The following is a 57,671-nucleotide window of genomic DNA, read 5'->3' on the forward strand; positions in this document are numbered from 1 at the left end:
GGAAAGGATTCTTATGTAGATAAAAAAGATGCTGGTAAATATATAGATACTATTCAGAAATTGCTTTTTGCAGGTAAGTATAAAGTTGCTGAAAAACTTGTTGACAATAAAGTTCTAAATAAAAGACTATCAGGAGGTAAAAACACATACCAAATGTTGGGGAATTTATTTGTAGAAACTCCAAATTTAGATTCGGTTACAAATTACAAAAGAGAATTAGACCTTAACCAGTCTGTAGCAACTACAACGTTTAAAAACAAAGGTGTTACTTTTAAAAGAGAATATTTTTCTAGTTTTCCAGACAAAGCAATGGTTTATAAATTTACAGCCGATGCTAAAGGAAAAATAAATATTTCTACTTGGATAAAACGTAGTGAACAAACTAAAATTATAATTTCTGAAAACCGTATAGAATTTTCAGAACATGTAGGAAATGGACACGGTGTTACATATCATGCAATTGTAGATTTTAAAACCAAAGGAGGTATCTCTAAAGTTGAAAAAGAAAAAATAACCATTTCTAATGCTGATGAAATTATCATCAAAGTAGTTGCCGTAAGTAATTACAGAGGTTTAGATCCAGAGAAAGAAAGTAACCTCGTTTTAAATAAAATAGAAAACACTTCTTACAATGAACTTTTAGACAGACATGTTTCAGACTATCAAGCTTTATTTAATAGAGTTGATTTTAAGATTTCTAAAAAAACAGGAGAAGACTTCCCTACTGATGTTCGTTTAAAAAAAGTTAAAAAAGGAATCTCAGATAATTATTTAACACAATTACAATATCAATTTGGAAGATATTTATTAATTAGTAGTTCTAGACCAGGCACTTTACCTGCAAACCTACAAGGTATTTGGGCAAAAGGATTTACACCACCATGGAATTCAGATTATCACACCAACATTAATGTTCAAATGAATTATTGGATGGCAGAAATGGCAAACCTATCTGAATGTCACGAACCTTTCTTAGATTTTGTAAATAATTTACGTAAAAAAGGACGAGTTACAGCCAGAAAAACATATAACTCCCGTGGTTTTGTTGCGCATCATACTAGTGATGTGTGGCATACGACTGCTGCTTTTGGAAAATCGAGATATGCCATGTGGCCTATGGGAGCAGCTTGGGCTTGTGAACATTTATTTACGCATTACGAATACACTGAAGACAAAGAATACTTAAAAAACAAAGCGTATCCTATTATGAAAGAAGCGGCATTGTTCTTTGTAGATTTTATGGTAACCAATCCTAATACAGGATTTTTAGTAAGTGGACCTTCTATATCTCCAGAAAATAATTTCCTAACACCAGCAGGAAAAAAAGCTACTTTGAACATGGGCCCAACAATGGATCGTACCATTATTTTTGAGTTATTTAATAACTGCATAAAAGCAGCAGAAATTTTAAATACAGATGCTGATTTTAGTGCAATTTTAAAGTCGAAAATAGAACAAATGCCTCCTCTTGAAATTGGTAGTGATGGTAGATTGTTAGAGTGGGCTGAAGAATTAAAAGAAGCAGAACCAGGACACAGGCATATTTCACACTTATATGCCTTGCATCCATCAAATCAAATTTCAAAATCACAAACACCAGAACTTTTTGAAGCTGCTAAAAAAACACTAGAAGGTAGATTATCTCATGGTGGAGGACATACAGGGTGGAGTAGAGCTTGGATTATTAATTTCTACGCACGCTTGTTACAAGGAGATAAAGCTTATGAAAATATTTTAGCCTTACAAAGAAAATCTACTTTACCAAATCTTTTAGATGTGCATCCTCCTTTTCAAATTGATGGAAATTTTGGTGTAGTTTCTGGTATTACAGAAATGTTATTACAAAGTCATAATGATGAAATACATATATTACCAGCATTACCTTCAGAATGGCAATCAGGAAGTATTAAAGGAATTGTAGCTAAAAAAGGGTTTGAAATTGATATAACTTGGGAGTTAGGAAAATTAAAAACGTTAGTGGTTACATCTAAATTAGGGAATACACTAAAACTCCGTTACAATGAAGATGTAAAAGAAATAGAAACTAAAAAAGGAGAAGTATTAACATTTGATTATTAATAAAAAAGAAAGACATATTTTTCTCTTTAGATTATAAAAAAACCTGAATTGTAACATTATCACTCCATAGTTGTTACAAAGGTACTCCTTTTGTTGTGAGTGTTTTAGGTACATTGTATAACAAACAAATCAACCATAACAAACTATTATGAAAAAAATTAACTTAGTAATACTTTCCCTAGTATTGTTTCTTAATTGTAGCAAAGAATCAGAAGAACAGATAATAAACGATATAGATTTAAGGTTCACTAAATTTGATGTTACTTTATCATCAGGAGTAAAATCTATTGGTGTAATTGATAATGATCAAAATACAATTTCATTACCTAATGTAAGCAACCCTTTAGATATAACTTCTGTAGATTATCAGTATTCAGAAGATGTGTCATTAATTAGCCCTAACCCAGATACAAGAATAAGTAAATGGGGACTTGCAGAAAAGTTTAGACTTTATGCTAATGGTAGTTTTAAAGAATATGTTGTAGAAATACCAGATTATGTAAAACCTGTTTTTGAAAACCAAGCAACTATTTCTCCACTTGAAAAATTTGGTAAGGTTACAAAATATCATATGTATGATTTGAATCATAATGCTGGAGCCTTAAGTAATATCAGTAATGCAGAGAAAGCTTTTGGAGAAGCTAGTGGTCAGGCCAAAATGAATGGTCTTAGGGTTCCATTATATTGTGGTGATGCTTTTGGAGGACATCCTGCAGAAGGAGAGGTGATAGAAAGTGTTTACACAACTCTTTTAAAATCCATAGAAAATGCCAAAGCATCTTATTATGGTACTGAACCTTTTATAATTTTTTTAGGTTTAAAAGTTTTAACATCAGATAAAGCAGAGTATTTTCCTGATTGGGTAACAACAGAAGCGCCAACTGTGCCGAATCCTGTAAAATATGCACAATTGATTGTTGATTATATTGAGTTTATGGATAAAAATGGACATGAAGTAAATTATGTTGCTTTTGATAAAGAAGCTGCTAGAATGGATGTTACAGATTTTACGATAGCTGTTGATACACTTAGAGCAAGAACTGCAAGACTTGGTTATGTTGTGCCAAAAGTTGTGGCTCCAGAATTCTATAAACCATTAGGTGAATCTGGATCTTTTAACGATTTGTATAAAATTAATGGACAAGATAGATTTGACGTGTTTGGAAATCATTATTACATGAACCACCATAATGAAACGAATCATCCAAATCTAAAATTCGAGTATGAACTGGCTCAAAGTGATAAATTTCGTGAAGCTTGGGCTACAGAAGCACATTGGGATGCCCTTAGATGTAGTAATATTTATGAAAAAGATAGAGAAATTTGGACTTCCGAACTTGCTATTGGATGCATGTTTGATTGGACTGATCTTGGATTAGACTTGGTAAGTTGGTGGGATTATCCTTTATCTGGTGGGAATGCACCTAGACATTATATTACCAGAGCATATACTGAAGCTTTGATTGGTTCACAACCTATAAGGATGTTAGATCATGATGGTGAAGAAGTATTAAGTAGGTTCAAGCTACATAGTAGAGCGTATATAAGAGGTAATGAAGTAAATGTGTTTTTTATAAATACTGTTAGTCCATGTAATGCCGTAAATTATACACCTACTTTTTACAAAGATTATCCTGTAGGAATTTTAGATGGTTTTAAAATTGATGGAGATATAAATGTAACACAATGGGATGATGATGATGAACCTTTAGGAGAATCTTTTGTGATAGAACCCGTAGAAGAAAATCAATTTCTTATAGACATAACACCTGGTTCATTTACACATGTTTCATTTAACATATCAGAATAAACACAGTATTACTTGTTCTAAAACAACAATTATTTTAATAAAATATTTTATGAAAAAAATAATATTAAGTACAGTCTTACTTTTCTTGTTTATTACGTCTTGTCAAAACAAAAAAAACAAGAATCAAGAAGTTAAAGAAACAGAGACTATACAAAAAGAAATACATACTCCAACAGCTATGTCCAATCATTGGAGATTTATTGGAGAAGCAGTAAATCAAACTGGTTATGATGTTTGGGGTAGTTCACCAATTAGAGATGAGAAAGGAAATGTACATTTGTTTTCTGCAAGATGGTCATCAGAAACACCCTTTAAAAAGGCTTGGCGCTATAACAGTGAAATTGCACATTATGTAGCTAAAAGTGCAGAAGGGCCTTTTAAATTTGTAGAAATTGTAGCACAAGGAAAAAGAGATGGTACTTGGAATGCTGCTGGTTTTCATAACCCAAGTATTAAAAAGATTGATGACAAATATGTGTTGATATTTATAGCAAATGATGGAGGAAAAAACCATGGTCCTAGTCAAAGAATAGGCATGTTGGTAAGTGATAGTCTTAACGGTCCTTGGACAGAAAAACCAAATAAGGATATCCCTTTGTTAAGTCCGCCAAACGATGCTTCTATTTGGTGTTATAATAGTGGTCTTGGTGTTAATAATCCTGGATTGATAAAACATCCAAACGGAAAATATTATTTGTACTTTAAAGCCATGGCAGGTCCTAAAGGAACAGGAGCAAAAGTAAGTATGGGAGTTGCTATTTCAGAAAAATTAGAAGGACCGTATGTTATACAACCAAATCCAATTACAACCAATAAGGTTAGAATAGAAGATGGCTATGCTTTTATATGGAAAGATAAAGTGTGTTTGTTAACCACAGATAACCATGGTATTTTAGAAAAAGGAGGAGGTTTGCTTTGGGTGTCTGATGATGGCATACAATTTAATGCAGCACCTTTATCAGGATTTCATAATGCGCAAGATTTTTACTTAAATGGTAAAGTGCCAGAAGGAGCAAATACACGTTATGGTAAAAAAGTAAAATTTGAAAGACCACAATTGTTAATGGATGCTAATAATGAACCAGAATACCTTTATTGCCCTAGTGGTGTAGCTCTTGATGGTAGTGATGGTAGTAATAACTATGTACTTAAATATCAAAACTAAGAATTTAGTACAACTAGATATAAAAAAAGAGAGTAACTTTTATAAAGTTACTCTCTTTTTATGAAAAGAAAAATTAAAATTACTGTTTAATAACTTTTATTGTTGAAACATTTGAAGTTTCATTGTTTATGGCTTTTACAATATAAATACCTTTATTAAGATTGGTCATGTCAACACTTTTTACAGCTTTTTGAGAACTAACTTTAGCTCCTAAAATATTATAAACCTCTACAGAATAGATATCGTTTGATGAAAAATGTAAATAATCTACAACTGGGTTAGGGTATGAATTAAAAATTTCTTTAGATTGGTTGTTCACAGAAAGAGTACCACCGTTAAAAAGAGTTGTTACCTCTGCATCAGATATTGCTCTTTGGTAAACCTCTATATTGTCCATTCTCATTTGCAAATCTGCAACTCTTCCATCATTTCTAACACCATTACTAGTAAAGTTTCCAGTTGACGTATCTATATGACTTATACCATCTCCTGCTCCAATAGAGTTTCTACCGGCAAAACCTATATAAAATTTTCTATCCGTCCAATCACCACTTGTTTGTGCTTCATCCGAAATTATTTTCTCAACACCCTCTATATATATTCTATAAAGTTTATCAGTATCGTTGTAAGTAATAACTATTTCTCTATATGGTGGGGTTGCAGTTCCATAGGCAAAACCACTAGCTCCACCAACACCTCCTGTATCGCCAAAACCAAGAGCGTACCCACCATTTTTTGACGTAAACCAGTCTGCTTCATACGTACCTCCATTATTCCCTGTTATGGTAAATATTCCACAATCGGTTGAACCCATACTATGCCCAAAAACAGAAAGATTTAACCTAATAGTATAACTATCAGTTCCTAAAGCTTGTTCATCAATAATAACATGACCTGTATAATCAGTTTGTAATAATTTATTACCAATTACATCTTTAACTACATTATCAAATTGATTTCGTTGCGTAAATAATTCATCATTTACAAAATCTCCTCCTTCTTCAATAAAGTAATATGAATTTTTAGCTATGTATGCAACAATTGAATCACTAAATACACCAGGGGCTTCCGGAGTTTCATAATGATCTTGTGGATTAACACTTGTAACCCCTGCTGGTAAGTTAGCAAGTGGATCTGCCCCTTCAAAATCTATGATAAACTTTGGGCCTTGAGCGTAAGTAAATAAGCTAATACTTAATAGTAACAGTGTTGCGTAAATTTTTTTCATATTTATTAGTTTTAAGATTATTTTTATAATATCATAAATTTACGTAATAGTTATTTTTTTTAAGGTTATTTAGGTTTCAAGTTTTGGGTGAGAATGTTGCATCTATTTTTATCATTAATAAATAGAATTATCGAAAAAAAAGGAGTAACTTTATTCAAAGTTACTCCTTTTTTTATTTTAAAGAAAAATTAGGTTATTGTTTAATAACTTTAATTGTTTTAAAGTCTAAGCCTTCAACGTTCTTCGCTTTCACAAAATAAATACCGCTATTAAGTTGAGATAAATCTACACCGTTTGAAACTTTTTGAGAACTTACTTTAGCTCCTAAAATATTATAAACTTCTGCAGAAAAAACATCATTTGCAGAAAAGTATAATTTATCTACAACAGGATTTGGATACGAACTTAAAGATATTTTTTGAATAGAATTTACACCTAATGTAAAACCAGAAAAATCTTTCCATACATCTGATGATTGATATGTAGCTATGTTTTCTGCACCAGTAATAGCTAAAGTAGCATTCGCAGTCACATCATTAAATATTGATACATTTGCATGACTTGTATCTTTTGTTAGTGGTATAAATGTTGTATATTCTATAATTACTTCTTTTAAACTTGTACATCCTTTAAACATATTAAAGTTTGTTTCATCTAATTTAGTTAATGAGGCAGGAAATCTTATAGATTTAAGTGAACTACATCCATTAAATGCTCCAACAGAAATAGAATCCATTACAGGCATATTTATTGTTTCCAATGCAGTTGATTGCCAAAATGTTAAACCTGCACCTACACCATTACCAAGAGTTGTTGCGCTTGGTAAATCTATGCTCTTAAGAGCTAAACAAGCTCTAAAAGACTGGACTCCAACAGAAATTACTTTGGGTATATTTACATCGGTAAGAGATTCACAACTTCTAAATGCTTGATTAAAAATAACGGTTGAAAGAGGAGCATCTACAGAAACAAGATTTAAAGCTCCCCAAAATGATTGATTACCAATTACAGTTTCACCTTCAACTGTTAAAGAAGTAATTGAAGAGTCTTTAAAAGCTTGGTTTGCAATTAATGTAATATCATAGTCAAAGCCACCTTCAGTTACTGTTGCAGGTATAACTAAAGCATCAGGTAAAGTAACTCCATCTACACTTCCGGTAAGTGATACTGTATTTGGAGACCCAGGTTCATCAGTTGTTGTAACTGTATATGTGAATAATTCATCGCTAAAAGTAGCGTCTGCTGTAAGTTGTGCATTTGTTAAAGTTACTGTGAAAATAACAGCAAATAAGAGTAAATTTTTTTTCATTTTTTATTAAGTTTTGTAATTAAATTAATTAATTCTTAAAATTAATAAAAAACCTTTTTTAACTAGGGTGAAGAGGTTTCGTGTTATGGGTAAAAATGTTGCATATAAAAAATGATGGCTTCAAATAGTATGAAAGGATAGGTATTTGTTGTATTTTCAGAATAATAATTAAAACAAAAAATAAGTACAAATTTTATTTTAAATGTGATTATTTGATGTTAAAAAGCAATATATGAAGTGTTTGAGTACTTTTTAAGAGTTGTTGTATAAAGGTAAAATTAAAGAGGTTTATTTAAATACTATTGTATAATATATAAGATAAAAATAGGGTATTTTATATGTAGTTAATATTGCAGTTTTTTTTCTGATTGATAATTAATTGTTTTCCTCTGTTTTGTTTTTTCGTATTCTGTATAATATTTAGTTTTTTTTACTAAATATTTTAGCTTTTGTTTTTAACCTGTATTCTTTTAACTTTTAAATATTTCTGTTGCTTTTTGTATTTTTCTATTATGGTTTGTTTTCAGAAAGATCTTTTTTAGGTTGTAGAGCTCAATTGAATAATGATATAATTTCCAATCACTAGAAATAATAACTTTAGCTAAAGCATCTATGTTAGGTGTTTCTTAATAATTGTTAATCATTTAAATTAGATTTTTTCATTACAGATTATCATAATCAATTAGAATAGTAGGGTTGTGTAGTTTTGTATTAACTGTTTTATTCTATCATTGTTAATAATATTAACACAAATATAAATAGTTTTTAATTTTAGGGAGCTTTAATTATTTTTGTGTTGCTTTATGTATTCTGTTGGGCTCATACCATATTCTTTCTGAAAACATTTTCCAAAATATTTTTGATTATTAAATCCTGTCATATATGCTATTTCAGAAAGATAAAGTTCATTTTTCTTTAAAAGTTGTTCTGCACGTTTTAATCTAATTTTTTTGATAAAATTTACAGGTGTTTCATTTAAAATCGCTTGCAGTTTTCGATATAAGTTAGCCCTACTCATTCCAACTTCAGATGCAAGAAACTCTACACTTAATAGATTGTCACTCATTGAGTTTTCTATTATTTTCACTAGTTTTCGGATGAATTTATCATTATTAGAATCAACTTCAATTTCAGAAGGTTCTATATTAATTTCTTTACTGTATTTTTCTTTAAGATGTTTTCTAGATGTTAAAGCATTTTTTATTTTCCATTTTACAAATTCTAAACTAAATGGTTTTTCTATGTAATCATCAGCTCCCATGCTTAAGCATTCAATTTTTGTTTCTTCAGAGTTTTTTGCTGTAAGCATAAATATTGGAATTTTATTTATTTCAGGCGATTCTTTTATGCGTTTAAGCATAGATATTCCGTCTTCAAGAGGCATTAATATATCACTAATAATAAGTAAAGGTTTTTCTTTTAAAGCAGCGTCATAACCTTCAATACCGTTAGAAGCTTCTTTTACGTAAAAGTCATTTTCTAATTCATCTTTTAGCATTTGTCTTAAATCAGGATTGTCTTCTACAATTAAAATTTTAGGTTTATTCTTTTTTGGTTTGGTTTTAGCATCATGAGCTAAAGAAACTTCTTCTATAACTTGGAATTCAGAATTTTTAATAAAATTCTTTTTTAATGGTTCAGATATTTCTAAACGTTCATCTTCACTATAACTTTTTTTATCAATTGGTAGTAAAAAAGTAAATTTAGTTAATGTATTTACTTTGCTTTCTACAGATATTGTACCATGATGTCTTTCTATTAGTTTTTGAACTAATTCCATTCCAATTCCTGTTCCAGGTATATTATTACCAGAAGATTTTGTTGCTTGGTAATATCTATCAAAAATAAAAGGTAAATCTTTTTCTGGTATGCCAATACCATTGTCTCTAACAAAACACTTAATATAAGTTCCTTGTTTTAAATGTAGGTCTTTTGAGTTATTATTGTTTACTTCTACCAATTCTAGATTAACACTTATTTCCCCATTTTTTTGTGTGTATTTAAACGCATTAGAGAGTAGGTTGAATAGTATTTTTTCTAATATATCTACATCATACCAGCCTTTTATTTTGTTTTCATTTGAAATGAATTCGTATTTAATATTAGACATTTTTGCAAAATCGTTAAAAGCATTTTTTATAATGTCTATATCTTTAACAATATTGTTTTTTGTAATTCTTAATTTAAATTTACCACTATCAAATTTTCGAATATCCATTATTTGGTTTATTAACCTTCTCATTCTAAGTGTGTTGTTGTATATTCGTTGAGAGGTTATTGGATTTAGTGTATAATTTTTCTCTTTTATAACTTTTTCAATAGTCCCAAAAATTAAAGAAAGAGGAGTTCGTAATTCGTGAGAAATGTCTGTAAAAAAGACCATTTTCATTCTATTATGTTCATTGTCTTTTTCTCTACTAATAGTTTCTGTTACTAAATTCTTTTTTAAACGATACCATCTTCTAATTAATACAGCACTTATTAAAAGTAAAATTAAAGAAATAAGAAAATAGCCAAAATACGCCAAACTACTTTCCCAAAATGGGGGTTCAATTGTAAATTCCAATTCTTCTGGAGTCTCATTCCAAACACCATCACTATTAGAACTTTTTACTTTAAATGTATATGAACCTGGAGAAAGATCATTGTAATTTGCATTTCTATTTGTTGCATTTGTATAAACCCAATAATTATTTAGCCCTTCTAACTTATATGCATATTCATTTTTTATGGGTGTTGTTAGATCTAAAGAAGAGAAGTTAACAACAATATTGTTTTGATTGTAAGGTAAAATTATAGGTTTTTTAGAATGGATTTTAATAGTACTTGATGACTTTAATGCTGAATTTGTTTGATCTGCTTTTGTGGCACCAAGAGTAGTAAAACTAGTAATTACTGTTGTAGGAATTTTGTTGTTTTTAGAGAACTTATCTGTAAAAACAGTATAAAATCCTCCAGTACAACCAAAAAAGAGATTGTTAAGTGTGTTATTTGATGTACTTGAATTGTAAACAAATTGACTTTCTTTTATCCCTTCTTCAATACCAAAATGTCTAAATTTTTCGTTTTTTAAATCAAACCTAATTAACCCGTTTTGAGAACTCAACCATAAATTTCCATTCTTATCTTCTTCTATCGCAGAAATTGTATTAGAGGTTAATTCATTTGATTTTCCATAATGCTTAAATTTATTTAAGCTTTTAATATATTTATTTAAACCACCTCCTCTTGTTCCTATCCATATATTTTCTTTACGATCTTCATGCAAACTTAATATAGCATTAGATGTTAGCCCGTTTTTTATGGAAGGTAAATACTCTTCAATTGTTTCATTATTAAAATCAATTTTAAAGAGTCCTTCACCTCGAGTACCTACCCATAATTCATTGTTTTTTGTAAAAAGTAGCGTAGAAGTATGATTGCCAGAAAGTTTTGCTATCACTTCTTTTTTAAATTGTGATAGTTGATTTTCTGAATTAATAATTTTAACTCCACCATTCCAAAGACCAACCCATATTTCATTTTTGCTAACAGCTGCAATATCTATTATCTGATTTTTAAATTTTTGTATTACTTCTAACTTTAATTCTTTTTTTAAAGGTTTATAAATATCTGTTATATAAAGACTGCTATTACTTACAAGTAAAAGTTTATCTTTTTCAAAGTTTTTTGAAATATGATTGACACTGCTTTTTATTGCTGTTTTAATTTTAAAATAATTATTTAATTTAGGATTATAACGATAAAGCCCATCATTCATCCCAACTAGAACGGTGTTAGGTGAGTGGTATAACATACTTCTGGTATTTAAGTTATAAAAATTATTAGATGTTTCTATTCTGTTAAAATTAAAAATTGAAGTTCCTCCAAGATGTTTATTAATTCCTTTTAGTGAGCCAATCCATAAGTTTCCATTTGTATCAAATGTTAGGTTGCTTATGTGTTTGCTTTTTAAATCACCTTCTGCTCTGTCTTTTTGAAAACTAATAAAATCATAACTATTGTTCTTTCTAATAGCTTTAAATAAACCTCCTGAAGTGCCAATCCAAATGTCTTTTTTATTTGGATCTATAGTTAGTGCTGTTGAATTTGCATTTGGAGAAAAAGAACTTATGAAATTTTCATAATGTTCTAAAATTTCAACTTTAAAATCAGTTTTATTATAGCCTAAAATATAAAAACCATTGGGTGTGAGTGCTATGATCTTATTATTTTCAAAAGTATTTATTGACCTAATGTTGTTTGTAAAATTGGTTTGTATATATTCATTTTTATCATTCAATATCAGAATCCCTTTAGGTGTACCTAACCAATTTCTTCCAAAACGATCTTCTACAAAAGAATTTATCTGTCTATTTATTCTAACTATATTAGAGTTGTTTGTGTAATTAAATTTCGTATCAAAATTAACAGTGTCAAATTCCTTTCCGGGTTTAATTTTTACTAGTCCTGTGCTTTTTAAATTTGCCCAAATGTTTCCATTAGCTGTTTTTTTTAAGACTTTTACAGTGATGTTTTTGTAAAAACCTTTAAACTTTTCCTCTTTCCTGTTAAAGTGAATTAAATAACTTTCACTCCCAATCCATAAGTTTTTATTATCATCTTCAATGATAGAATTAATACTGTTGTTTGGTATTGAGTGTGGATCAAATGCATCTAATTGATATGAAATTAAGTTGTTTCCATCATATTTGTATAAACCAGTATCACTTCCAATCCAAAGATATCCATAGCTGTCTACAAATAATGTGTTTACTTTTTTGTTAAAAGGAATGCCTTGTGTTTCTAGTTCATGGAAATATGTTTTGTCTGATTGTGAGTAAATACAAGTAAAACTTACAATGAAAATAAAAACGGAGATATAATTTTTTTTGCTAAAGAACATTTGTTGCATTATCTAATATTATAATAGGGTGTTGTTTAACTTAAATATTGTGTTAAAGCTGTTTAAAAACTAATATTTAACTAATTCACAATATCTCTTTTTTTTTTTAAGCAACTAAGTTGTTATAGATTCAACATGTTGTGGCTTAAGGGTAATTATGTTGCAAATTAAGATTTTATACTCTAATAGAGGAGTTTTGCAACAAATTTAAGTAATAAAAGAGAAAACTACTACAACCTATGTTTGTAGTTTTGATGTGATAAGTCTATGAAGTGTTTAAAAGAAATATTTTTTTATTTTTTGCTAAGGTTTTAACAAATTAAATGTTAATGGACTAATAACTCAATTTATGTTTTTTTAAAATGAATCTTAATGTCTAAATTTTCTTTACCAATAATTGTTATAGCAACAGCAATGACTCTAGTATCTTGTAGTTTTTCAAATAAAAATAAGAAAAATGAATCTACAAAAGTGAGCCAAACTCTAGTTAATAATCAACAGCCAAACATAATATATATATTGGCAGATGATCTTGGATATGGAGATTTAAGTTGTTATGGACAAGAAAAATTTAAAACGCCTAATATAGATAAATTGGCTACTCAGGGTATGTTGTTTTCTGAACATTATTCTGGAAGTACAGTTTGCGCACCTTCGAGGTCAGCATTGCTTACAGGAATGCATACAGGACATACCGTAGTTAGAGGTAATAAAGAAATTCAACCAGAAGGTCAATATCCTATACCAGATGATACTTATACATTGGCAGAAGTAATGAAAGAGGCTGGTTATGTTACTGGTGCTTTTGGTAAATGGGGGCTTGGTTTTCCTGGTTCAGAAGGAGATCCAATAAGTCAAGGGTTTGATGAATTTTACGGATATAATTGCCAACGTTTAGGGCATCATTATTACCCAGATCATTTGTGGTCTAATAAGGATTCAATTGTATTAAAAGGAAATGCAGGATTATCAAAAAAAGAATATGCACCAACTTTAATTCATGATAAAACGTTACAGTTTATTGAGAAAAATAAATCGAAACCATTTTTCTTATACGTAGCTTCTATTATACCACATGCAGAACTTGCTGCTCCAGAAGCATTAATGAAAAAATATAAGAATAAATTTTTGCCCGAAAAGAAATTTGTTGGTGTAGATGAAGGTCCAAAATATAGAAAAGGATTGTATGCTTCTCAAAATGAATCTCATGCTGCTTTTGTAGCAATGATAGATTTATTAGACCAACAGGTAGGAGATATTATGAATAAAGTTACAGAATTAGGAATAGAAGATAATACTATTATTATTTTCACTTCGGATAATGGACCTCATAGAGAAGGTGGTGCAGATCCAGAGTATTTTAATAGTAATGGAGTCTTTAAAGGAACAAAGAGAGATTTATATGAAGGAGGAATAAGAGTACCTATGATTGCTAAATGGGCAGGTAAAATAAAAGCGGGTAGTAAATCAGATCATGTTTCTGCTTTCTGGGATGTTTTTCCAACTTTTGCAGATATTACAAATGTTAAAGTTCCTAATAATATTGATGGAATTTCTTTTTTACCAGAATTATTAGGTAATAGTAAAAACCAAGAAGAACATGCTTATTTGTATTGGGAATTTCATGAAAAAGGTGGTCGTCAAGCTATAAGAATGGGTAATTGGAAAGCTGTAAAATATAATGTGCTAAAAAATCCAAATAAACAAATGCAATTATTTAATCTTTCTAATGACTTAGGAGAAGAGAATAATGTTGCATCGCAAAACCCTGAGGTAGTGAAACAAATTGAATCTCTATTTCAAAAAGCAAGAACACCATCAGATGTATTTACATTTAGTCAGGAAACATTTTTAAATGTAGATTAACATGTTCGCTTTAAAAACTTTTTTTGTATTTTAAAATTTATAAGCACATCTAACTCTAGAACTTTGCTTAAAGTTTATTTGAGTAGACATTTCTTTAAATTTTAAACGACACTTTTAGTAATTATATTTGAGACATAAAAATAACTAAATTAACTTAATTTATATTATGACAGCAGGATTTGAAATTATGGACTATGTAGTCTTTGTTTCCTACGCCATTTTAATTTTGGGAGTAGGCTTATGGGTTTCTAGAGACAAAAAAGGACACCAAAAAAACGCAGAAGATTACTTTTTAGCAAGTAAATCTTTACCTTGGTGGGCCATTGGTACATCTTTAATTGCAGCAAATATTTCTGCAGAACAGTTTATAGGTATGTCTGGGTCTGGATTTGCTTTAGGTATTGCAATTGCCTCTTATGAGTGGATGGCAGCATTAACTTTAATTATTGTTGGTAAATATTTTCTACCCATTTTTATAGAAAAAGGTTTGTATACAATACCTGAGTTTGTTGAAAAACGATTCTCAACAAATCTTAAAACAATTTTAGCAGTTTTTTGGTTAGCACTCTACATATTTGTAAATCTAACTTCTGTATTATATTTAGGTGGTTTAGCTATTGAAACTATTATGGGTATAGATATGATGTATGCCGTAATGGGCTTAGCCTTATTTGCTGCTGCTTATTCTTTATATGGTGGTTTGTCTGCTGTTGCTTGGACAGATGTTATACAAGTAGTATTCTTAGTTCTAGGTGGTTTAGTTACTACATATCTAGCATTAAATACTGTTTCTGGAGGAGAAGGTATGTTTGCAGGTTTCTCTAAAGTTTGGGAAGCTGCTCCAGAAAAATTTCATATGATATTAGATGAATCGAACGATAACTACATAAACTTGCCAGGTATTTGGGTTTTAGTTGGTGGTTTATGGGTTGCTAATTTATATTATTGGGGTTTCAATCAATATATTATTCAAAGAACTTTAGCAGCTAAATCATTAAAAGAATCTCAAAAGGGTATTTTATTAGCTGCATTTTTAAAGTTGATTATTCCTTTAATAGTTGTTGTGCCAGGTATTGCAGCTTATGTAATGGTAAATGATCCAGATATTATGGCTAATTTAGGGGGAGCAGGAATGTTAAATACACCTTCTGCTGACCAAGCAGATAAAGCATACCCTTGGTTATTACAATTTTTACCTACAGGGCTTAAAGGTGTTGCTTTTGCTGCTCTAGCTGCAGCAGTTGTTTCTTCTTTAGCTTCTATGTTAAATTCTACATCTACAATATTTACAATGGATATTTATAAACAGTATATAGATAAAAATGCTAATGATAAAAAGACAGTAAATGTTGGCCGTATTTCTGCTGCTATTGCTTTAATCATTGCTGTTATAATAGCACCAATGTTAAGTGGTTTAGATCAAGCATTTCAATACATTCAAGAATTTACAGGAATGGTAAGTCCTGGAATATTAGCTGTATTTATTTTAGGTTTATTTTGGAAGAAAACAACAAATAATGCAGCAATTTGGGGAGCAGTTTTATCTATTCCAATTGCTTTAGCACTTAAATTTATTCCAATTCCTGGATTAGAACCTTGGATGCATCAGATGGGAATTACAGCTGTTTTAACTATGATTATAATTATGGTATTAAGTCATATGCAGAATAAAGGAGCAGATGATTCTAAAGGTATTGAAATTACAAAAGATTTATTTAAAACGACTCCGTTGTTTAATATTGGATCTATAGTTATATGTATTTTACTAGTTGTTTTGTATAGTTTATTCTGGTAATAATTTAAATAAAATAATAAAAAAGCCTCTAAAAACTAGTTTTTAGAGGCTTTTTTATTATAACAAGATTAAAAATTCTATTTAATTAACTTATTTAATCTTGTTGCTGCTTGTTCTGCTGTAATATCTCTTTGAGGAGAACCAAACATTTCGTAACCAACCATAAACTTTTTTACAGTTGCACTTCTTAATAAAGGGGGATAAAAACTCATGTGCCAATGCCAATGATTATTCTCTTCTCCGTTTGTTGGAGATTGGTGTATTCCTGAAGAATAAGGAAAAGAACATTCAAATAGTGCATCATAAGCTTTAGTGATTTTAGAAATTGCTTCTGAGAAATTCAATGTTTCAACTTCGCTCATTTCAGAAATGTTTTTCTGACTTTTTTTAGGAGCAATCATCACTTCAAAGGGCCAAATTGCCCAAAAAGGTGTCAGAACCACAAAATCATCATTTTCAAAAATGATACGTTCTTTTGCTTTAAGTTCTTGTTTTAAATAATCTTCTAATAAACTGCTGTTTTTTTCTTTATAGTATGCTAATTGATGTTTGTCTTTTTTATCAACTTCATTAGGAAGTGTAGATTGACTCCAAATTTGCCCATGAGGATGAGGATTACTACATCCCATAACAGCACCTTTATTTTCAAAAATCTGAACATAATTAATGTTTGGATTTTCTGACAATTCATTATATTCTTTTTGCCAAGTAAATACTACTTTCTGAATATCAGTAGTAGTCATATCTGCTAAACTTTTAGAATGATCTGGACTAAAACAAATAACCTTGCAAATACCTGTTTCACTTTGTGCTTTTAAGAGTCCATCGTTTACATTAAACGAAGGTGAGTCGTTTTGTAAAGCAGCAAAATCATTTGTAAAAACAAAAACATCTGTATATTCAGGGTTAACTTCTCCGTTAATTCTAGTATTTCCTGCGCATAAATAACAAGAAGGATCATAAGTAGGTCTTTTCTCGTTATTAACAACTTCATTTTGTCCTTGCCACGGTCTTTTAGCTCTGTGTGGAGAAACTAAAACCCATTCACCAGTTAAGATATTAAATCTTTTGTGAGAATAATCTTGTAAATTTGTATTGCTCATTTTATTATTTTATAGTTGATTATTTACGATATGTGTTCCTTCAGAAAGCTCAATAAAATATACAGAACAATCTGTATTAAATTTATTTTTATATGCTTTAGCTACGGTTTCACTAAAAGCTTTAGCTTCAGTTTTTGAAATTAAATTAATTGTACATCCGCCAAAACCTCCTCCCATCATTCTTGCACCTAAAACATTCTTGTTTTTTTTAGCTTGTTCTACTAGAAAATCTAATTCATCGCAACTTACTTTGAATTGATTAGATAAACCTTCGTGAGATTGATAAATTAAAGAGCCTAGAGTAGTTAAATCTCCATCTTCAATAGCTTTTGCAGCTTTTAGTGTTCTAGAGTTTTCTTGAATTACATATAAGCCTTTTTGATAATTTGCGGGTGTAACTTTATCAATTATAGTTTCTAAATCTGCTTCTGTGGCATCTCTAAGAGCTTTTATTCCTAATAATTTAGAAATACTTTCACATGCAGAGCGTCTATCATTATAAGCACTATCAGATAAACTATGTTTTACGTTTGTATTTATTAGCATTAATTGATGATCTTTAAAATCTATCTTATAAGGTTTAGATTCTACGGTTCTGCAGTCTAAATGAAGTGCGTTGTCTTTAATACCAAACATGCTTGCATATTGATCCATAATTCCACAATTTACACCAACATAATTATGTTCTGCTTTTTGTGAAATTAAAATCATTTCGTGTTTAGTTAAGCCTAAATCAAACAATTCATTTAAACCAAAAACAACACTGTTTTCTAATGCTGCAGAAGAAGACATACCTGCTCCTCCAGGAATATTACCTTTAAAAACGGCGTTAAAATCTCCAATTACTTTATTTCTGTTTTGAATTTCTGCAACTACCCCTAAAACATAGTTTTCCCAATTTCCTTCTTTTGATGGTTTTAATTTGTCTAGTTCAAATTCTATTGTGCTATCTAAATCTAATGCGATTGCAGTACATTTTCCAGTATTGCTTTTATGAATTGCTGCAGCGATTCCTTTGTTTACAGCTGCAGGAAAAACATAACCATCATTATAATCTGTGTGTTCTCCTATAATATTTATTCTTCCAGGGGAAAAAATTAATAAAGGATCTGTTTTAAATTTTTTTATGAATGTTTCTTTTACATCCTTAATTAGTGTTGCACTCATTTTAGTATAGTTAAATGTTATTAATATTTATTTTCCAAATAATTGAATAATCTTTATTTGGTTTTAAAGATTGTAATCCTATTTTATTATTAAAGCTATCAGAAACACCCGTAGTTGGTTCTATTGCTATGGTGTTTTTTCTTGGAGGAGTATATGCTTGTAAGAAATTTTCTTTTACAGAAGATTTAAAAGATAGTTGGTATTTTGGTGTGTTAAATTTTACTTTATTTGATTTCAAAATCCAACAATCATCTAATTGTTTGTCTTTGATGTTGAATGTTTTTTCTGGTTTAATTGTCTCTATACCAGTTGTAATGTTTCTCTGTCCGATGATTAATTTTTGTGTACAATTAAAATTTAACGAGCTTTTAGTTAAATCTTCACTAATAAAATATGGATGCCATCCTAAAGTAAAAGGAAAAGTTTTGGTATCTGTATTTTTAACTTTTAATTGCAAACTGATACTTTGTTTAGTGAAAATATAGGTTACTGCAATTGTATAAGTATAAGGAAAACCTTTCGTTTTATTGTTTTCTACATATTCTAACGTAATAGAAGCAGATTCTTCTGTTTCTGAAATATTTGTAACAACAAATGTTTTATTATAAACAAAACCATGTAGTGCATTTTGTTCTTCTTGCTGATTTGTTTCTAATTCATATTTATTGTCATTAAAAGAATAAATACCATCTTTAATTCTATTAGCAAACGGAAACAAAATTGAAGATGCATAAGTAGATTCATATGCTAAGGGACTTAAATTTTGAATAATTGCTTGCCCATCTAAAGTTAGTTCTTGTAAACTAGCTCCTTGGTTTAAGTAAATTTTTCCAAACACACTATTTTCAGTATTTCTTACTTCTATTGTGTTTAATTCTTGGTTGTGCTTTATACTATACATTACATTTTTTTATTAGAGAGAGTTTCTAATGATAATGTTATTAGGATTCTCTATTTTTAATTCTTCTTTATTTAATATCATTTCTGCCAAACGCTTTCCCATCATTTTAAAATCTGTAGATATTGTTGTGATTCCTCCTTCAACAATTTCTTTTAATAAAGTTTCATTGTAAGAAATTATTCCAATATCTTTTTTAAGAGACAAACCTTCACTTTTCATTTTCTTTATAATTCTAAGTAAGTTTTTATCTTCAGGTATAATATATAGCTCTCCTTTTTCAAGAGTTTTGTTTTCTAAAGAATTTATAATTTCAAAAGAGATATTTTTATCACTAGAAAATTTTGTAAAACCATCTTTCATTTCTTTAGGTTGTTTATCGTCAGAAAACACCAAAACAAGTTTTTTATAGTTTTTAATTAAATAAAATACTTTAGTAAGATTATTGTAAAGAGCTTTTTCAAAATCTTGATAAATAGCAGGGTATTCTAATAAATCATCATGAATCTGATCTAATATATATACTTTGTCTTTAGGTAGGTTTTGTATAACTAGGTTTGTGTTTTTAAAATTTGCGGGCATTATTATATATCTACTATAATCTCCTAAATTGTCATTAATTAACTTATGAAAAATAGTATTATTAAAATGATGGAAAAAAATATCTACTTGAATATTATCACTTAAATTTTTTAAAAAAGAATTGTATAAATCTTCTTTAAATGAATTTAATTCATCAAAAAGTAAAAATATTTTTTGTTTTACTTTAATATCTTCAGTAGAAACATAATATCCTTTACCAACTACAGAATAAATAATTCCACGACTTTTTAATTCATTAAAAGCCATAATAACAGTGTCTCTAGATAAAGAATGTTTTTGTTTTATAGAGTTTAATGAAGGTAGTTTATCCCCTTTTTTAAGTGTTCCATTTAAAATTGATTCTTCTATAGAGGTAATAATTTGCTTATACTTTGGTGTATTTGAACCTTTATGTAGTGATACTATTTTCATAAAACAAATATAATTATTTTTTTTACAAAACAACTAGTAGGTACTAGTATGTTTTTGTTATATTTGACTTTTTAAAACTAAGGATTAATGAAAAATAAAATTATAGTAACAGGTGGTTGTGGGTATATAGGTTCACATACTGTTGTTGAGTTGATAAATAATAATTATGATGTTGTAATTCTTGATGATTTATCAAATTCTTCAGTAGAAACTTTAGGTAGAATTGAAAAAATTACAGGTGTAAAACCAGTTTTTATCGATATTGATTTAAAAAATGATACAGAAACTAAAAAAGTCTTTAGCAAGCATAAAGATGCAAAAGCAGTAATTAATTTTGCGGCTCATAAAGCAGTTGGAGAATCTGTACAGAAACCTTTAATGTATTATAAGAATAATTTATATTCATTAATTAATATGTTGTCTTCAATGGTAGAAAATAATATAAATGGAGTTATTTTTTCTTCTTCTGCTACAGTTTATGGTACACCAGAAACTTTACCAATTACAGAAAAGAGTAAAACACAGCGTCCTTTTTCTCCTTATGGGAATACAAAAAAAATAGCTGAAGAAGTAATTGATGATTTAATAAAATCTAACGATAATTTTTCTGCTATTTCTTTACGTTATTTTAATCCTATTGGAGCACATGAATCTGGTTTAATTGGAGAATTACCAAGTGGAGTGCCTAATAATTTAATGCCATATATTACTCAAACTGCAGTTGGCCTTAGAGAAAAATTAATGGTTTATGGTAATGATTATCCAACAAAAGATGGAACGCCAATAAGAGATTATATTCATGTTGTAGATTTAGCGAAAGCTCATGTTTTGGCAGTAGAAAGAATTATAAATAAACAACAAGAACAACCCTATGAAATTTTTAATTTAGGAACAGGAAATGGTTTTTCTGTTTTAGATGTTATTAATTCTTTTGAAGAAGTAACTAATTCTAAATTGAATTACGAGATTACCGATAGAAGACCTGGTGATGTACCAGAGCTATATGCTGCAACAGATTTGGTAAAAGAAAAATTAGGTTGGGAGCCTAAGAAATCTTTAAATGAAATGATAAAATCGTCTTGGGATTGGGAACAAAAATTAAGAAATAATAAAGAGTAAATTTATAAAACCAGCATAAAAAAATCTACATATTAAAAATTTAATAATTTTTTTGAAGCTTGATTGTGTTTTTTCAATAAATACCATTTAAATACTTAACTTTTTGTAAGTAATATTTCTTCGAAATCATCACTTTTTTCTGCATTATCAAATAAATGCTGAGCTTCTTTTGGTGGGGTAGTTAGTTTTCTTTTTGTTAAATCGATCCAAGCTCCGTAAACTTTTACAATTGCAGATAATTTACCTGCTTCATTAAAAATTTGATGTGTAATTTTCCAACGTTCATTGTTTTTAGATAGGCCTGCAATTTTAAAATCTACACTAATGTTTTCTCCTAAATGAATTTCTTTTCTAAAAGAGGTTTCTTCTGTAAATAGAATTGGACCAATATTGTGTTTTGTAAAATCTGCAATCGAAAAATTTTGATCTCTAAAGTAGCGTACTCTTAATTCTGCTGCATAATCATTGTATGCGCTGTGGCGCATATGTCTGTTTGGGTCAAAATCTGCCCATTTTGTTGTAAAAGTTACTTTAAAACTCATTTTATTGTATTTAAAAACCTGATAAAAAAATTTATCAGGTTTATTATAATGTTATTTAGTTGTATTAATGTTTTACAATTTCATTAGTAGGGTTAAGCTTTAATTCACTTAACACATTTAATGCCTCAAAAACATAAACATCTTTAGCAAGGTTTTCATGCCATGCTAATCTTTTGTCTGCTAAAGTTGTATCATTTTTAAACAGTGCTCTTTCATATTCTGGAGAAGTAAAGTTTAAATCAGATTTATAATCAAAAACAGATTTAAATTTTTCTGCGGATTTTTCATTTGCATTGTTTTCTGCAGAAAACATTTTATAGTTTAAAGAATAAGAAGTATCATCTTGATTTTCTTTTAACCATTTTGCATATTCATTTATTAATTTAAATTTAGAGTCAGTTGCAATTCTTTGTTTGCTATTGTAGATGACTTCAGAAAAATTTTGATAAGAATTCGATTGCATGTAATCTGCTTGTTTAACTTTATCCCAAATTAATGCGCCTTCTAAATCTCTTTCTCCAAATTTCATATAACTATATCTGCTTGGTATAGCAATATCTGAATAAACACCCTCTATTTGAGTAGAGCCACCATTAATTCTGTAGAATTTTTGAATGGTCATTTTTAAAGCACCTAAGTTTTTATCATATTTTGTAAATTGATTAATAGGTAATACACTTTGCACAGTTCCTTTACCATAAGTTTGATTTCCTCCAATAATAACAGCTCTTTTGTAATCTTGCATTGCTGCTGCAAAAATTTCTGAAGCAGATGCCGAAAACTCGTTTACTAAAACAACTACAGCACCATCCCATTGTATTTTAGGATCTATATCTTTTTTAACGATTGGGTTTTCTCCTCTATATTTAATTTGTACAACAGGACCTTGATTAATAAATAAACCACTAATTTCTATAGCAGTTTTTAAAGAACCACCACCATTATTTCTTAAATCGACGATTAAACCAGCAACACCTTCTTTCTTTAGGCGTTCAATTTCTTTTTCCATGTCTTTTGCAGAATCTCTGTAGTTGGCTTCATTAAAATTGATGTAAAACTTTGGTAAATCTATAATTCCGTATTTTTTACCATCTTTTTCTACAATACTAGATTTTACAAAAGTTTCTTCTAACTCTACAACATCTCTAATAATAGAAATTATTTTGGTAGAACCATCTAGTTTTTTCTTAACAGTTAACCTAACTTCTGTTCCTTTTTTTCCTTTAATAAATTTAATGGCGTCATCTAAACGCATACCAACAATATCTAACGGTTTTTTTCTTCCTTGGGCAACTTCTAGTATAATGTCTCCGGCTTCTAATTCTCCTTGTTTCCAAGCAGGACCACCTGAAACTAGTTCAAAAACATGTGTATAAATTCCTTTTTTCTGTAATCTAGCTCCAATTCCTTCTAATTTACCAGACATATCTTGGTCAAACTTTTCTTTAATACTTGGAGCCATATATGTAGTGTGAGGATCAAAAGCGCCAACAACACTATTTAAAAAAGTAGAAAACCAATCTTCATGTTCTAGTTCTTCAATTCTGATATACAAATCATCCATATTTTTAAGAACTTCTAAACGTGCTTCTCTCTCTAGCTCTTTAAATTTTTTCTTCTTAAATTTTTTATCAGTTAAAGCTTTTGCATCTTGTTTTTCAATTTTATTTTGTATTCTTATTAAGGTGCTTAATTTTAATTGTTTACGCCAGTACTCTATTAATATATTTTCGTTTTTTGCAAACGGAATTTTTTCATAATCGACATCAATAGTTTCTTTTTTATTAAAATTAAAAGGTTGTGCTAATAAATCTCCATAATAAGATTTTGCGTTTTTAATTTTACTAGTAAACCTTTCATAAACCAAGTTGTAAAAAGACATATCTTCATTTAAAAGTTGATTGTCAATATCATATTTATATTGAGAAAAATCTTCAATGTCTTTTTGAGTAAAATATCTTTTATTAGGATCTAATCCGTTAATAAATTCATTAAATACATATTCAGAAAAATCATCATTCATATCTTTTACAACAAAATGACTTCTTGTCAAAATATTTCTTAAGATATACACTAAAATTTTATCTTTCTCAGGATCTGTTTTAGTATTGCTATTAGATGCCTTAGTTTGTATACTGCAAATTAGTATTAATGATGCTAATATAAATGAGGTAATTTTAAATTTCGTCTTCATAAATCTTCAGTCGTGAATTTTGTTTTTTTATTACTAGTTGTGCTTTGCTAAACTACTAAAATAATGCCAATTTTTTTTGACAACTTTTTGAGCGGTATTATATTTAATACAAAAAACAGTTGTTGTATACAATGTTACGTAAAAAAGTGAATAATTATTCTTTACAAAATGTTAAAAAGAAAATAGTTTAAATCAGTTACATTTGTAATTAAAAAACTAAAAAATGCAAGACAAACCATTAATTTTAATAACCAATGATGATGGAATTACAGCTCCTGGTTTAAGAGCTTTAATTAGAATTATGAATAAAATAGGAGAGGTTGTTGTTGTTGCACCTGATAGTCCACAAAGTGGAATGGGACATGCAATTACGGTTGACAATGTTTTAACATGTAACCCAATTACAATTGATGAAGGTCCGCAATTAGAATATACTTGTTCTGGTACACCTGCAGATTGTGTAAAAATGGCTATTAATGAAATTTTAAATAGAAAACCAGATTTATGTGTTTCTGGTATTAATCATGGATCTAATGCTTCTATAAGTGTTATTTATTCTGGCACAATGAGTGCTGCAATAGAAGCAGGTATAGAAGGTGTGCCAGCAATTGGTTTTTCTTTGTTAGATTTTAAATGGCATGCAGATTTTAAACCATCAGAAGAATATATTAAAAATATTACTTTAAATGTTTTGTTAAATGGTATACCAGATGGTGTTGTTTTAAATGTAAATGTGCCTAAGTTAAAAAAAGAAGAAATAAAAGGTGTAAAAATTTGTAGACAAGCAAATGGTTACTGGAAAGAAGATTTTGATAAAAGAAAAAACCCAATGGGTAAAGAATATTATTGGCTTTCTGGCGAGTTTGTTAATAAAGACAAAGGTCAAGATACAGATATATATGCATTAGAAAATGGTTATATTTCTGTTGTTCCTGTTCAGTTTGATATGACTGCACATCACATGATACAAAAATTAAATTCTTGGGAACTGTAAAAAAACATATTTTAATAGGGATTTTAATTTCACTGTTTGCAACTTTTGGAGGCATTTTTTTATACTTAGAATATATCTCTAAATTTGGTTTTTATGAAACAATAGATTTAATTAAAGAAGGAAAATTATATGGTAAAGTATTGTCTTTAGCAGCAATTCCAAATTTATTTGTGTTTTTTATTTTTATCAAAAAGAAACAAGATAACAAAGCAAAAGGTGTTTTGTTAGCAACTATTTTAATAGCATTTACAACGTTAGTTTTAAAATTTTTCTAATACAAAATATGAAATATTATATTATTGCTGGTGAAGCTTCTGGAGATTTACATGGAGCAAATTTAATGAAGCAATTGTACAAACAAGATACAAAAGCAGATATTAGGTTTTGGGGAGGAGATTTAATGAAAAATATTGGCGGAACAATTGTAAGTCACTATAAAGAAAGATCTTTTATGGGCTTTTTTGAAGTTTTAATGAATCTATCTAAAGTTTTAGGATTCATTAAGTTTTGTAAAAAAGACATTGTCCAATTTAAACCAGATGTTATTGTTTTTATTGATAATTCTGGCTTTAATTTACGAGTTGCAAAATGGGCAAAAAAACAAGGTTTTAGAACTAATTATTACATTTCTCCACAAGTTTGGGCAAGTAGAGCAAGTAGAGTAAAAGAGATCAAAAGAGATATAGACACTATGTTTGTAATTCTTCCTTTTGAAAAAGATTTTTATAAAAAATATGGTTACGAGGTTAATTTTGTTGGACATCCTTTAATTGACGGTATTGCAGATAGAAAACAAGTGAGTTTTACTACTTTTAAAAAAGAACATAATTTAAATGACAAACCCATTATTGCACTTTTACCAGGAAGTAGAAAACAAGAAATAACTAAAATGCTTTCTGTAATGTTGTTTTTAATTGATGATTTTTCTGAATATCAATTTGTTGTTGCTGGTGCACCAAGTCAAGAATTAAGTTTTTACCAGAATATTATAAGAAATAAAAAAGTGGCTTTTATTAACAATAAAACTTATGATTTGTTAAGTGTTTCTTATGCAGCAATAGTTGCTTCTGGTACTGCAACATTAGAAACAGCGTTATTTAAAGTGCCGCAAGTAGTTTGTTATAAAGGGAGTACTATTTCTTACCAAATTGCAAAGAGAATTATTACCCTAAAATTTATTTCTTTAGTAAATTTAATTATGGATAAAGAAGTTGTTAAAGAATTGATTCAGAATGAATTTAACTCCAAAAATTTAAAATTAGAATTAACAAAAATTATAGACAAAAGTTTTAGAGAAAAATTATTTTTAGAATATTTTGAGTTAGAATCTAAATTAGGAGGAAAAGGAGCTTCTAAAAAAGTAGCAAAACAAATTGTAAGTAATTTAAAATAAGATTCATTTTGAAAAAAATAATACTTTTCTTATTCGTTGTTTTTTCTTTGATGATAACTTCATGTTCATCATCTAAAACAGTTGTTAAAAATAAAACAAAACCACTCTCTAAAGTAGATAAAATTGTAGCTGAAGCTTTAAAATATAAAGGAGTTCGCTATCGATTTGGAGGAACAACAAAAAGCGGAATGGATTGTTCTGGAGTTGTGTTTGTTGCTTTCGGAAGCGAAAAAATTTATTTACCTAGAGTTTCTAGAGACATGGCAAAAAAAGGAAAAAAAATTTCTTTGAGTACTGTTAAAAAAGGCGATTTATTGTTTTTTAGAACTTCTAATAGAAGAAGAAGAATTAACCATGTTGGCTTGGTGGTTTCAAATAATAAAGGCCAAATAAGATTTGTACATGCCACCACATCTAGAGGTGTTATTGTTTCTACTCTTTCAGAAAAATACTGGGAAAAAGCCTTTGTAAAAGCAACAAAAATCTTATAATCAGTAATTAAAGTTTTTTTTACTAACTTTAACTTGCTATGAAAAGGTTATTTAATTATTTACCCTTGCACTTTGTTGTGCTTGGGATTATTGGAATATGTTGCCAATTTTTTACACATTTCTTGAGTTTTAGTTTTCTAAAAACGTTCTTGTTTTTAGGTTGTCTTTTATTTTTTATAATAGTTTTAAAAAGTAATTTTTTAAGAACAATTATAACATTTGTACTCTTCTTTTTTATTGGAGTTTTGTCTGTAAATATTAATGATAATAGAAATTTTAGTTCATTTTATGAAAACTATTTAGAAGGTAATTCTAAAGTCGTAATACAAATTCATAAGAAGTTAAAACCAGGTAATTATTATTTAAAATATGAAGCAAATGTTATTCAGGTAGATAATTATATAACTAAAGGAAGAGTTCTTTTAAACGTTAAGAAAGACAGTGTTTTAAAGAGGTTTTTTGTTGATGATAAAATCGTATTAAAATCAAGTTTAAAAGAATTAATTCCGCCTTTAAACCCACATCAATTTAATTACAAATCTTATTTAGCTAAACAAGGAATTTACCATCAATTATTTATTGAAAAAAATCACTTTTTAAAGTTGAACTCTAAGTCAACGACCATCTTTGGGTTATCATCAAAGTTTAGAAATTATATTCAAAAATCACTTTTAAAATATAACTTTAAGAAAAATGAATTAGCAGTAATTAATGCATTGTTATTAGGGCAAAGGCAAGATATTTCTAAAGATTTAATAACAGATTATCAAAGAGCAGGTGCAATTCATATTTTGGCAGTTTCTGGTTTGCATGTTGGTATTATTTTACTCATTTTGTCTTTTCTTTTTAAACCAATAGAACAAATTAAATATGGTAAATTATTAAAAACAATAATTACTGTGTTTCTTTTATGGATGTTTGCATTTATTGCTGGTTTATCTGCATCTGTAGTAAGAGCAGTAACTATGTTTACTTTTTTAGCTATAGGAATGTCATTTAAAAGAAAAAATATAGTTGAGTTTTCTTTTATCTCATCCATGTTTTTTTTACTTTTAATAAAACCAATGTTCTTATTTGACGTTGGTTTTCAATTAAGTTATTTAGCTGTTTTTGGTATTCTTTGGACACAGCCTAAAATTTATGCTATTTGGAAGCCAAGATTTAAATTTGTTGATTTTTTCTGGCAATTATTTACCGTTTCTATAGCTGCTCAAATAGGAATTTTACCCTTGAGTATTTATTATTTTCAACAATTTCCAGGATTATTTTTAGCTTCAAATTTGGTAATCATTCCTTTTTTAGGAGCTATTCTAGTTGGTGGTGTTTTAGTGATTATTACATCACTTTTATGCATATTACCACAATTTATAGCAGATTTTTATGGGAAAATAATTTCTTGGATGAATGCTTTTGTAAGCTGGATTTCTCATCGAGAAGAATTTTTGTTTAAGGAAATTTCTATTTCATTTTTAATGATGATTTGTTGGTATTTGTTAATGCTGTTTGGTATATACTTCTTGATAAAAAGTTCCTCTAAAAAACTCATTTATTCCTTGATAGCAATTCTATCGGTTCAGAGTGTTTTTATGTTTGAGTCAAATCAAAAGAAATCAAAAAAAGAACTGATTGTTTTTCATAAAAGTAGATTTTCTATAATTGGAAAAAGAATAGGTGAGTACCTCTTTTTACAACATAACTTAGATAGTTTAAAATTAAAAAAAGAAAATAGTGTTAATTCTTACAGAATATCTGAAGGAATTAAAGAAGTGAAAGAAATGAGTTTTAATAACTTTATGAAGTTTTCTAATAAAGATATTTTGCTAATTGATAGTTTAGGTGTTTACAATCTTTCTAACATTAATAAACCAATTGTTGTGTTACAATATTCACCTAAAATAAATCTTTTAAGATTGATACAAAAAATAAAACCATCACAAATAATTGCAGATGGTTCTAATTATAAAAGTTATGTAATTCGTTGGAAAAAGACTTGTTTAATCAATAAAATCTCTTTTCATTATACAGGACAAAAAGGAGCCTATATTTTAAAAAAGTAAACTTACAATTTGCTTATAAAACTCTTTTCAAATTCTGTCCATTTTTGATTTTTATATTTTACTTCAGAAAAGTAAACCAATACTTTTTCCATAATAGTTTTATCTAAATAACCTGGAATTCTATCAAGTATTTTTACATCTTCAGACATGAAAAGTGTTGTTGGATATGATAATTTTCCGTTCATTAAAGTAGCAGGTAGTTGATGATAGCCACGTCTACCTTCTTTTTGAAACTTAAAAGTATAATCATTAAAAATAATATCTTTTTTTTCTTCACCATTAAGTTTAACGGCGTAAAAGTTAGTGTTTATATAGTCTGATATTGTTTTGTTAGAATAGGTGTTTAAATCCATTTTCTTACAATAGCCACACCAATCTGTATAAATATCAATTAAAATAGGTCTCGGTTTTTTTTTATTTAAAGCAAGGGCTTCTTCAAAAGTCATCCACTTTACACTTTCTTGTGCTTTTATAGAAAGTATTGTAAAAAACAGGGTAAAAAGTAAGACTCTTATTCTCATAATTTAGAAGTTTCAAGATGTATACCGAAATTATAATTAAATGAAAATAGTTTTGTAAAAAGCTCTTTTCTTCTACTAATTTCTTAATAGTAAAAATTATTTTACTCCGTGCATAAGCTTTTTAATTGCAGGATATAATACTGCAGATAATACTGCTAAACCAAAAGATATTAAGGTTAATAACCAAAAGAAACTGCTTAATCCTTTTTCTTGTGCTATAGCTTCTGAAGATTCTGCAAAAACACCAGCTAATTTCATTCCAATTGCCACAGCTAAATACCAAACTCCAAACATAAAAGCAATCATACGTGCTGGTACTAATTTAGAAACATAAGAAAGAGCTACTGGAGATACACAAAGTTCTCCCATTGTATGGAATAAATAAACTAAAATCAACCAAATAACACTTACAGATGCTGTTTTAGCTCCTGGCTCAATATCACCAGCACCAATGGCAATTACTGCCATTCCTAAACCTAATAAACCCATTCCAATTGCCCATTTCATATTTGCATTAGGGTTGTATTTGCTTTCCCACCATTTAGAAAATAAAGGTGCTAATGTAATAATATATAAAGAGTTTAAAACAGAGAACCAAGAAGCAGGAATTTCTGCGGTATCTTTTTGAAATTCTTTTGTCAACATTCCTATTGCTATTATCCAAATAATAAGAAAACTTATAGATAAAAATATGTTAGACCATTTATATTTTGCAAATGTTTTTTTAAATAGTAAGTATAACACCCATGTAATTATTCCTAAAGGAATCAAAGTCATTAAAGAGTTTACTATTTTAAAAATTAAACCTGCACTTCCTTCCAAAACTCTATCAGTATAATCTCTAGCAAAAACTGTTAAAGAACTTGGAGATTGTTCAAAAATTGCCCAAAAGAAAATAGTTATAAAAGCAAAGAACATTACAGCTAGCATTCTATCTCTTAAAACTGGTGTATATCTTGGAATTCTAATAATAAGTAGCACAATAAATAAAATAAAGGCAACTATAATTGCTACGGTAGAGCCTGAGTAACCTACAAATTCAAAAGGGAAAACATTGTATTTTCCTTCGGAAATTTTTGATAATGGATCATTAAAAATCCATAATAAACCTAATAAAGAAGAAATTGCAATTAGTCCTTTTTGGAAACCTGTAAATGGATTTCTTTGTTCATCATCAGTTGTAGTCTTCTCATCATTAATTAATGTGTCAATGATATCTTCGGCTTTATCTTTTGGAGTTAAACCTATATTTCCAAAAATACCTTGTGCATACCAGAATTGTAATAATCCGAATAACATAAAGATACCTGCAACACCAAATCCCCAAGACCAGCCAATTTTTTCACCTAAATAACCACAAAGCAATATTCCTAAAAAAGCTCCTGCATTAACACCCATATAAAAAATAGTATAGGCTCCATCTTTTTTTTCTGGTTTCTCTGCATACATTTCAGAAATAATAGAAGTCATATTTGGTTTAAAGAAACCACTACCTATAACTAATAAACCAAGTCCCATGTATATGAAAAACGAAGTCTCTACAGCCATACAAGCATGTCCAAGAGTCATAAATAAAGCGCCAATTACTACAGCTTTTCTAATTCCAATTACGTTATCTGCAAAATAACCACCTACCATAGTTGATAAGTATACCAATGAAGTATAAGTTCCAAAAATAGCAAATGCCCATTCTCGTGGCCAACCCCAGCCATCATCTAATAAAGATGCAGTGAAGAATAGTACTAATAATGCACGCATTCCGTAATAAGAAAAACGTTCCCACATTTCAGTAAAAAACAAGACAAATAACCCTGCTGGATGCCCTAATACTTTGTCTTTAAATAAATTTTCTAGATTTGTACTCATAAAATTATTATTTAGATTTATTTAGAATTCAAAAACCTCATAAATAAAATTTATGAGGTTTTTTATGTTATTTTTAATTGTCTGCTAATTCGAAACCTTCAGCTTCTTCGTTTTTTAATACACGTTCACTTTCTTCAGCTCCGTGAGTTAGTCTTTTTAAAGGTTTTAAAATTAAAATAAATAATAAACCTATTATGACTGTGAAAATTACAATTCCAGAGAAAATAGTAAGTTCTCCAAATTCTGAAGCGGATTCTCCAATTATTCCTGCTACTTTATTTCCTAAACCAGTAGCTGCAAAATAAACACCCATCATTAAAGAAGCATATTTTACTGGTGCTAATTTTGTTATAAAAGATAATGCCACAGGTGAAATACATAATTCACCTATAGTGTGAAATAGGTACGCTAACACTAGCCAAATCATACTAGAAGTTCCTGATTTTTCAAATTCCATAGCTGCAAATACCATAAAAAGAAAACCAAAGCCCATTATAATAATACCTAATGCCATTTTAAATAGAGATGAAGCTTCTTTTCCTTTAAGCTTTCTTTTTGCCCAAATACCTGCAACAATTGTAGCAAATATGATGATGAAACCTGCGTTTAAACTTTGAAACATCACAGTCGGAATTTCCCAACCAAATAACATTCTATTAGTATTCGTTTCTGTATAAAGATTCATTAACCCACCAGCTTGTTCAAAAGCACCCCAAAATATAATAACCATAATAAAAGACAATAAAAGTACCAAGAAACGGTCTTTGTAAACCTGTGTATCTAGTTCTTTATATATCATTATTAATAAAGCAGAAATTGCGGTTAAGAACATAAATAATAAACCAAATCCCCATTCTAATGTATACCATCCATAAATAGAAAGTAAAAATAAGATTACAACTATACCTAATTGTTTAGGTGAACTAAAAAGTTTCGAATATAAAGCTCCATAAGATACTTCAGTTTTATCATTTTCACTTGGAATAAAGTTACCAACTTCTTTCAAGTACTTTTGACCAGCAATATAGTTAATCAAACCTAATACCATAACAAATCCTGCTAGTCCAAAACCTGCATGCCAACCCCATTTGGCAACAACCCCACCAACAACCATTGTAGCTAATAGTGAACCTAAATTAATACCAATATAGAATATACTAAAACCTTTATCCCTTCTAATATCTCCTTCTTTATAGAGTCCACCAACCATCGTAGAAATATTTGGTTTTAATAACCCTACTCCAAGAATAACCAATCCTAAGCCAGTATAAAATGCCCAAATATCTGTCAGAATTAAAACACCATGACCTAAACATAATACAATTGCCCCAAAAAGAACAGCTTTCTTTTGACCTATTAATTTATCAGCAATCATACCTCCTGGTATAGACATTACATATACTAACATTGTATACCAACCATAAAGTGCTAATGCTTCTTGATTTGTCCACCCTAAACCAGCACCTCTATCATCACCAATAGTTTGAGTAGTCATGTATAAAACTAATAATGCTCTCATACCATAATATGAAAAACGTTCCCACATCTCTGTTAAGAATAAAATATATAATCCTATTGGCTGTCCAAAAAGTTCTTTCTGATGTGGTAGTTTAACTGTATTACTCATATATTTATGCTTTTATTTCTATTGATTTACCTGATTCTTTATTTAAATGTTCATCGATAAAATTTGTCATTTTTGTATACAAATTTAATCGTGTATTTTTTCCTTTATAAATTCCGTGAGTTCTATCTGGTACAATAAACATATCAAATTGCTTGTTGGCTTCAATTAAAGAATTTATCATTCTAAAACTATTTTGCACATGAACATTATCATCTCCAGTTCCATGAACTAACAAATATTTTCCTTTTAATTTTCCTGCATAATTTATGGGAGAGTTATCATCATAACCACTCGCATTTTCTTGAGGAGTTTGCATATAACGTTCTGTATAAACAGAATCGTAAAATCGCCAAGAAGTAACAGGTGCAACTGCAATTGCTGTTGTAAAGATATCATTTCCTTTTAACAAACAGTTTGTACTCATAAAACCACCATAAGACCAACCCCAAATTCCGATATTATTGTTATCGATATAAGGAAGCTTTGCTAGTTTTTTTGCCGTTGAAATTTGATCTTCAACTTCATATTTACCTAATTCTTTTTGAGTGATTTTTTTAAATTGTGCGCCTTTAAATCCAGTTCCACGTCCATCTACACAAACAACAATAATTCCTTTTTGTGCTAACATATTATGCCAGTAATCATTGGAACCATTCCATCTGTTTGCTACTTGTTGAGAACCAGGACCAGAATATTGAAACATTAATAATGGATATTTCTTGTTTTTCTCAAAATCTAGAGGTTTTACCATCCACATATTTAAGTCATTTCCATTAATATTAATGGTTGAAAATTCTTTCTTACTCATTTTGTATTCGGCTATTTCCTTTTTTAAACGAGCATTGTCTTTTATCACTTTTAATAATTTTCCTTTACTAGAAAAAAGTGAATATACTGGTGGAGTATCAGCTGATGAAAATGTATTAATAAAGTAGTTTAAGTTTTTACTGAAGGCAGCAGTATTTTGCCCATCATTATTACTTAATAGCTTTTTACTTTTTCCTTTTAAATCGATAGAATAAACACCTCTGTTAATAGATCCGTTTTCTACAGATTGATAATAAATGGTTTTCTTCTTTTCATTAAAGCCATAGTATTTAGTTACTTCCCAATTTCCTTTTGTAATTTGATTGATAAGTTTTCCATTAAAGTTATAATGATAAACATGATTGTAACCATCTTTTTCGCTTGTCCAAATAAAACTATTATCAGCTAAAAAAGTAAGATTGTCTGTAATGTCTATATATGCTTTGTCTGTTTCATTTAATAATAGGGTAGCACTACTTTTTAAAGCATTTACTTTGTGTAGGTTTAAATTATTTTGATGACGGTTTAAAGTAGTTGCAACTAAAACATCAGCATTATTAGACCATTTTATTCTAGGGATGTATTCATAATCACCTAAAGAAATTTTTGATGTTTTTTTAGAAGAAAGCGTAAACATATGTAAAGTTACATCTGCATTTTTCTCTCCTGCTTTTGGATATTTAAAAACTTGTTGATTAGGATACAATTCTTTACCAACAATATCCATAGAAAAAGTAGGAACTTCAGTTTCATCAAAACGTAAAAAAGCTAAATAAGTTCCTGTACTGTTCCATTCAAAAGCTCTTACAAAAGCAAATTCTTCTTCGTAAACCCAATCTGTAATACCGTTAATTATACTATTCTTTTTTCCATCACTTGTAACCTGTGTAATTTTATTTGACGCTACATTTTTTATGAAAATGTTATTGTCTTTAGCGTACGCTACATTTTTATTATCCGGAGAAAAAACAGGTTCTTGAATTTCTTTGCCAATTAAGGTTAGTTTTTTTGAAGCAATATCATAAGCATAATATGTACCTTTTTTTGAGTGACGAAATATCTGTTCGAAGTTAGTTCCAAGAATTAACTTGGTTTCATCATTATTAAAACTGTAAGAAGAAAAACTGCTTAAACCTTTTAAATTTCCACTATTTACAATTGTTTCTACTTTTTCTAGCGTTTTATAACTGTATTTGTCTACAGATACAGTTCTTGATTTTCTATCAAAATCTAAAACCGCATAAAAATCACCATTCATAGAATTTAAAGAGTTCATTCTTTCTGCAGAGAATGTTCCGTTCCAAATTTTTTCTAAGGTAATTTCTTTTGTATTTGAGTTTGTTTGTGCTTCTATTTTGCAATTGGTAAGAAGAATAATTGCTGCTAAAATATAAAAATGCTTCATTCAGACTTTGTATTTAATAAAACTTTGCCAAGTTTACGGAAAAATCAGCAAAAAAAACATTTTAAAAACAGAAATCTTGATTATATCTTAATGTTTTAACAGTTTCACTTATCTTTGTTCTTGACACTTTTATACCTAAATAAATGAGTAAACTTATTTCCGGTTTTTCTAAGTTAACTAAAGATGAAAAGATTACATGGTTAACAGAAAATTATTTTCATAATCAATCAGAAACGAAAGATATTATTAAGCAATATTGGAATAGCAATATTGATTTGCAACAATTGCATGATGATTTTATAGAAAATACAATTTCTAATTTTTACATGCCTTTTGGTATTGCACCAAACTTTGTAATTAATAATAGAACTTATGTTATTCCTATGGTTGTAGAAGAAAGTTCTGTAGTTGCTGCTGCCTCTTTGGTTGGTAAGTTTTGGAGTACAAGGGGTGGGTTTAAAACAAAAGTAATTTCTACAACTAAAATAGGGCAAGTCCATTTTATGTTTGCAGGAAATAAAAATGATTTAGAAACGTATTTTAATAAAAATAAAACAGAATTATTTGCAGCTACTGCTTCCATTACAAAAAATATGGAAAAACGTGGTGGTGGTATTTTAGATATACAATTAGTTGATAAAACCGATAAACTCGAAAATTATTATCAATTACATGCAACCTTTGAAACGAAAGATTCTATGGGAGCAAATTTTATAAATTCTTGCCTAGAAGCGATTGCAAAAAAGTTTGAAAAAGAAGATATAGAAATTGTAATGAGCATACTTTCTAACTATGTTCCAGAATGTGTAGTTAGAGCAGAAGTAAGTTGTAAGATTGAAGAATTAGGAGGAGAAAATCCACAGAAATTTGCAGAGAAATTTTATCAAGCCGTAAAAATTGCAGAGATAGAACCTTACAGAGCAGTAACTCATAATAAAGGAATTATGAATGGGGTTGATGCTGTTGTTTTGGCTACTGGTAACGATTTTAGAGCAGTAGAAGCTGGTGCACATGCATATGCATCTAAATCTGGGCAATACACTAGTTTGTCTCATTGTGATATTTCTAATGGTATTTTTAAATTTTGGATAGAAATACCTTTGGCTTTAGGTACAGTTGGAGGTTTAACTACTTTGCATCCAATGTCTAAATTATCTATAGAAATGTTGCAGAAACCAACAGCAAGAACGTTAATGCAAATTATGGCAGCTGCAGGTTTGGCTCAAAATTTTGCAGCCTTAAGAGCCTTAACAACAAAAGGAATTCAGCATGGACATATGAAAATGCATTTGCAAAATATCTTAAATCAATTTAATGCAAATGATAAAGAAAAAGAAATTGTTACAACACATTTTGATAATAGAACAGTAACACATTCTGCAGTTGTAGAAAAAATAGATTCTTTAAGAAACCCAAAAGTAAATTGGATTCAGTTTTTAGATAAAAATTTAGTGAGATCTAAATTATCGATGTTAAAAGCAAATGCAAAACCACTTTTTGGAAAAATGAATGGGCAACAAATGATTGAACATTTAAGTTTCTTATTACAAATTTCTAATGGTAAAGTTGATGCAGATTATTATGTTTCTGATGAAAAATCTGCAAGAAGAAAACCATTTTTAAATACAGATGGCGAATTACAAGTTGGTTTTAAAGCTTCTATGTTATCTGAAGAACCCAATGATTTAAAGTTTAATTCTGTTGGTGAAGCTATAAAAGACTTATTTAATCAGATAGACAATTTTAACTTGCATTTTAAAACAGCAAAAGCAGAGAATCATCCATTTTTTGGAGAATTGGATTATGAATATTGGCAAAAATTTCATGTAAAACATTTTACACATCACTTTAAACAATTTGGCTTAGTCTAATGAATTTTTATTCTAACGGAAAACTTTTATTAACTGGAGAGTATTTGGTTTTAGACGGAGCAAAATCTCTAGCAATTCCAACAAAATTTGGACAGGATTTAGTTGTGGAAAAAATAAAAGAACCTCAAATTGTTTGGGGAAGTTTTTCACATACAGGAGACTGTTGGTTTGAAGCTATTTTTGATTTAAAAAAACTGCGTTTAATAAATTGTACTTTTAATTCTAATAAGGAAGGAAATAGTGAAGTAATTGCAGAAACATTGTTAGAAATTTTAAAAGAAGCAAAAAAATTAAATCCAATTTTTTTAGTATCAGACACCGGATTTGTAGTAAAAACAAACCTTACTTTTCCAAGAAATTGGGGATTAGGAAGTTCATCAACCTTAATAAATTCGATAGCAAGTTGGGCTAAAGTAGATGCTTTTAAATTACTGTGGAATTCTTTTAAAGGAAGTGGTTATGATATTGCTTGTGCACAAAACGATGTATCTATTTTTTATAAAATAGAAAACAAAGAACCTAGAATTGAGCAAGTAGAATTCAATCCGAGTTTTAAAGAGAATTTGTTTTTTGTGTATTTAAATCAGAAGCAAGATTCTAAAGACGGAATTGCTAAGTTTAGAGAGAGTGGAGAAGATTATCAGAAAGAAATAAAAAGGATTTCAGAAATTTCTGGTGAATTTTTAACTTCAAAATCGCTAAAAGAATTTGAAAATTTAATTATTGAACATGAACAAATAATCAGTTCAATCATCAAATTGAAACCAGTCAAAGAAAGATTATTTTCAGATTATTCTGGAGAAATTAAAAGTTTAGGAGCTTGGGGTGGAGATTTTGTTTTGGTTACAGGGAATAAAGAAACCCCTGCTTATTTTAAAAATAAAGGATTTGAAACAATTCTTACATATTCAGATATGATTTTATGAGTAAAATAATAATAATTGGAGGAGGAGCAGCAGGATATTTTACAGCCATAAACGCGAAAGAAAATAATCCTGAATTAGATATTACTATTCTTGAAAAAGGAAAAGATGTTTTACAGAAAGTAAAAATTTCTGGTGGTGGAAGATGTAATGTTACTCATGCATGTTTTATTCCTAAAGATTTAACAGAATTCTATCCAAGAGGGAAAAAAGAATTGTTAGGCCCTTTTCATCAATTTATGACTGGTGATACTTTTGAGTGGTTTGAAGAAAGAGGAGTCCCATTAAAAATTGAAGATGATAATCGTGTTTTTCCAGAAGCAAATACAAGTCAAGCCATTATAGATTGTTTTCAAAATGCTGTTGATAACTTGAAGATTAAAGTGTTAACAAACTGTGGTGTAAATAAGGTTTATCAACAAGATAATAAATGGATTGTCAACACCAAAGAACAAAAATTTGAAACTGATAAAGTTGTAATTGCAGCAGGAAGTTCTAAAAAGATTTGGGAATTATGTAAAACTTTAGATCATGCAATTGTAGAGCCTGTTCCATCTTTATTTACATTTAATATTAAAGATAAAAGATTGGTAGATTTATTAGGTACATCAGTTCCAAATGCGACTGTAATTATTTCTGGAACAAAATTAGAAGCTTCAGGACCTTTATTAATAACACATTGGGGAATGAGTGGGCCAGCAGTTTTAAAATTATCTGCTTTTGGAGCAAGAATTTTAGCCGATAAAAATTATCAATACAATGTTGAGGTAAATTGGTTGTCTAGACCAACGGATAAGGTTTTAAATGTTTTATTGAATTTAAAAAAGAAAGAACCTAGAAAAACGGTTGTTTTAAAATCTCCTTTTTCTGAAATTTCTAAAAGATTGTGGGAACGTTTTGTATTAGCTGCTGATATTAGAATCAATCAAAATTGGGCGGATTTAAATAATAAGCAATTAGATAATTTAGCAAATCAGTTAACTAAAGGTGTTTTTAATGCAAATGGTAGAACCACTTTTAAAGATGAGTTTGTAACTGCAGGCGGAATTGATTTAAAAGAAATTAATTTTAAGCGTTTTGAAAGTAAAAAACATAAAAACTTATTTTTTGTTGGTGAAGTTTTAAATATAGACGCAGTAACTGGAGGTTTTAATTTTCAGAATGCATGGACAAGTGGTTTTATCTGTGCGAAAGCAATTTCAGAAACTACCGACTAAAAATTAAAATTGATAAAATAAAAAAATGGCAAGAACAGAATCAAACGAATTTAAAAATGGAACAAAAGCACCAGATTTTAAATTACTAAATACAGTAGATGATTCTTTGGTTTCTTTACAAGAAGCAAAAGGAAAAAAAGGAACTGTTATTATGTTTATTTGTAATCATTGTCCGTTTGTAATTCACGTGAATGAAGAGTTGGTAAAAATGGCGAATGAATATCAACAAAAAGGAATTCATTTTATTGCAATCAGTTCTAATGATATTGAAAATTACCCCCAAGATTCACCGGAATTAATGAAGGAATTAGCTAAAAAAGAAAATTATCCTTTTTCTTATTTGTATGATGAAACTCAAGATGTAGCAAAAGCTTATGATGCAGCTTGTACACCAGATTTTTATGTTTTTGATGCTGATTTAAAAGCGGTTTATCACGGACAATTAGACGATTCTAGACCCGGAAATGGAAAGCCAGTTACAGGGGTAGATTTAAGAAATTCTATGAATAATTTATTAGAAAATAAACCAGTTTTACAAAACCAAAAACCTAGTATGGGTTGTGGTATAAAATGGAAATAAGTTTTGTTTAGCTATAAATATTTTGATAAAAATTGGGGTCGAATTTTAATAAATAGAAAACAAATTTACATGTTTTTAAAATAATTACTTATTCCGCTTAAAATACTTTGTACTGCATAAGAAGCTAAAATAAGTCCCATAATTTTACTGATTACTGTAATTCCGTAATTACCTATTTTCTTTTGAAAATGATTTGCTCCTAATAGAATTAAACAAGTAAGTCCTATAACGAATACAACAATTCCTGTAGTTATAATTTGTTGTTGAATTGTGTATATATGGTTGTCTGTCATTAAAACAACTGCCATAATTGCTCCAGGTGATGCTATTGATGGAATTGCAATAGGAAATATTGTAACGTGTTTATAGTCTGTAATTCTGTTTTTTTCTAATTCTGGTTTGCCATCTCCAAATATCATTGTTAATGCAAATAAGAATAGAATAACACCTCCTGAAATTTGAAAAGCATCAAGAGAAACAGACATACCTTCTAATATTAATTGTCCAATTACAATAAAGAAAAGAAGAATTAGAAAAGCTATTAAAGATGCTCTTATAGCAATTTTCTTTTTATGAATTAAATCAAATTCTTTAGTAGCTTCTAAATAAACAGGTATAGATCCAATAGGATCAATAACAGCGAAAACAAAAAATATTGTTGTTAAAACTTCTGTCATTTTATTTAATTTGTATAGCTTGAGTTGTAAAAGATAAACCTTGTTGCCCCATGGTTGATGTCATAATTCCTTCAAATAAAGGTTTCGAACAATTTTTTGGCATTTTCCATTCAAAAATAAAATTAGAACCAGTTCCTCCAGAAACATCATTTTCGTCTATAATTATTTCTGTAGTTTCCATGGGAGCTAAAAAAATAGGATGATCAAAATATTTTTGAACCGATTTACCATGAGTGTCAAAATATTCTGCTCTTATAAGGTAAATTGTATCTAAATCACTTGTGTTTCTCATACTTACCATCGATGTTAGACTATGAGTTCTATGTTCTGTATAACTATATATTTCTGAATAAATAGATAAATATGATTTTCCGTATTCTAGTGAATCTTTATGATGTATGTTTATAGCTCTTTTCGACCAATTTTTAGGATTGATTGAGCTAATTTCTGTTTTTTTATTACAACTACAAAAGAGAATTACTATTAATATGTATAAATATGTTGATTTCATTTAGTATAATTTTTCTTAAGATGAGATAGCTTAAAATTAATATATAATTGTTAATTTTCTTAGTTTGTTTAAAGTAATTTATCCAATTTCTCCACGATGAGGTTTTAAAGCATCTCTGTAGGTTTTCATATCTTTTTCATCAACAGTTATAAATGCAGAAAAAAGCATTTCGTTTTTTTCTTGAATACCAATTTCATGAAAAGGTAAATTTTCAATTACTGCAAATTCTTTTAAATGAATGGTATGATGTTTTGCTGTTTCTTGGGCATCTGGACCTCTAAAATTCCACAATAATTTTATTTTTCTAGACATTTTTTGTTTTTAATGATGAATAAAGATAAACAATTCACCGGTTTTAAATGTGATTTCTATTGTGTTTTCAATTCCTTTATTTCTGGTTCCTATTCTGTTTCCAATCGATAAATTTTCATCATTTAAAGAATATTGTAGTCCTTTTGTCCTGATGTTTTTTGCTTCGGGAAAAGGAACTAAAGAAATTGTTTTATCAACAGAATTTAAGATTTCAGTTTTTTTATCAGCTAAAAAATAGCAACTATGATTATCAAAAAAAGTAAGACTTAATTTTTCTTTCCACAGAATAGCGGTGTGTAAATTTCCTAAAAAATGATCTTGTTCTTTTCCACTTGCTCCAAATACATCAACTGTTTTAAAACCTTTTTCAAATAAGATGTGAAGTATTTTATCAAAATCAGTAAAATTTTGATTCGGAGTATGAATCACTTCAATATCTTTTGGTAGGTTTTCTATAGAATCAAAATCACCACTAATAAAATTGGGTTTAATCTTATTTTTTTCTAAAAAATGATAAGCGCCATCGGTAGCGCAAATAATTTCATAATCAGAAATATTAGTAATGTTTTTTGGAGGTTCTCCGTTTAAAAGTAAAAAGACTGTTCCTTTATTCATAAAACAAAAATACCCATTTCTTTATTAATGAAATAGGTATTTTAATATGACTAATTAATTTAATTTTTATTTCTTTTTTAACGTTAAACCTATCATTCCTAATCGAGCAATCAAAAAGGTGATTATACCAAAAGTTGGGGATAATAAACCAATTTTCAGTCCTTTTGCTAAAATCCCAGAAGATATAGATGTATCAACAGAAATTACATCAAGAGCTTGAATCATTCCAATCATAAAACCTAAAAAACCGAAAATTAAAGCAAATAAACTAACATGACTTATTAGTTTTTGTTTCTTTCCATCAACGTCTCCCTTTATAAATGAATAAGTTATTAAACTTAAACAAGCAAGTAAACAAATTAAAATTGTATACATAAATAAAGGACCACCTTCAGCCATTCTTTGAGTAAAAAACCCGGAAAATAAAAAATTCATAATATTTTTGTTTTAAAGTTAATATAATTCAAATGTATTTTTATTCATCATTAGTTATTTTATTTTACGACAGTATTAGAATTAATAAAGCGAATCAACCTTTTTTGTAAGACATTTAACAAACCTGTTATCTGTCTTGAAATTCTTGAATTCTATCGTAAAAGTAATGTGCTTTCTGTTAAAATTTAGATATTGCATAGATTATGAAGAAATTTTTAATTTTTAAACATGGACTTCAAATTTTTATACATCTCTTATTTTGGGTTGGTGTATACTTTTTTTACATTTATTTTTTAGGTTACGGGAGTGTAAATACAACTTATGTAAATAAATTTTCGATATTTTTAATGCCTATTACAATTATAGTTAGCTATTTTTTTTATTATTATTTAATTCCAGATTATTTATTACAAAAAAAACAAAACCTATTTATATTATATAGCGTCTATACATTTATTGTGTCTTTCTTTTTTATAGTATTCTCTATTTTATCTGGATTAGTTTTTTCGGACGCATTGATTACAGCAAATTATAAGCCAATTACTAAAGGTTTTATATTTATAATTTTAGGTGTTTATTTTATGATTTTTGTTGCAATTACAATTTGTTTAATGATGCATAATTTTAAAACAACCATTAAAAATGAAGATTTAAAAAACAAATTTTTAGAAACCAAATTACAATTAAAAGAGCAAGAATTAAAGTTTTTAAAGATGCAAATTCACCCACATTTTTTATTTAATTCTTTAAATACAATTTATGGTTTTGCAATCGCTAAAGCGGATGAAGCGCCAGAAATGATTTTAAAATTATCTAATTTATTAGATTATATTTTATATCAAGTAGAAAAACCAAAAGTACTTTTAACAGAAGAGATAAATCATTTAGAAGATTATATTTCTTTAGAAAAAATGCGTTTTCATGATACTTTAAATGTCAGTTTTCAAAAAGAAAAATTGAATGACTCTCTTCAAATTCCGCCAATGTTATTAATTCCTTTTGTTGAAAATAGTTTTAAGCATGGTGTAATTATTGACGGAGTTTTAAAGGTTGATATTCAGTTAAAAATAGATGATAAATGTTTGTTTTTTGAAATTCAAAATTCATCCAAAGGAAAAGAAGAAACGAATACTGGAATTGGACTTCATAATATTAGAAAACGTTTAGAAATGTTATATCCAGAGAAACATCAATTAGAAATAATTGAAAAAAATGATACTTTTAAAGTACATTTAAAAATTGATTTTTAATTTTTATTAATAATAAAAATGGATACTATTAATTGTGTTATTGTTGATGATGAGCCAGTAGCTAGAAGTATTTTAGAGTCTTTTGTAGCTAAAATTCCGAATTTAAATTTGGTAAAAAGTTGTAAAAATGCCATGGAAGCTTTCGAAATATCAAATTCTCAAAATATAGATTTATTCTTTTTAGATATTAATATGCCAGACATTTCTGGTTTATCTTTAGCTAAAACAATAAACAAGAAATCTAAAATTATTTTTACAACTGCTTATAGAGAATATGCTGTAGATGGTTTCGATTTACAAGTGGTAGATTATTTGTTAAAACCCATTGCTTTTGATCGTTTTTTACAAGCTGTAAATAAGTTTTTTGAAACGAAAGTAGAAATAAATACTTCACCTAAAATAGAAGAAAATACTGTAAAATCGAATTATATTTTTGTGCGTTCAGAACGTAAAATGGTAAAGGTTAATTTTGATGAAATTTTGTATGTAGAAAGCTTATCAGATTATATCAAAATTTATACAAAAGAGATTGTTTTAGTAATTAGAGAAACAATTTCTAATTTAGAAGTGAAATTGCCATCTCAACAATTTTTAAGAATTCATAGATCATATATTGTTAATTTGAATAAGGTAGATTCTTATACAAACGAATTTGTAGAAATTAATAAAAAAGCAATTCCTATTAGTAGAACGTATAAAGAAAATGTACTAAAAAAGTTAACCAATATTTAAATGAAATAGTTTTATCTTTGATGCAAATTTTATACTTTGAATACATCACAATTTATTGCAAAATCGGTAGAAAAATCAATAGAAAAAGTAACTTTTACATGGCAAACACCAAGTAATATTGCTTTGGTAAAATATTGGGGAAAAAGTAATCCTCAAATTCCTAAAAATGCTTCTATAAGTTTTACGTTAAACAATTGTCATACAATTACTACTATAGATTTTGTGAAAAAAGAAAAATCTGAAACTGTAGATTTTGATTTGTTTTTTGAAGGAAAACAAAAAGATGAATTCAAACCTAAAATTGCAGAATTCTTTAAAAGAGTAGAAAATTATTGTCCTTATATTTTTGAATATAAGATGATTATTAATTCAGAAAACTCGTTTCCTCATTCTAGCGGAATTGCTTCTTCTGCAAGTGGATTAAGTGCGATTGCAAGATGTTTAATGAGTTTAGAATCTGAATTAAATCCAGATTTATCAGAAGAAAATATCAATAAAAAAGCATCTTTTCTAGCACGTTTAGGTTCTGGTAGCGCAAGTAGAAGTGTAGAAGGTCCTTTGGTTGTTTGGGGAAATCACCCAGAAATTGAAGGAAGTTCAGATTTATTTGGAGTAAAATTTCCATATAAAGTTCATCCGGTTTTTAAGAATTATCAAGATGCAATTTTATTGGTTGATAAAGGAGAAAAACAAGTTTCTAGTACTATTGGGCATAATTTAATGCACAATCATCCGTATGCAGAAAGTCGTTTTAAACAAGCTAATGAAAACTTGGGTAAAATGTCTGAAATTTTACAAAATGGAGATTTAAAAGCATTTGTTAATTTGGTAGAAAGTGAAGCGTTAACATTGCATGCAATGATGATGACGAGCAATCCGTATTTTATTTTGATGAAACCAAATACGTTAGAAATTATCAATAAGATTTGGGAATATCGTGAAGAAAATAACAGTAATATTTGCTTTACGTTAGATGCAGGTGCAAATGTTCATGTTTTATATCCTGAGAATGAAAAAGAAAAAGTAAATCAGTTTATAGAAAATGAACTTTCTGAATACTGTCAGAAAAATCAGTATATTTGTGATAATGTGGGTTTTGGAGCTAAAAAGCTGTAAGATTTTTTCGTGTAAATATAGTTTTAAAATGAAAGTTTTTATAAAGTTTATAGCAATAGTAATTTTCCTTTTTTCAATAAAAGTTTCTGCACAGACAACAATTTGGTTAGATGCTAATTTAAAAGAAATAAATCAAGCTAAATCTGTATATTACAAGGTGGTTTCAGAAAATAAAAAATCAGTTACTTATTTTTATAAAAGTGGTAACGTTTTTAGAAAGTATAAATATAGAAATAGAAAACCAATTGGTGTTTTTTCTGAATTTTATGAAACAGGAGAATTAAAAATTTCTGGTAAATATGAAGGTGGTTTGGAAGAAGGAATTTGGAAAATGTATTATAAAAACGGGAAAATTAAGGAAAAAGGAGCTTATAAAAAAGGAGAAAAAGTAGGGATCTGGAAGTCGTTTTACAAGAACTTTTAATTCTTATTTTTAAATGTTGTATTTTTGCATAACTATTTAAAAGAAAAATGAAAGGACCATTATTTTATGCTAAAATTCTTCTTTTTGGAGAATATGGAATCATCAAAGATTCTAAAGGTTTAGCAATTCCGTTTAACGCCTACAGAGGCGCTTTAAAAACTTCATCAAATTTATCTGGAACCCCAAAAGTTTCTAATAAAAATCTACAAAATTTTTATAAGCATATTGCATCTTTAAAAACCAATTTGGTGTCTTTTAATTTAAGTGATTTAAAAAAAGATATTGATAACGGAATGTATTTTGATTCTTCAATTCCTCAAGGTTATGGAGTAGGAAGTTCTGGTGCATTAGTTGCATCTATTTATGATAAATATGCTAACGAAAAAATAACTGTTTTAGAAAATTTAACCAGAGAAAAACTATTAAAATTAAAAGAAGTTTTTTCTTTAATGGAGTCTTTTTTTCATGGTAAAAGTTCTGGTTTAGATCCTTTAAATAGTTATTTAAGTTTACCAATTTTAATCAATTCTAAAGATAATGTTGAGCCTGCAGGTATACCTTCTCAAAAAGAAGGAAAAGGAGCAGTTTTCTTATTAGATTCTGAGCAAATAGGAGAAACTGAGCCAATGGTAAATATCTTTATGAACAAGATGAAGAATGAAGGTTTTAGAAAAATGATTAGCGAAGAGTTTGCAACAACAACAGATGCTTGTATAGAAGATTTTTTAGGAGGAAATGTTAAGTCTTTGTTTGGTAATGTTAAATCATTATCTAAGATTGTTTTAAAGAATTTTAAACCTATGATTCCAGATGCTTTTCATAAAGTTTGGGAAAATGGAATTAAAACAAACGATTATTACCTAAAACTGTGTGGTTCAGGAGGTGGTGGTTATATTTTAGGTTTTACTGAAGACTATAAAAAAGCTCAAAAAAGTCTAGAAAATTATAAGTTAGAATTGGTTTATAGATTCTAAGTTTATGCTTAGTTTTAAATTAAAAAGAACTATTTTTAAATTTTTTAGCTTACTTTCTGTAATTAGAGGGTATAATATTCTTGTATTGGTTTTGGCTCAATATTTAGCTGCCATTTTTATTTTTTCTCCAAAAAAATATGTTAGAAGTATTGTACTTGATGTAGATCTATTTTACATTGTTTTAGCAAGTATATGTGTTGTGGCTTCTGGTTATATTATCAATAATTTTTACGATGTTAAAGTAGATAGAATTAACAGACCGTTAAAATCTAATTTAGATAATTATGTAAAGCAGTCTACAAAGTTAAAACTATATTTTACTTTAAATTTTATAGGATTTGGTTTCGGATATTTAATCTCCTGGAAAGCTGCTTTGTTTTTTGCTCTTTATATTTTTGGTATTTGGTTTTATTCTCATAAGCTTAAAAAATATCCGTTTACAGGTTTAATTTCTGCTACAACACTAACAATTCTTCCTTTTTTCGCCGTTTTTATTTATTATAAAAATTTTTCAAAAATTATTTTTGTGCATGCAATATTTTTATTCTTAGTAATTATGGTAAGAGAATTGTTAAAAGATTTGCAAAATATGAAAGGTGCAATAATTAATAATTATGATACTTTTCCAATAGTTTATGGAGAAATAAAAACAAAAAAAATATCTATTTTACTATTACTATTAACGTTGTTTCCAATAGTAATTTTGTTTAGTTATCCAGCTTTAAGTTATATGAGGTACTACTTTTATTTTGCGCTTATTGTTTTAATTTTTATTGGTTTTTATTTGTGGAATTCTACAAATACAAAACAATATAGGATGATGCATAATGTTTTGAAAATCTTACTTTTAATAGGCGTTTTTTCGTTAATTTTTATAGATACATCTTTGATTGTAGAAAAAGTGATTGACAGATTGAATTAAGATTTTTATGCTTATTTTTGCAAAAATTTTAAGTAATGAATTCAAATAAAAACTCGTCGAGAGGACGACAAGAAGGTAAAAAAAGTACTCCTCTTAGCAGAAAAAGAAAACCTTTAGAAAGAAAAAGTACTAAAAAAACTTTTACCAAGATTAAATCCAATCAAAAATCTGATGAATCATCAGGAATACGTCTAAACAAATACATTGCAAATTCAGGAGTATGTTCTCGTAGAGAAGCAGATACTTATATTGAGCATGGAAGTGTAGAGGTAAATGGTAAATTAGTAACTGAAATGGGTTACAAAGTTCAGCCAGACGATGTTGTTCGTTTTGATGGAACATCAATTTCTCCAGAACAAAAAAGATATATTCTGCTAAATAAGCCTAAAAACTATATCACAACAATGGATGATGATAGAGGTAGAAAAACAGTAATGGAGTTGATTGCAAATGCATCAAAAGAAAGAATTTATCCAGTTGGTAGATTAGATAGAAATACAACAGGTTTATTGTTATTTACAAATGATGGAGATTTGGCTAAGAAATTAACACATCCAAAACATAATGTACGTAAATTATATCATGCTTCTTTAGATAGAAAGCTTGAATTGAGAGATTTAGAGAAGTTAAGAGGAGAGGTTATTATTGAAGGAAGAAAAGTTTTTATTGATGCGGTTTCTTATGTAGATGGTCAGCCAAAATCTGAAATTGGTATCGAAATTCATTCAGGTAGAAATAGAATTGTTCGTAAGATTTTTGAACATGTTGGTTATAAAGTAAATAAATTAGATAGAGTTATTTTTGCAGAATTAACTAAGAAAAATTTACCAAGAGGTAGATGGAGAGAGTTAACTAATTTAGAATTAGCAAATCTTCAAAAAATGCAATAAATAAAAATCCAGCTTTAAGCTGGATTTTTATTTATATTAGTTTTAAAAAACAAAAAACCCAAACAAAAGTTTGGGTTTTTAAGTGGTACCTCCAGGAATCGAACCAGGGACACAAGGATTTTCAGTCCTTTGCTCTACCAACTGAGCTAAGGTACCATTGCCTTAGCGGATGCAAATATAATATGTTTTTTGATATCTACTAATTAAAATTTAAAAAAATGTGTCGTATTTTTGAAATTCTTTAAATTAATTATGATGAATCTAATTATAGATGTTGGTAATACTAGGGTTAAGGTAGCTGTTTTTGAGAAAGATACAATTGTAGAGGTCGTTTTTTTTGATAAAACAAAAATCTTATCAGAAATTAAAAAAATTTTAAAAAAATATAAAGTTGCTATCGGAATTATGTCTAACGTGGCATCAATTTCAAATTTTAAGATGGAAAAGTTACAGAAATTAATGCATATTAAAGTTGTTTCATCTCTTACAAAGGTTCCTTTTAAAAATTTATATAAAACTCCAAAAACACTTGGTGTAGATAGAATAGCTTTAGTTGCAGGTGCAGTTAGTTTATTTAAGAATAAAAATGTTTTAGTAATTGATGCAGGAACTTGTATAACTTTTGATTTTGTAAATTCTAAAAAACAATATTTGGGAGGAGCTATTTCTCCAGGTATAAATATGAGATTTAAATCATTGCATAGTTTTACCGCAAATTTACCTTTTTTAGAAAAAAAAGAAATAAATAATTTTATTGGGGGTAATACAAATGAGAGTATAAATTCTGGGATTGTAAATGGTGTTCTTCAAGAAATTGATGGCGTAATAAATCAATATAAAAAGAAATATTCAGATTTAACAGTAGTTTTAACAGGAGGAGACACAAATTTCTTGTCAAAACAATTAAAAAGTAGCATATTTGCCAATCAAAATTTTCTCCTTCAAGGATTAAATGAAATATTGATATTTAACATAGACCAATGATTAGAAACATATTATTAGTTTTTTTACTAATAACTTCTATAGCTGTTTCAGCTCAAAGAACAAATTCATCACCTTATTCATTTTTTGGTGCTGGAGAAGAATTTAAACCTTTTACAGTTGAACAAAGTTCAATGGGAGGAATAGGAGTTGCTTTTAGCCACTACAAATACTTAAACTTTACAAATCCTGCAGCTTATGGAAATTTAAAGTACACAACATACTCTTTTGGGATGTTAAATAATAGGTTAACAATAGATAATGGAACAGATAAACAATCATCTAACTCAACAAGTTTAAGTTATTTTACTTTAGGAATTCCTTTAGGATCAAAAGCTGGTATGTCTGTAGGTATACAACCAGTATCTTCTGTAGGTTACTCTTTGTCTGATACAATGTTAGATTCTGATGGAGAGATTTCTGAAATAAGCCTTTATTCTGGTGAAGGTGGTGTAAGTAGAGTTTATGGTAGTTTTGGAATAAAAGTATTTAAAGATTTTTCAATTGGTATAGAGGCTGGTTACAGTTTTGGTAATGTAGAAAATAGTATTTCGAATCAAATAGCAAATGTGTCTTTATCTACACAGTATAAAGAAGTTACTTTGGTAAAAGGAAGTTCTGTAACCATAGGTACTCAATATAAAAAAGAATTAAAAAACAAGTTAATAGTAAGTGGTGGAGCAACAGTTAAATTAGGTAATGATTTAAAGGTTACTGGAGATGATTACTTGTATTCATTAACTTTTAGTTCTTCTGGGACTGAGTTTCCTAGAGATACAATTTCTCAAAATACAATTTCAGGAAACTATAACTTTCCATTAAAGACTACAATTGGTGCAGGTTTAGGTAAATATGATAAATGGTATGTAGGTTTAGAATATGAAAAGCAAGAAGCCATTGAAGTATCTGGGTTTTTAAATACTTCTAATGCAGCTTATAAGTATGGCGATTCTAATAGATTTTCTTTAGGAGGATATTTTCTTCCTAAAATTAATTCAATATCAAGTTATTGGGAAAGAGTAACTTATAGAGCTGGGTTGCGTTTTGAAAAAACAGGGCTATTAGTAGATGGCTCAGGATTAAATACAAATTTTACTCCAATAGACGACTTTGGCATGTCTTTTGGTTTAGGATTACCAATGAAACAACTATCATCATTAAACTTAGGGTTTGAATTTGGTAAAAGAGGAACAACTAACAATAGCTTAATACAAGAAAATTATTTTAATTTTAGATTAAGCTTATCTTTAACGGATGTGAATTGGTTTCAAAAAAGAAAAATAGATTAACAAAAAACTAACAAAATGAAGAAAATTACGTTTTTATTAGCTGCAGTTTTATTAATTACTACAGTAAAAACAAATGCTCAGGAAGATGCAAAAAGAGAATGTACCATTAAATACAACCTGTTTAATGGAGATTATCAATCTAAAAAATATGATGATGCTTTTGCTAATTGGATGTATTTAATGGATAATTGTAAAGATTTATCTGTAAATATTTACAAAAAAGGAGCTAAACTTGCTCAAGATGTTAGAAAAGATCCTGTTTTAGCAAAAAGAGTTTATGAGCAAAGGCTACAATTTTTTCCAAAAAAGAATACAGCAAAAGTTCATAGTGATTATGCAACCTATTTATCTAAAAATAAATTAGCTTCTGCAGATGAAATCTTTACTATTTTAGAAAAAGGATATAATATTGACCCAACTAAGATGGGTGTTAAGAATTTGTATTTATATTTTCAAGGTGTAACAGATAGAAATAAAGACACAAACCCTCAAAAAGTATTTGATACTTACGATGATGTATTAGAAAATGTAAATAAAAAATTAGAAGGATATGCAGTACAACTTAAAAAGTTATCTGTAGATTCTGTAGCAAATAAAAAGAAAATACATGCTTATTCTACAAACTCTAGAGCATTAGGTACAGTAGAAAGTGGCTTAGATGCTATTATTTCTGAAATAGCTACTTGTGAGCGTTTAGTGCCATTATATAAAAGAGATTTTGAAGCTAACAAAACAAATGCTGTTTGGTTAAGAAGATCAGTATCTAGAATGTTTAACAAAGGTTGTCAAGATGACCCAATGTATGAAACATTAGCAAAAGCGTATGCAGAAGCAGCACCTTCTCCAGATTCAAAATCATTTTATGCTGGTATTTTAGAAAAAAATGGAGATGCAAGTGGAGCAGCTGCAATGAGACAAGAAGCTTTTGATTTAGAAACAGACCCTTTAAAGAAAGCAAAATATAAATTAAAATTTGCTCAAGCAGCTAAGAAAAGAGGTCAAAAAAGTAAAGCAAGAAGTTTAGCTAGAGAAGCAATTAGTTATAACCCTAATTCTGGTAAGGCATATTTATTTATTGCAAACTTATATGCAAGTAGTGCAAACTCTTGTGGTAATAACGAATTCGAAAAAAGAATGGTGTATGTAGCTGCGTTAAAAATGGCACAAAGAGCAGCGTCTGTAGATCCTAGTATTTCTGGTGTAGCCGGAAGATATATTAGAAGCTATAAAGGTAACGTACCAAGTAAAAAAGTAATTTTTACAGCAGGTGTTAGCCCTGGAAGTAATTACTTAATTAAATGTTGGATTGGTGAAACTGCAAAAGTTCCTAATTAATATTTAGTGAGTACTTTAAAAAAAATATTGCAAAAAAGCATTGCTGTGTTAAGTATCACAGTAATGCTTTTTTCTTGTTCTAATAATACGCAAGAAGTTAGAGATTTTTTAGCGTCTAAAAATTTACCAATAGGTAAAGCTAAAAATGCCTTTCATGTATATAAAGATTCTGGTAGAATTACTTCAAAATTAATTACACCCCTGTTATTAGATTTTAGTAATAGAAAACAACACCCTTATAACAAGTTTCCTAAAGGAGTAAAAATTATAAATTTTGAAGGGAAAGATTCTGTTACAATTACAGGAGATTTTGCTCTTTCTTATTCTAAAACATTAGTTTCAGAAATTAAAGGAAATGTAGTTGTTCTTAATCATACAGAACAATCTAGGTTAGAAACAGAACAATTATTTTGGGATCAAAAAACAAAGTATTTTTTCTCAGAAAAAGCATTTACGTTAAGTACTTTAAAAGATACTATTTATGGTATCGGTTTTGAATCTAAAGAAGATTTAAGCAAACACTTAGCCAAAAAAACAACAGGAAAATTAGAAACAATAGAACAATAATAAAATGAATAAACTTTGGAAATTTTTACAATATGGTTATCTAATTATTGCTGCTATTTGTTTAGTTGAAGGAATTGTTAGATGGAGTGCAGAAAGAGAAAAAGCATATTTATTTCTTGGAGCCTCAATTTTTATTACCTTAGTTTTTTTCTTTAAAAGACATTTTAGAAAAAAAGTAGAAAAACGTAATAACCAAAACAAATAGAATCTAATTTTCTAAATGGAAATAGAAGTTGTAATTATTCTTATCTCAATTCTCCTTTCCGCATTTTTTTCGGGAATGGAAATTGCATTTGTTTCTGCAAATAAACTTCATATAGAATTAGAAAAAAAGAGAGAAGGTTTTATTCCAAAAATTCTAAATAGAATAACCCAAAAATCATCAAAATTTATTACTACAATGTTAGTGGGTAATAATATTTCTTTAGTAGTTTATAGTTACTATATGGGAAGTTTTTTGGTTACAATACTACCTTTAGAAAGATATAACGATTTTTCTGTTCTTTTCATACAAACCATAATATCTACTATAATTATTTTAATTACTGCAGAGTTTTTACCTAAAGCTATTTTTAGAATCTATGCAAATGAAGTTTTAAAAATATTTGCTTTACCAGCTTATTTTTTCTATTTATTGTTTCATGTTTTTTCAGAATTTATAACCTATATTTCAGATTTCTTTTTACGTGTTTTTTTTAAAACCAATGCAGATGAAGAACAAACAGAATTTAGTAAAGAAGAATTAGGTAATTACATTTCTGAACAATTAGAAACAGGTAATGATCATGATGAAGTAGATTCTGAAATTCAAATTTTTCAAAACGCTTTAGATTTTCATAATGTAAAAGCTAGAGAAGTTATGGTGCCTAGAACCGAAATTGTAGCAGTAGAACTTCATGAAAAAGTAGCCAATTTAAAAAACATTTTTATAGATACAGGTTTATCTAAAGTATTAGTATATAAAACATCTTTAGATGATGTAATTGGATATGTAAATGCTTTTGAACTTTTTAAAAAACCCAAAACTATTAAGTCTATTTTATTACCTGTAGAAATTGTTCCTGAATCTATGATGATAAATGACGTCTTAAATAGTTTAATGAAAAAACGAAAAAGTGTTGCTGTTGTAGTTGATGAATATGGAGGAACATCTGGTATGATTACTGTAGAAGATATTGTAGAAGAATTATTTGGTGAAATTGAAGATGAGCATGATACTCAAGAATTTTTAGAGCATAAAATATCTGAAAATGAATTTAATTTTTCTGCAAGATTAGAGGTAGATTATTTAAATGAAGAATATGAACTTGAGATACCAAAATCTGAAGCCTATGAAACTTTAGGAGGTTTTATTATTGAATATACAGAGAATATTCCTGAAGAAAACGAAGTTGTAGATGTTAAAGGTTTTGAAATAAGAATCTTAAAAATGAGTAGTACAAGAATTGAAGAAGTTCATCTAAAAATTAAGGAAGAAGAAGATTAACAGAAAACTATTCATTTTTAGCTATTAAAATACATCTTAACTTACCGTTAATAAGTAAAAAATCGGTTGCAATATTAAAACCCAAATCGTATATTCGCCAACTGAAATTAAATAAATGACGTATGGCAGTTTTATCAAAAATTAGAGAACGTTCAATGTTCTTAATCATTATAATTGGTTTAGCACTTTTTGCTTTTGTATTAGACCCTTCTACTTTAGGAGACTTTTTTAATTCTACAAAAGTAAATGAGATAGGAGAAATTAATGGAGAATCTATTTCTAGACAAGAATTTTCTGCAGAATTAGAAGCATATAAACAACAAACAGGTAATAGAGTTTCTGAAATGCAAGCAAGTAAAACTGTTTGGGATAACATTGTAAGAAAAAAAATCTATCAAAACCAATTATCAGAAGCAGGAATTACTGTTGGTGAAACAGATGTTTGGAACGAAGTTATAAACGCTCCTTCTGTAAAAGAAAGCCCTCAGTTTCAAAATGAAGCAGGTTTATTTGATGAAGGAAAATTTAAACAATTTTTAGCAGACACTAAAGAAAATGATGAAGGTATGTGGGCTGCTTGGTCTAATTATATGAATCAAATTAGAGATAATGTAGAGAAAAATACTTATAATAATTTAGTTTCTGCTGGTCTTGGTTCTTCTTTAAAAGAAGGAGAATTTCAATATTTTTCTGAAAACACAAAATTAAACTCTCAATTCGTGTACATACCTTACACTACTATTGCAGATAGTTTAATAACAGTATCTAAATCTGAAATAGAATCTTATATTAAAGCAAATAAAAATGATTTTAAAGTAGAAGATTCTAGAGATATTTCTTTTGTAAAGTTTGATATTACTCCAACTACAGAAGATGAAAATAACATTAAAGAAGAACTTAAAAGTTATGTAGAAGATTTAAAATTAGCTACAAATGATGTTGAGTTTTTAAGTGAGAATGACTCTGATACAAGTATTAATACAAACTTTGTTTTCGAAAATCAAGTGAGTAAAACAATAGCTTCAGATGTTTTTAAAGGAGTAAAAGGAGATGTTTTTGGTCCTTATAAAGACCAAGGTTTTTTTAAGATTTCTAAAATAACAGAAGTTTCTAAATTACCAGATTCTGCAAAAGCAAGCCATATTTTAATTCCTTTTATAGGAGCTCAAAGAGTTGCACAAGATGTTACAAGAACAGAAGAAGAAGCTAAAAAATTAGCAGATAGTCTTTTATCTGTTATTAAGAGAAGAAAAAATAAATTTGCAGATTTAGCAAAAGAATTTTCTTCAGATACAGGTTCAGCAGATAAAGGAGGTTTTTATGATTGGTTTAATTATTCTAGAATGACTCCAGAATTTAGAGATTTTGTTTTCGAAGGAAAACAAGGAGATGTTGATGTAGTAAAAACTCCATTTGGTTACCATGTAATTAAAATTGACGGTCAAAAAAATAACCAAACTGTTGTAAAACTAACAACTTTTGGAAGAAAGATTATAGCTTCAGAAACTACAGAAAATGCTGTTTTTCAAAAAGCAGAACAGTTTGCTTTAGCTATATCTAAAGAAAACAAGTTTTTTGCAATTGCAAAAGAAAACAAGTATGTTACAAGACCAGCAATAGGTTTAAAAGTATTAGATGAAAATGTACCAGGTTTAGGTAATCAAAGACAAATTGTTTCTTGGGCATTTAGTAAAAGTACTAAGCCAGGAGATTTTAAACGTTTTGATTTAGAAGGAAGCCATGTTGTAGCTTTTGTAACTGCTAAAGCAGAAAAAGGACTAATGTCTGCTACTAAAGCAACTAGTAAGGTAAAACCTATTTTAATTAAGCAAAAGAAGGCTAAATTAATTGCAGAGAAACTTAATGGAAGTACTTTACAAGATATTGCCAAAGAGAATAACACAACAGTAAGAAATTCTAGCAATTTAACTTTAAAAAGCCCAACTTTGTCAGGCGCAGGTTCTGAACCTAAGGTTGTAGGTGCAATGTTTTATGCAGAATTAAATAAACTTTACAAAAACATAGATGGTAATAGAGGTGTGTATGCTTTTAAAGTAACAAAGAAAGAGTTACCAACAGCTTTACCTAATTATGAAGCTGCAAGAAATAAAATTTCTGATGCTAGAAAAAGAAAAACATTTGTAATGTATGAGGCAATTAAGAAAGCTTCTAAAGTTGAAGATTACAGATCTAACTTATACGTAGGAAACTAGATTAAGTTTTTAGGAAATATAAAAACCATTCAAGTAATTGAATGGTTTTTTTTTGCTTTGGTTTAAGGTTTTGAAATAGTGATTTTATGACTTATTTAGCTTTTAAATAGGTTTAGTAGCCCTGATTGAATGTTATGTTTACCCCCTTTTTGTACTGAACTAAATTAACTACCTATTAGAATAATGAAATTATATTTTTAAAAAGAGGCAGCTTAAAATAAATTTATCATAAAAAAGCGAGTAATGAAAGCAAGAAACAGCTTCTAATAAAAAAACCTTCTTGATTTCTCAAAAAGGTTGTATTATGTAATAATTAAATTTGTGTATTAACCATTCATTGAGATTAAAAATTCATCATTATTTTTAGAGAATTTAATTCTTTCGTTAATAAATTCCATTGCTTCAATAGGATTCATATCTGCAAGGTATTTACGTAAAACCCACATTCTTTGTACGTTTTTGTCTTCTAATAATAAATCATCACGTCTTGTAGAAGATTTAATTAAATCTATAGCAGGGTAAATTCTTCTGTTAGAAATATTTCTATCTAATTGAAGTTCCATGTTTCCTGTTCCTTTAAATTCTTCGAAAATTACTTCGTCCATTTTAGAGCCAGTTTCTGTAAGAGCAGTAGCAATAATAGTTAAAGAACCTCCATTTTCTATATTTCTAGCAGCTCCAAAGAAACGTTTAGGTTTGTGTAATGCATTTGCATCTATACCACCAGAAAGAATCTTACCAGATGCAGGAGCAACTGTATTATAAGCTCTTGCCAAACGTGTAATAGAATCTAAAAGAATAACAACATCATGTCCACATTCTACCAAACGTTTTGCTTTTTCTAAAACAATATTTGCAACACGTACATGTTTGTCTGCAGGTTCATCAAAAGTAGACGCAACAACTTCTCCACGTACACTTCTTTGCATGTCTGTAACTTCTTCTGGGCGTTCATCAATCAATAGAACAATTTGATAAACTTCTGGATGATTCATAGCAATTGCTTTTGCAACATC

Annotated in this window: 48 protein-coding genes and 1 tRNA gene (1 of these 49 running past the window's edge); 29 read left to right on the plus strand and 20 right to left on the minus strand. The window is 28.4% G+C overall.

All coding sequences use genetic code 11. The features are described 5' to 3' along the window. The 3 genes from ABJG40_RS13085 to ABJG40_RS13095 form a co-directional block, all read left to right on the plus strand. Positions 1-2,079 (plus strand): glycoside hydrolase family 95 protein (locus ABJG40_RS13085; RefSeq protein WP_348025034.1); only part of this gene is annotated, 2,079 nt, incomplete at its 5' end. A gap of 148 nt (positions 2,080-2,227) precedes the next feature. Beyond that, positions 2,228-3,889, plus strand: a complete 1,662-nt coding sequence (locus tag ABJG40_RS13090) for a hypothetical protein (RefSeq protein ID WP_348025035.1) — start codon at positions 2,228-2,230, stop codon at positions 3,887-3,889. Between the two features lie 49 nt (positions 3,890-3,938). Beyond that, positions 3,939-5,054, plus strand: coding sequence for a glycoside hydrolase family protein (locus ABJG40_RS13095; RefSeq protein ID WP_348025036.1), 1,116 nt, complete (start codon positions 3,939-3,941; stop codon positions 5,052-5,054). A 79-nt stretch (positions 5,055-5,133) separates the two neighbouring features. Here the strand turns inward: ABJG40_RS13095 and ABJG40_RS13100 are convergent, their stop codons facing one another. The 3 genes from ABJG40_RS13100 to ABJG40_RS13110 form a co-directional block, all read right to left on the minus strand. Next, on the minus strand, positions 5,134-6,282 hold the full coding sequence (locus tag ABJG40_RS13100; protein ID WP_348025037.1) for a T9SS type A sorting domain-containing protein: 1,149 nt from the start codon (positions 6,280-6,282) through the stop codon (positions 5,134-5,136). A 193-nt stretch (positions 6,283-6,475) separates the two neighbouring features. After that, complete coding sequence (locus ABJG40_RS13105; protein ID WP_348025038.1) at positions 6,476-7,591, minus strand: leucine-rich repeat domain-containing protein; 1,116 nt, start codon at positions 7,589-7,591, stop codon at positions 6,476-6,478. A gap of 781 nt (positions 7,592-8,372) precedes the next feature. Continuing rightward, entirely contained in the window at positions 8,373-12,476 is a 4,104-nt protein-coding gene (locus ABJG40_RS13110) for a two-component regulator propeller domain-containing protein (RefSeq protein ID WP_348025039.1), read from the minus strand. A 372-nt stretch (positions 12,477-12,848) separates the two neighbouring features. Here ABJG40_RS13110 and ABJG40_RS13115 point away from each other — a divergent pair, with 372 nt between their 5' ends. Together ABJG40_RS13115 and ABJG40_RS13120 are read left to right on the plus strand one after the other, a co-directional pair. After that, positions 12,849-14,342: an arylsulfatase gene (locus tag ABJG40_RS13115; protein WP_348025040.1), complete on the plus strand. Its 1,494-nt coding sequence runs from the start codon at positions 12,849-12,851 to the stop codon at positions 14,340-14,342. 166 nt (positions 14,343-14,508) lie between these two features. Then, entirely contained in the window at positions 14,509-16,137 is a 1,629-nt protein-coding gene (locus ABJG40_RS13120; protein WP_348025041.1) for a sodium/sugar symporter, read from the plus strand. Between the two features lie 77 nt (positions 16,138-16,214). On the opposite strand, the gene ABJG40_RS13125 is transcribed toward ABJG40_RS13120, so the two are convergent. Genes ABJG40_RS13125 through ABJG40_RS13140 form a run of 4 tightly spaced genes read right to left on the minus strand, consistent with a single transcriptional unit; the run spans position 16,215 to position 20,319 of the window. After that, on the minus strand, positions 16,215-17,240 hold the full coding sequence (locus ABJG40_RS13125) for a UDP-glucose--hexose-1-phosphate uridylyltransferase (RefSeq protein WP_348025042.1): 1,026 nt from the start codon (positions 17,238-17,240) through the stop codon (positions 16,215-16,217). 9 nt (positions 17,241-17,249) lie between these two features. Beyond that, on the minus strand, positions 17,250-18,407 hold the full coding sequence (galK, locus tag ABJG40_RS13130) for a galactokinase (protein ID WP_348025043.1): 1,158 nt from the start codon (positions 18,405-18,407) through the stop codon (positions 17,250-17,252). A gap of 10 nt (positions 18,408-18,417) precedes the next feature. Then, positions 18,418-19,308 carry an aldose 1-epimerase gene (locus ABJG40_RS13135; protein WP_348025044.1) on the minus strand — a complete coding sequence of 297 codons (891 nt, stop codon included), beginning with the start codon at positions 19,306-19,308 and terminating at the stop codon, positions 18,418-18,420. Between the two features lie 12 nt (positions 19,309-19,320). Further along, complete coding sequence (locus ABJG40_RS13140) at positions 19,321-20,319, minus strand: GntR family transcriptional regulator (RefSeq protein WP_348025045.1); 999 nt, start codon at positions 20,317-20,319, stop codon at positions 19,321-19,323. Between the two features lie 87 nt (positions 20,320-20,406). On the opposite strand from ABJG40_RS13140, the gene galE reads away from it, so the two are divergent. Then, positions 20,407-21,438, plus strand: coding sequence for a UDP-glucose 4-epimerase GalE (gene galE / locus ABJG40_RS13145; protein ID WP_348025046.1), 1,032 nt, complete (start codon positions 20,407-20,409; stop codon positions 21,436-21,438). Between the two features lie 95 nt (positions 21,439-21,533). On the opposite strand, the gene ABJG40_RS13150 is transcribed toward galE, so the two are convergent. Both ABJG40_RS13150 and ABJG40_RS13155 read right to left on the minus strand, forming a co-directional pair. After that, positions 21,534-21,980 (minus strand): thioesterase family protein, encoded by a 447-nt coding sequence (locus ABJG40_RS13150; RefSeq protein WP_348025047.1) that lies wholly within the window; start codon positions 21,978-21,980, stop codon positions 21,534-21,536. A 64-nt stretch (positions 21,981-22,044) separates the two neighbouring features. Further along, on the minus strand, positions 22,045-24,174 hold the full coding sequence (locus ABJG40_RS13155; protein ID WP_348025048.1) for a carboxy terminal-processing peptidase: 2,130 nt from the start codon (positions 24,172-24,174) through the stop codon (positions 22,045-22,047). Positions 24,175-24,397: 223 nt separating this feature from the next. Here ABJG40_RS13155 and surE point away from each other — a divergent pair, with 223 nt between their 5' ends. From surE to ABJG40_RS13180, 5 genes are read left to right on the plus strand one after another with little or no spacing between them, the layout of a single operon-like run. Continuing rightward, positions 24,398-25,168, plus strand: a complete 771-nt coding sequence (gene surE, locus ABJG40_RS13160) for a 5'/3'-nucleotidase SurE (RefSeq protein ID WP_348025049.1) — start codon at positions 24,398-24,400, stop codon at positions 25,166-25,168. Further along, positions 25,156-25,443, plus strand: coding sequence for a hypothetical protein (locus tag ABJG40_RS13165; protein WP_348025050.1), 288 nt, complete (start codon positions 25,156-25,158; stop codon positions 25,441-25,443). Before surE ends, ABJG40_RS13165 begins: the two co-directional genes overlap by 13 nt. A gap of 8 nt (positions 25,444-25,451) precedes the next feature. Then, complete coding sequence (gene lpxB, locus ABJG40_RS13170; RefSeq protein WP_348025051.1) at positions 25,452-26,561, plus strand: lipid-A-disaccharide synthase; 1,110 nt, start codon at positions 25,452-25,454, stop codon at positions 26,559-26,561. Positions 26,562-26,569: 8 nt separating this feature from the next. Beyond that, positions 26,570-27,052, plus strand: coding sequence for a C40 family peptidase (locus ABJG40_RS13175; RefSeq protein ID WP_348025052.1), 483 nt, complete (start codon positions 26,570-26,572; stop codon positions 27,050-27,052). Positions 27,053-27,090: 38 nt separating this feature from the next. Continuing rightward, entirely contained in the window at positions 27,091-29,109 is a 2,019-nt protein-coding gene (locus tag ABJG40_RS13180) for a ComEC/Rec2 family competence protein (protein ID WP_348025053.1), read from the plus strand. A gap of 2 nt (positions 29,110-29,111) precedes the next feature. Here the strand turns inward: ABJG40_RS13180 and ABJG40_RS13185 are convergent, their stop codons facing one another. From ABJG40_RS13185 to ABJG40_RS13200, 4 genes are all read right to left on the minus strand, one after another. Further along, a complete protein-coding gene (locus tag ABJG40_RS13185) occupies positions 29,112-29,630 on the minus strand; it encodes a DUF255 domain-containing protein (protein ID WP_348025054.1) in 519 nt (172 codons plus the stop codon). Between the two features lie 96 nt (positions 29,631-29,726). Then, positions 29,727-31,496 (minus strand): peptide MFS transporter, encoded by a 1,770-nt coding sequence (locus ABJG40_RS13190; RefSeq protein ID WP_348025055.1) that lies wholly within the window; start codon positions 31,494-31,496, stop codon positions 29,727-29,729. Between the two features lie 73 nt (positions 31,497-31,569). After that, on the minus strand, positions 31,570-33,123 hold the full coding sequence (locus ABJG40_RS13195; protein ID WP_348025056.1) for an oligopeptide:H+ symporter: 1,554 nt from the start codon (positions 33,121-33,123) through the stop codon (positions 31,570-31,572). 4 nt (positions 33,124-33,127) lie between these two features. Next, entirely contained in the window at positions 33,128-35,335 is a 2,208-nt protein-coding gene (locus tag ABJG40_RS13200; protein ID WP_348025057.1) for a S9 family peptidase, read from the minus strand. A gap of 143 nt (positions 35,336-35,478) precedes the next feature. Between ABJG40_RS13200 and ABJG40_RS13205 the strand changes: the two genes are divergently transcribed. The 4 genes from ABJG40_RS13205 to ABJG40_RS13220 are packed head-to-tail and all read left to right on the plus strand — an operon-like array spanning position 35,479 to position 39,926. Continuing rightward, positions 35,479-37,206, plus strand: a complete 1,728-nt coding sequence (locus ABJG40_RS13205; protein WP_348025058.1) for a hydroxymethylglutaryl-CoA reductase, degradative — start codon at positions 35,479-35,481, stop codon at positions 37,204-37,206. Further along, positions 37,206-38,132 (plus strand): GYDIA family GHMP kinase, encoded by a 927-nt coding sequence (locus ABJG40_RS13210; RefSeq protein WP_348025059.1) that lies wholly within the window; start codon positions 37,206-37,208, stop codon positions 38,130-38,132. Before ABJG40_RS13205 ends, ABJG40_RS13210 begins: the two co-directional genes overlap by 1 nt. Then, positions 38,129-39,346, plus strand: a complete 1,218-nt coding sequence (locus tag ABJG40_RS13215) for an NAD(P)/FAD-dependent oxidoreductase (RefSeq protein ID WP_348025060.1) — start codon at positions 38,129-38,131, stop codon at positions 39,344-39,346. Before ABJG40_RS13210 ends, ABJG40_RS13215 begins: the two co-directional genes overlap by 4 nt. A gap of 25 nt (positions 39,347-39,371) precedes the next feature. Next, positions 39,372-39,926 (plus strand): thioredoxin family protein, encoded by a 555-nt coding sequence (locus ABJG40_RS13220; protein WP_348025061.1) that lies wholly within the window; start codon positions 39,372-39,374, stop codon positions 39,924-39,926. 65 nt (positions 39,927-39,991) lie between these two features. Here the strand turns inward: ABJG40_RS13220 and ABJG40_RS13225 are convergent, their stop codons facing one another. The 5 genes from ABJG40_RS13225 to ABJG40_RS13245 form a co-directional block, all read right to left on the minus strand. Continuing rightward, positions 39,992-40,603, minus strand: a complete 612-nt coding sequence (locus ABJG40_RS13225) for a MarC family protein (RefSeq protein ID WP_348025062.1) — start codon at positions 40,601-40,603, stop codon at positions 39,992-39,994. Between the two features lies 1 nt (position 40,604). Further along, a complete protein-coding gene (locus tag ABJG40_RS13230) occupies positions 40,605-41,114 on the minus strand; it encodes a DUF3124 domain-containing protein (RefSeq protein ID WP_348025063.1) in 510 nt (169 codons plus the stop codon). A gap of 78 nt (positions 41,115-41,192) precedes the next feature. Continuing rightward, on the minus strand, positions 41,193-41,426 hold the full coding sequence (locus ABJG40_RS13235) for a hypothetical protein (protein WP_348025064.1): 234 nt from the start codon (positions 41,424-41,426) through the stop codon (positions 41,193-41,195). Positions 41,427-41,435: 9 nt separating this feature from the next. Beyond that, complete coding sequence (locus ABJG40_RS13240) at positions 41,436-42,041, minus strand: thiamine diphosphokinase (RefSeq protein WP_348025065.1); 606 nt, start codon at positions 42,039-42,041, stop codon at positions 41,436-41,438. A gap of 66 nt (positions 42,042-42,107) precedes the next feature. Then, positions 42,108-42,476 carry a hypothetical protein gene (locus ABJG40_RS13245; RefSeq protein ID WP_348025066.1) on the minus strand — a complete coding sequence of 123 codons (369 nt, stop codon included), beginning with the start codon at positions 42,474-42,476 and terminating at the stop codon, positions 42,108-42,110. Positions 42,477-42,679: 203 nt separating this feature from the next. Between ABJG40_RS13245 and ABJG40_RS13250 the strand changes: the two genes are divergently transcribed. The 7 genes from ABJG40_RS13250 to ABJG40_RS13280 are packed head-to-tail and all read left to right on the plus strand — an operon-like array spanning position 42,680 to position 48,784. Then, on the plus strand, positions 42,680-43,726 hold the full coding sequence (locus ABJG40_RS13250; protein WP_348025067.1) for a histidine kinase: 1,047 nt from the start codon (positions 42,680-42,682) through the stop codon (positions 43,724-43,726). An 18-nt stretch (positions 43,727-43,744) separates the two neighbouring features. After that, entirely contained in the window at positions 43,745-44,458 is a 714-nt protein-coding gene (locus ABJG40_RS13255; RefSeq protein WP_348025068.1) for a LytTR family DNA-binding domain-containing protein, read from the plus strand. Between the two features lie 36 nt (positions 44,459-44,494). Next, a complete protein-coding gene (locus ABJG40_RS13260) occupies positions 44,495-45,574 on the plus strand; it encodes a diphosphomevalonate decarboxylase (protein ID WP_348025069.1) in 1,080 nt (359 codons plus the stop codon). A gap of 28 nt (positions 45,575-45,602) precedes the next feature. Then, a complete protein-coding gene (locus ABJG40_RS13265) occupies positions 45,603-45,998 on the plus strand; it encodes a hypothetical protein (protein WP_348025070.1) in 396 nt (131 codons plus the stop codon). Positions 45,999-46,045: 47 nt separating this feature from the next. Next, positions 46,046-46,972, plus strand: coding sequence for a mevalonate kinase (locus ABJG40_RS13270; RefSeq protein ID WP_348025071.1), 927 nt, complete (start codon positions 46,046-46,048; stop codon positions 46,970-46,972). Positions 46,973-46,976: 4 nt separating this feature from the next. Further along, a complete protein-coding gene (locus tag ABJG40_RS13275; protein WP_348025072.1) occupies positions 46,977-47,894 on the plus strand; it encodes a geranylgeranylglycerol-phosphate geranylgeranyltransferase in 918 nt (305 codons plus the stop codon). A gap of 35 nt (positions 47,895-47,929) precedes the next feature. After that, positions 47,930-48,784, plus strand: coding sequence for a pseudouridine synthase (locus ABJG40_RS13280; RefSeq protein ID WP_348025073.1), 855 nt, complete (start codon positions 47,930-47,932; stop codon positions 48,782-48,784). Between the two features lie 83 nt (positions 48,785-48,867). Here ABJG40_RS13280 and ABJG40_RS13285 read toward each other — a convergent pair. Then, a tRNA-Phe gene (locus ABJG40_RS13285) sits at positions 48,868-48,940 on the minus strand. Between the two features lie 99 nt (positions 48,941-49,039). On the opposite strand from ABJG40_RS13285, the gene ABJG40_RS13290 reads away from it, so the two are divergent. From ABJG40_RS13290 to ABJG40_RS13320, 7 genes are all read left to right on the plus strand, one after another. After that, positions 49,040-49,768 (plus strand): type III pantothenate kinase, encoded by a 729-nt coding sequence (locus ABJG40_RS13290; RefSeq protein ID WP_348025161.1) that lies wholly within the window; start codon positions 49,040-49,042, stop codon positions 49,766-49,768. Continuing rightward, positions 49,765-51,054 carry a hypothetical protein gene (locus tag ABJG40_RS13295; protein ID WP_348025074.1) on the plus strand — a complete coding sequence of 430 codons (1,290 nt, stop codon included), beginning with the start codon at positions 49,765-49,767 and terminating at the stop codon, positions 51,052-51,054. Before ABJG40_RS13290 ends, ABJG40_RS13295 begins: the two co-directional genes overlap by 4 nt. Positions 51,055-51,069: 15 nt before the next feature. Then, a complete protein-coding gene (locus ABJG40_RS13300) occupies positions 51,070-52,389 on the plus strand; it encodes a hypothetical protein (protein ID WP_348025075.1) in 1,320 nt (439 codons plus the stop codon). A gap of 45 nt (positions 52,390-52,434) precedes the next feature. Then, positions 52,435-52,956, plus strand: coding sequence for an LPS export ABC transporter periplasmic protein LptC (lptC, locus tag ABJG40_RS13305; protein ID WP_348025076.1), 522 nt, complete (start codon positions 52,435-52,437; stop codon positions 52,954-52,956). A 4-nt stretch (positions 52,957-52,960) separates the two neighbouring features. Then, positions 52,961-53,161: a hypothetical protein gene (locus ABJG40_RS13310; protein WP_348025077.1), complete on the plus strand. Its 201-nt coding sequence runs from the start codon at positions 52,961-52,963 to the stop codon at positions 53,159-53,161. 15 nt (positions 53,162-53,176) lie between these two features. Continuing rightward, positions 53,177-54,442, plus strand: a complete 1,266-nt coding sequence (locus ABJG40_RS13315; RefSeq protein WP_348025078.1) for a hemolysin family protein — start codon at positions 53,177-53,179, stop codon at positions 54,440-54,442. A gap of 122 nt (positions 54,443-54,564) precedes the next feature. Next, positions 54,565-56,655, plus strand: coding sequence for a peptidylprolyl isomerase (locus ABJG40_RS13320; RefSeq protein WP_348025079.1), 2,091 nt, complete (start codon positions 54,565-54,567; stop codon positions 56,653-56,655). A gap of 326 nt (positions 56,656-56,981) precedes the next feature. Here ABJG40_RS13320 and rho read toward each other — a convergent pair whose 3' ends face one another. Beyond that, on the minus strand, positions 56,982-57,671 hold the 3' end of the coding sequence (gene rho, locus ABJG40_RS13325; RefSeq protein ID WP_348025080.1) for a transcription termination factor Rho. 1,005 nt of this gene lie beyond the right edge of the window; 690 of the gene's 1,695 nt are visible here — the last part of the coding sequence; its start codon lies beyond the right edge, outside the window — the gene reads right to left on this strand; the stop codon is at positions 56,982-56,984.

The organism is Polaribacter sp. (assembly GCF_039939415.1).
Lineage (GTDB): Bacteria > Bacteroidota > Bacteroidia > Flavobacteriales > Flavobacteriaceae > Polaribacter.

Bases quoted from the DNA above. Each gene is read 5' to 3' on its own strand.
- ABJG40_RS13300 (WP_348025075.1), top strand. From the start codon at position 51,070: ATGAAGAAAATTACGTTTTTATTAGCTGCAGTTTTATTAATTACTACA.
- surE (WP_348025049.1), top strand. From the start codon at position 24,398: ATGCAAGACAAACCATTAATTTTAATAACCAATGATGATGGAATTACA.
- ABJG40_RS13315 (WP_348025078.1), top strand. From the start codon at position 53,177: ATGGAAATAGAAGTTGTAATTATTCTTATCTCAATTCTCCTTTCCGCA.
- ABJG40_RS13135 (WP_348025044.1), bottom strand. From the start codon at position 19,308: ATGTATAGTATAAAGCACAACCAAGAATTAAACACAATAGAAGTAAGA.
- ABJG40_RS13120 (WP_348025041.1), top strand. From the start codon at position 14,509: ATGACAGCAGGATTTGAAATTATGGACTATGTAGTCTTTGTTTCCTAC.
- ABJG40_RS13255 (WP_348025068.1), top strand. From the start codon at position 43,745: ATGGATACTATTAATTGTGTTATTGTTGATGATGAGCCAGTAGCTAGA.
- ABJG40_RS13265 (WP_348025070.1), top strand. From the start codon at position 45,603: ATGAAAGTTTTTATAAAGTTTATAGCAATAGTAATTTTCCTTTTTTCA.
- ABJG40_RS13180 (WP_348025053.1), top strand. From the start codon at position 27,091: ATGAAAAGGTTATTTAATTATTTACCCTTGCACTTTGTTGTGCTTGGG.
- ABJG40_RS13110 (WP_348025039.1), bottom strand. From the start codon at position 12,476: ATGTTCTTTAGCAAAAAAAATTATATCTCCGTTTTTATTTTCATTGTA.
- galE (WP_348025046.1), top strand. From the start codon at position 20,407: ATGAAAAATAAAATTATAGTAACAGGTGGTTGTGGGTATATAGGTTCA.
- ABJG40_RS13295 (WP_348025074.1), top strand. From the start codon at position 49,765: ATGATTAGAAACATATTATTAGTTTTTTTACTAATAACTTCTATAGCT.
- lpxB (WP_348025051.1), top strand. From the start codon at position 25,452: ATGAAATATTATATTATTGCTGGTGAAGCTTCTGGAGATTTACATGGA.
- ABJG40_RS13195 (WP_348025056.1), bottom strand. From the start codon at position 33,123: ATGAGTAATACAGTTAAACTACCACATCAGAAAGAACTTTTTGGACAG.
- ABJG40_RS13095 (WP_348025036.1), top strand. From the start codon at position 3,939: ATGAAAAAAATAATATTAAGTACAGTCTTACTTTTCTTGTTTATTACG.
- ABJG40_RS13200 (WP_348025057.1), bottom strand. From the start codon at position 35,335: ATGAAGCATTTTTATATTTTAGCAGCAATTATTCTTCTTACCAATTGC.
- ABJG40_RS13210 (WP_348025059.1), top strand. From the start codon at position 37,206: ATGAATTTTTATTCTAACGGAAAACTTTTATTAACTGGAGAGTATTTG.
- ABJG40_RS13275 (WP_348025072.1), top strand. From the start codon at position 46,977: ATGCTTAGTTTTAAATTAAAAAGAACTATTTTTAAATTTTTTAGCTTA.
- ABJG40_RS13125 (WP_348025042.1), bottom strand. From the start codon at position 17,240: ATGAGCAATACAAATTTACAAGATTATTCTCACAAAAGATTTAATATC.
- ABJG40_RS13205 (WP_348025058.1), top strand. From the start codon at position 35,479: ATGAGTAAACTTATTTCCGGTTTTTCTAAGTTAACTAAAGATGAAAAG.
- ABJG40_RS13270 (WP_348025071.1), top strand. From the start codon at position 46,046: ATGAAAGGACCATTATTTTATGCTAAAATTCTTCTTTTTGGAGAATAT.
- ABJG40_RS13250 (WP_348025067.1), top strand. From the start codon at position 42,680: ATGAAGAAATTTTTAATTTTTAAACATGGACTTCAAATTTTTATACAT.
- ABJG40_RS13215 (WP_348025060.1), top strand. From the start codon at position 38,129: ATGAGTAAAATAATAATAATTGGAGGAGGAGCAGCAGGATATTTTACA.
- ABJG40_RS13190 (WP_348025055.1), bottom strand. From the start codon at position 31,496: ATGAGTACAAATCTAGAAAATTTATTTAAAGACAAAGTATTAGGGCAT.
- ABJG40_RS13235 (WP_348025064.1), bottom strand. From the start codon at position 41,426: ATGTCTAGAAAAATAAAATTATTGTGGAATTTTAGAGGTCCAGATGCC.
- ABJG40_RS13155 (WP_348025048.1), bottom strand. From the start codon at position 24,174: ATGAAGACGAAATTTAAAATTACCTCATTTATATTAGCATCATTAATA.
- ABJG40_RS13185 (WP_348025054.1), bottom strand. From the start codon at position 29,630: ATGAGAATAAGAGTCTTACTTTTTACCCTGTTTTTTACAATACTTTCT.
- ABJG40_RS13245 (WP_348025066.1), bottom strand. From the start codon at position 42,476: ATGAATTTTTTATTTTCCGGGTTTTTTACTCAAAGAATGGCTGAAGGT.
- ABJG40_RS13225 (WP_348025062.1), bottom strand. From the start codon at position 40,603: ATGACAGAAGTTTTAACAACAATATTTTTTGTTTTCGCTGTTATTGAT.
- ABJG40_RS13140 (WP_348025045.1), bottom strand. From the start codon at position 20,319: ATGAAAATAGTATCACTACATAAAGGTTCAAATACACCAAAGTATAAG.
- ABJG40_RS13150 (WP_348025047.1), bottom strand. From the start codon at position 21,980: ATGAGTTTTAAAGTAACTTTTACAACAAAATGGGCAGATTTTGACCCA.
- ABJG40_RS13310 (WP_348025077.1), top strand. From the start codon at position 52,961: ATGAATAAACTTTGGAAATTTTTACAATATGGTTATCTAATTATTGCT.
- ABJG40_RS13320 (WP_348025079.1), top strand. From the start codon at position 54,565: ATGGCAGTTTTATCAAAAATTAGAGAACGTTCAATGTTCTTAATCATT.
- ABJG40_RS13290 (WP_348025161.1), top strand. From the start codon at position 49,040: ATGAATCTAATTATAGATGTTGGTAATACTAGGGTTAAGGTAGCTGTT.
- ABJG40_RS13220 (WP_348025061.1), top strand. From the start codon at position 39,372: ATGGCAAGAACAGAATCAAACGAATTTAAAAATGGAACAAAAGCACCA.
- ABJG40_RS13105 (WP_348025038.1), bottom strand. From the start codon at position 7,591: ATGAAAAAAAATTTACTCTTATTTGCTGTTATTTTCACAGTAACTTTA.
- ABJG40_RS13280 (WP_348025073.1), top strand. From the start codon at position 47,930: ATGAATTCAAATAAAAACTCGTCGAGAGGACGACAAGAAGGTAAAAAA.
- ABJG40_RS13230 (WP_348025063.1), bottom strand. From the start codon at position 41,114: ATGAAATCAACATATTTATACATATTAATAGTAATTCTCTTTTGTAGT.
- ABJG40_RS13100 (WP_348025037.1), bottom strand. From the start codon at position 6,282: ATGAAAAAAATTTACGCAACACTGTTACTATTAAGTATTAGCTTATTT.
- galK (WP_348025043.1), bottom strand. From the start codon at position 18,407: ATGAGTGCAACACTAATTAAGGATGTAAAAGAAACATTCATAAAAAAA.
- ABJG40_RS13090 (WP_348025035.1), top strand. From the start codon at position 2,228: ATGAAAAAAATTAACTTAGTAATACTTTCCCTAGTATTGTTTCTTAAT.
- ABJG40_RS13115 (WP_348025040.1), top strand. From the start codon at position 12,849: ATGTCTAAATTTTCTTTACCAATAATTGTTATAGCAACAGCAATGACT.
- ABJG40_RS13240 (WP_348025065.1), bottom strand. From the start codon at position 42,041: ATGAATAAAGGAACAGTCTTTTTACTTTTAAACGGAGAACCTCCAAAA.